Below are 57,671 nucleotides of genomic sequence, written 5' to 3'. Positions count from 1 at the left end.
AGGTCAACAGCTTAAAAAGATGGACTTCCTTACAGAGGAGGAATATCTTGATATACTTGATACCCTTCCGCAGGAAAATCTTTATTTGGAAGATAACGATCCAAATAAATTTATTGCAAAGATGGGAGCTGAATGTCTTATCGAGCTTTTAAGAAGAATAGATCTTAATGAGCTTTCTTACGACCTAAGACATAAAGCAAATAACGAAACATCCAAACAACGTAAGACTGAAGCCTTAAAAAGACTTCAGGTAGTTGAATCTTTTCGTGATGCAAACGAGAACAGGGAGAACCTTCCTGAGTGGATGATCATGAAAGTTATTCCAATTACTCCTCCTGAATTGAGGCCGTTGGTGCCACTTGATGGTGGACGTTTCGCTACTTCAGATTTAAATGACCTTTACAGAAGAGTTATTATCCGTAACAACCGTCTAAAAAGGTTAATGGAAATTAAAGCTCCTGAAGTAATCTTGCGTAACGAAAAGCGTATGCTACAGGAAGCTGTGGATTCGTTATTTGATAACACAAGAAAATCTTCAGCAGTAAAAACTGACTCAAACAGACCGTTGAAATCTCTTTCTGATTCCTTGAAAGGAAAACAGGGACGTTTCCGTCAAAACCTGCTTGGTAAGCGTGTGGATTATTCAGCACGTTCTGTAATTGTTGTAGGACCTGAGCTTAAAATGTTTGAGTGTGGTCTTCCAAAAGATATGGCTGCAGAGCTTTATAAGCCGTTCGTGATTCGTAAGTTGATCGAAAGAGGTATTGTAAAGACTGTAAAGTCAGCTAAAAAGATCATAGATAAAAAAGAACTAGGTAGTATGGGATATTTTAGAAAATGTTCTTAAAGGACACCCTGTACTGCTTAACCGGGCCCCAACTCTTCACAGACTTGGTATCCAGGCTTTCCAGCCAAAACTTATCGAAGGAAAAGCGATTCAGTTACACCCACTGGCGTGTACTGCATTCAATGCCGATTTCGATGGTGACCAGATGGCGGTTCACTTGCCACTGGGACCTGAGGCTATTTTGGAAGCTCAGTTGTTAATGTTAGGTTCTCATAATATTCTTAACCCTGCAAATGGATCTCCAATTACGGTTCCATCTCAGGATATGGTTTTGGGTCTGTATTATATGACCAAACCAAGAGTATCTACAGATGAAGTAAAAATTAAAGGTGAAGGCCTTACTTTCTACTCAGCTGAAGAAGTTGTGATCGCTTACAATGAGAAAAAAGTTGATCTTAATGCTGTAATTAAAATTAGAGCTAAAGATTATAATGAAGCAGGTCATTTAGTAAATCAAATTATTGAAACTACTGTAGGTAGGGTTCTTTTCAATGAATCTGTTCCTGAAACTGCAGGTTTCATTAACGAGGTCTTGACCAAGAAATCTCTTCGAGATATCATTGGACGTGTATTAAAAGCGACAAGCGTTGCAGAAACTGCAGCTTTCCTTGACAATATCAAAGATCTTGGATATAAATTCGCTTATACAGGTGGTTTATCATTCAGTTTAGGTGATATTATTATTCCTGAAGAAAAGCAGGCAATGATTGATGACGCTAACGAGCAGGTTGAAGGTATTATAGGAAACTATAACATGGGTCTTATTACCAACAACGAACGTTATAATCAGGTTATTGATATCTGGACTTCTACTAACGCAGGATTAACTGAGTTAGCTATGAAGCGTATTCGTGAAGATAACCAGGGATTCAACTCTGTGTATATGATGCTTGACTCTGGTGCGAGGGGATCTAAAGAACAGATCCGTCAGTTAACCGGGATGCGTGGATTGATGGCGAAGCCTAAGAAATCTAACTCAGGTGGAGGTGAAATTATTGAGAACCCGATTCTTTCTAACTTTAAGGAAGGTCTTTCAATTCTTGAATACTTTATCTCTACTCACGGTGCACGTAAAGGTCTTGCCGATACCGCTCTTAAAACTGCCGATGCAGGTTATTTAACCCGTCGATTGGTGGATGTTTCTCAGGACGTAATTGTTAACAGTGAAGACTGTGGAACTTTAAGAGGAGTAGAAGTTGCGCCACTTAAGAAGAATGACGAGATCGTTGAATCTCTTGGAGAAAGAATATTGGGTCGTATTTCTCTTAATGATATATACAACCCGCTAACTGAAGAATTACTTGTTAAAACAGGAGAAGAGATAGGTGAAGCTGCAGTAGCAAAAATCAATGAGGCTCCAATTGAAACAGTTGAAGTGCGTTCGCCACTTACCTGTGAAGCCAAAAAAGGTATTTGCGGAAAATGTTACGGTAGAAACCTGGCAACTAATAAGATGGTTCAAAGAGGAGAAGCTGTAGGAGTTGTTGCTGCCCAGTCTATTGGGGAGCCGGGAACTCAGCTTACACTACGTACCTTCCACGTGGGTGGTATTGCAGGTAACATTTCTGAAGAAAATAAACTGGTAGCGAAATTTGATGGTATTGCCGAGATTGAAGATCTTAAAGTAGTACAGGGAGAAGGACCTGATGGTTCTATTACCGACATCGTAATTTCCAGAACATCTGAACTTAAGTTGAAAGATAAGAAAACCGGGGTTGTACTTACTACAAGTAACATTCCTTATGGTTCACAGATCTTTATCAATGATGGTGACGAGGTGAAGAGAAATGATCTTATATGCCAGTGGGATCCATATAACGGTGTAATTATTTCAGAATTTGCTTGTAAGGTAAAATATGAAAACATTGAACAGGGTCTTACTTATCAGGTAGAGATAGATGAGCAAACAGGATTCCAGGAGAAAGTTATTTCTGAATCTAAAAACAAGAAGCTTATTCCTACTTTATCTATTTTAGGTAAGAAAGATGAAGTAATTCGTTCTTACAACCTTCCTGTTGGAGCTCACCTTATGGTTGACAAAGACGAGAAGATTAAAGTAGGTAAGATTTTGGTTAAGATTCCACGTAGATCATCTAAAGCAGGTGATATTACGGGTGGTCTTCCAAGAGTTACTGAATTGTTCGAAGCACGTAACCCTTCAAACCCTGCTGTAGTAAGCGAGATTGATGGTGTTGTTTCCTTCGGAAAGATTAAGAGAGGTAACCGTGAGATCATCATTGAATCCAAACTTGGAGAAGTTAAAAAGTATTTAGTAAAACTTTCTAACCAGATCCTTGTTCAGGAGAACGATTATGTACGTGCGGGAATGCCATTATCTGACGGTTCTATAACTCCGGAAGATATTCTTGCAATCAAAGGACCAAACGCAGTACAACAATATCTTGTGAACGAAGTACAGGAAGTATATCGTTTACAAGGGGTGAAGATCAATGACAAACATTTTGAAGTTGTTGTTCGCCAGATGATGCGTAAGGTAAGAATAGTTGATCCGGGAGATACAATTTTCCTTGAAAACCAGTTAATTCACAAAGCAGATTTCATTGATGAGAACGATAAGATCTTCGGAATGAAAGTAGTGGAGAGTGCGGGTGATTCAGCTAATCTTAAACCGGGTCAAATCATTAGTTTAAGAGATCTAAGAGACGAGAACTCCTCATTGAGAAGAGAAGATAAAGAACTTGCTACTGCAAGGGATGCTGTTGCTGCAACTGCAACTCCAATCCTTCAGGGTATTACAAGAGCTTCTCTTCAAACAAAATCCTTTATATCGGCTGCTTCCTTCCAGGAAACAACGAAGGTTCTTAACGAAGCTGCGGTAAGCGGTAAAATTGATGATCTTGAAGGTCTTAAGGAAAATGTAATTGTAGGACATAAGATTCCTGCAGGTACAGGTATGAGAGAGTATGACCACATTATCGTTGGTTCCAAAGAGGAATTTGATGAAATGATGGAGAAAAAGCAGGAAGTTAATTATAACTAACAGCAAATATGAAAGGGTCGCATTCGCGGCCCTTTTTCTTTTATAAACATCAGAGGCTCCTTATAGAGCCTCTTTTTGTACCTTTATATTGTAAACATAAAATTATGAGTGAAGAAAAAAAACCTAAAAAAGGACAGATCAACATAGAATTAGATGAAAAAATAGCTGAAGGAACTTATTCAAACCTTGCCATAATAAACCATTCAGTTTCTGAATTTGTGGTAGATTTTGTCAGTATTATGCCCGGTACACCGAAAAGTAAGGTGAAGTCCCGTATAATACTTACCCCGCAACACGCTAAGCGACTTTTAAAAGCATTAGCAGATAATGTTCAGAGGTTTGAAAAGGCACACGGGGAGATTAAAGATTACGAGCAGCCTCCTATTCCCCTGAATTTTGGTCCTACAGGACAGGCATAAAATATTACCCGAAGTCTCGGCCTTCGGGTTTTCTTTTTTCTCAATATAGGATAGGAGGTGATTAATTGTTTAGACAATAGATTTGTTTCTTATAAAGTTATCTGCCTTACAAGTTCTATAATATATAAACGATCCGAGCATTGTTAGATGTTGAACCACATGAAAACTTTGGGTTTTTTCTTAAATTCAATTACAGTAATATTTTCAAATTGAATATGGTAACGCCTGTTTTCACTTCTAAAAAGATGAAAAAACTCACCAAAAAATTAATAGCAACTTCCGACGATGAGAATCAGGAAATTAGTATACTTGGCAAATGGAACTCAAATGTGTTCTATGTGAATAGAAAAAAGTTAGCTGGTAACAAATTCCCTTACAAGATATTCAGTTATTTTGTGGGATATCTCTCTGCCGATCATCTCAGGATCGACACGATTTATAAGGATTCCCTTTTTACTCAAATAACCTATGACGGCGTTTTTATCGAACTTACTGTAATTGATTCTCTCATTGGCGACCTCAAATTTTTCCCGAGAGACAATGACCGTAGAACTATAGGTTTTCAAAATTCTATATTTCAAACGCTTGACTACCGCAAAGAAAAATATGGGAAACTTGAAAATTGGTGTAGAAGGAAATTACCCACCATTTAATTAAAACGCTTTTTTATAGGATCTAATTGAACAGATACAGGTGATTCAAACTAAAAGAACAAATGCAGAAGATCAGGATCTTCTATTGCTAATTAAACAACTTGATAAGGAGTTGGCAGTAACCGATGGGGAAGAACATTCCTTTTACGATCAATACAATAAGCTGGACAGGATAAAATGTTTTATTATCCTTTATGAAAATGAGTCTCCGGTGGGATGTGGAGCACTTAAAGAATTTGAACCCGGAGTTGCAGAAGTGAAGCGGATGTTTGTTAAGCCTGAAAGCAGGGGCAAAGGTTTAGCTTCAGTAGTACTCAAAGAATTGGAAAAATGGGCTGCAGAACTTTCTTTTAGGAAATGTATCTTAGAAACAGGAATACGGCAGCCGGATGCTATTCAGCTTTACAAAAAGAATGGGTACAGCATAATTCCTAATTACGGGCAGTATGCAGGAGTGGAGAACAGCGTTTGTTTTATGAAGGTACTTTCTGAATAAATAAGCTTTACCTAATATCTATGGCAGAACGGATTAAGACTTACAAGGAGTTCTATCGCTTCTATTTAAGTGAGCACAGGAATAAGACCAGCAGGATTCTGCATTTTATAGGAACATTCTTAGTTTTTGTTTTGCTTTTCCTGGCAATCATCTGGGATTGGGGATGGGAGTGGATATTTGTGCCCGTTGTGGGATATGCTTTTGCCTGGATAGGACACGCCTTTTTTGAGAGGAATAAACCTGCAACTTTTAAATATCCTTTCTGGAGCCTGATATCAGATTTTAAGTTGTTCTTCGAGATTTTATTGGGAAAAAGAAGTTTTAATTCCAAAAGGGATTAAGTCATATGACATTTATGAATATAAAAGATGTGCAACTTCAAATTTTGAGTAGGGCGTTTCTCAAAAAAAATTATAGTGCCTGAAGCAAATTTCCTGCGACAGTTTGTATAGATTAATAAGAGGTACCCGCTGCATTAGGAAGGAAAGCCATCAAAAGTCATTTCAGTGCCTGACAGTAATTCTCTTTAGCAACTATTTGAACTCCGAGACGAAATGAAATTTAATTGAAGGATATTTCTGCTGTGTCATTTGCAGAGAAAATTGAGAGTCTGCCAGGAATACTAATTGTCCTCTTTTGTCTTTTGCCAGAAATTTTGCCTTCACCCGTTTAAAGTCTTTAAATTCTTCACTTTTGGGATTTTCAGGTTCTACCCAGGTTGCTTTATAAACGTTTAAGTTTTCATAGCTACACTTTGCACTATATTCGTGTTCAAGCCTGTACTGTATGACTTCAAACTGTAAAGCTCCTACCGTACCAATAACTTTTCTTCCGTTTAACTCGAGAGTAAATAACTGCGCTACACCTTCATCCATTAACTGGTCCAATCCTTTTTCCAGCTGCTTTGCTTTCATAGGATCTGCATTATTTACATAACGGAAATGTTCCGGAGAGAAACTTGGAATTCCTCTGTAGTTGAGTTCTTCTCCTTCGGTCAAAGTATCTCCAATTTTAAAATTTCCGGTATCGTGAAGGCCCACAATGTCTCCCGGATAAGATGTATCCACAACTTCTTTCTTTTCAGCAAAAAAAGCATTGGGACTTGAAAACTTCAGATTTTTTCCGTGGCGTACATGAAGATATGGCTTGTTCCTTTCAAATTTCCCGGAAACGATTTTCACAAATGCAAGTCGGTCACGGTGCTTGGGATCCATATTCGCATGGATCTTGAACACAAAGCAAGTGAATTCATTTTCATCCGGTTTTACAGTTCTGGAGTCGCTGTCTTTTGCACGAGGGGTAGGGGCAATAGCAACAAAACAATCTAACAATTCTCTAACTCCAAAATTGTTTAATGCAGAACCGAAAAATACAGGCTGCAGATTTCCAGCCAGGTATGCTTCCTTGTCAAATTCCGGATAGACTCCCTGTGCAAGATCCAGTTCTTCCCGTAAATTATTTGCTGCTTTTTCACCGATTAATTGATCTAATTCTTTCGAAGTAAGATCAGAAATTTCTACAGTGTCTTCAATATCTCTCTTAGGATCACTTAGTGAACAAATTCACATTCTTTTCCCAAATATTGTAAATTCCCTTGAAGTCGTATCCCATCCCAATTGGAAAACTTAAGGGGGTAACGGTTAGGTTTAATTTTTGCTCGATTTCATCAAGAAGTTCAAAAGCGTCCTTTCCTTCCCTGTCCAGTTTATTTATAAAGACGATCATCGGGATATTTCGCATCCGGCAAACTTCAACAAGCTTTTCAGTTTGCTCCTCGACCCCCTTTGCAACATCAATAACTACAATAACACTATCTACTGCAGTTAGCGTGCGAAAAGTATCTTCAGCAAAATCCTTGTGTCCGGGCGTGTCGAGGATATTAATTTTTGTTCCATCGTATTCAAATGCAAGAACAGACGTCGCTACAGAAATTCCCCTCTGCCTCTCAATTTCCATAAAGTCACTGGTAGCTCCCTTTTTGATCTTGTTGGATTTAACAGCCCCTGCTTCCTGTATAGCCCCTCCAAAAAGCAACAGCTTTTCGGTTAAAGTGGTTTTCCCGGCATCAGGGTGAGAGATGATACCAAATGTTCTTCTGCGTTTAATTTCGTCGGTAAACTTCATGTGCTAAAATAAGGCTGCAAAGATAAAATTTTTGTATCAGAAAATAGGACTTGCAGGGCTTATAATATAAGGATGAAATCCTCCTTTTGAATTGGATATTGTGATTAGAAATTCAATAATATTCCGCAGAAAGATTTTAAACCAGAATACAGAAGGGACAAACCCTTGTATAATTTTCTGGCAGACAATTTCTTTTTTATCCAGAACCCATTTTCGTATTTTTGAAACTCATTTGTAGCTATGACAGAAGAAAAAGTAATATTGGTTAATGAAAAGGATGAGCAGGTAGGTTTAATGCCTAAGATGGAAGCTCATGAGAAAGGACTTTTGCACAGGGCATTTTCTGTTTTTATTTTCAATAATCGCAATGAATTAATGTTACAGCAGCGGGCCTATTCCAAATACCATTCTCCCGGATTGTGGACCAACACCTGTTGCAGCCATCAACGGGAGGGGGAAAGTAATATAGAAGCAGGAAAGCGACGCCTTGAGGAAGAAATGGGATTTAGTACAGATCTACAGGACACAACATCTTTCATATATAAAGCGCCTTTTGACAACGGTCTAACGGAACACGAATTTGATCATATTCTGGTAGGAAAATTTAATGAGGAGCCAAAACTAAATCCGGAAGAGGCTGCCGATTATAAGTGGCTAAGCCTGGAAGAAGTGAAAAAGGATATGAAGGAAAATCCGCAGATATATACTGAATGGTTTAAGATCATCTTTGACAAATACTATCAAACAATAGAGCAATGAGAGTAACCGTGAACAGGAAGGCGCACTTTAATGCTGCGCACAGGCTGTATAAAAGGGATTGGGATGATGATAGAAACAAGCGAAATTTTGGGAAGTGCAGCAATCCGAACTTTCACGGGCATAATTATGAATTAGTTGTTTCAGTAACCGGGGAGGTGGATCCTGAGACAGGTTTTGTAGTAGATATGAAAGTGCTTAAGGATCTAATCTATTCTGAAGTCGAAACGGCTCTCGATCATAAGAATCTAAATATTGAAGTGGAGGAGTTTAAAAATCTTAATCCTACAGCAGAAAATATTGCCGTGGTAATATGGAATAAACTGAAGCCAAATTTAAATCCTGATCTTGAACTGGCTGTTACTTTATATGAAACTCCCAGGAATTTTGTGACTTACACGGGTAGTTGAGATAAAGAGATAAAGAGGTAAAGAGTCAAAGAGGTAAAAGGTTAAAGATAGGTTGGGCACGGATCACAGATCCGCGCCAGCAGAAAGAGGGAAAGATAGGTTGGGCACGGATCATAGATCCGTGCCAGCAGAACGAGAAGATTATAGATTGGCACCAGGCGGATGTGGAATTAATAATACTGGTTGCGCCTTTTGGCCTTAATAATTATTTTTTCAAAGTTGCTTGCAGAATCAAATTTTAGATTTAAATTCGCAGCCTAAATTAAAATGGAATGGCAAGTAAAAGATTGTTAAAGAGGGACGTGAATTATGTGATGGGAGATATCATTGAAGCAGCATACGTTCATCAATTAGCAAACCCTGAGCAGGATCCTAAGAAAACTGAAGAGATCGTTGACGAAGCAATACAAGGTTTTGATGAGTTAATGTCAAAAATTAACCAGAGAAACGTAGAAAATAAGAAGCAACATTTTAAAGCTATAGAAAAAGAGCTTGAAAATAAAGCACAAATTTTAGTCGGTAAAATTAACCAGCTATAATAAATTTTATTGCCGATGTAGCTCAGCTGGCTAGAGCAGCTGATTTGTAATCAGCAGGTCGTGGGTTCGAGTCCCTCCATCGGCTCTTTTTAAAGCTCCTTTTTAGGAGCTTTTTTATTTAACATAACTGCATTTATACTTCCAATAACGCGTATTGCGCTCCTCCGTAGCTCTTTTCTCAGGAGAAATGTTATTTTTAAAACATAACGCTCCTCCGGAGCTCATTTTATTAGGGGGTGTATTTATAGAGACAGTCCGCTTCTCCGGAGGTTTTATAGCTTCTTGATTCAAGTCTTAATTCCCGGGAGGATAATTCAGCCTCAGAGAGGCGACATATATATAGAAGGGTATGTCTAAATGATAAATAGCTCCGTAGGAGCGACATATTTTTCAAGACTCAAGTCTCAAAATGGTTCAGACCTGTGGCATATTTTAAGATCAATTTCTTCGGTGTCAAAACTTAGGTTAAATCATTTCGCTCCTTCGGAGCTCCTTATCTCAGGAGAATTGTATTTCTATAAACATAACGCTCCTTCGGAGCTCAACTCATTGGGGGTGTACTTCTAGAGACATTCCGCTCCTCCGGAGCTTTATAATTTGTAATTCCAGGTAAAAAGAAGGAAAGTGGTTCAACCTCAGAGAGGACCTGTATAGAAGCGTATTTTTAGTTAATCAGCTCGGTAGGAGCGGTATATTATTCATTACCTATATCTCAAAATGTTTCAGACTCGTGGCATATTTAAGATCAATTTCCTTTGTGTCAAAATTCATATTTAAACCATTTCGCTCCGCCGGAGCTCATTATTTTAGGGGAATTGTATTTCTATAGATATAACCCTCCTCCGGAACTCAATTTAATGGGGGGTGTATTTATAGAGAAAGTCCGCTCCTCCGGAGCTTTATAATTGGTAATTCCAAGTAAAAAGTAGGGAAGTGGTTCAACCTCAGAGAGGACCTATACAGAAGTGATGTCTTAATGGTAATCAGCTCCTTAGGAGCGGCATATCGTTTTAAGTACGAAACATTCTGTTTTTAATAAGCGGCATTCAACTTTAGCAGTTCCGCATTTTCCTCCTGCTTTTTCCTGAATTCTGTCTTATGATCCAAAATACTCCTGTCATAAAAAGGAATCATTTCAGACAGTTTTCGTCTCCAGGCTTTGCTCTCGATCTTCGCCGGGAATCCAATTTTTATTACATCCAGCATTACATGTACCGAAACCGAAGCTCCCGGAGAGGCTCCCAATAATGCGGTTATAGAACCGTCGTTGTTATGAACAACATCTGTCCCAAATTCTAAAACTCCTCCTTCTTCTGCATCTCTTTTAATTATTTGTACCCGTTGTCCTGCGACTTCAAGCTCCCAGTCTTCTGGTTTAGCATCTTTAATAAACACCCTCAATTCTTCAATTCTGTCTTTGTGGGTCATTTTTACCTGATCTAACAGATATTTTGTTAAAGGAAGATTATGCCAGAATACTCCCCACATTGCTGGGAGATTGCTAAAATTTATACTTTTTGGAAGATCGGCATAAGAGCCTTCTTTTAAAAATTTGGTGCTAAAGTAAGCGAAAGGACCAAATAATAACTCTTTCTTACCATTGATATACCTGGTATCAAGGTGTGGAACAGACATTGGAGGTGATCCAATATCTGCCTTGCTGTACACCTTGGCATTGTGCTGTTTAATAATTTCCGGATTTTTACACATAAGCCATTGACCACTAATGGGAAATCCTCCATAGCCCTCTTTTTCTTTTATCTCCACTTTTTGCAACAGAGGTATCGCTGCTCCGCCTGCACCAATAAATATTTTCTTGGAATCTAAGTATAATTTTTCCTTAGTATCACGGTTTTCAACTTCTGCCAGCCATCCCGACTTCCTCTCGGGATCTACATCCAGGACCTCGTGATTATTTAAAACTGGTACATCAAATTGGGTTCTTAAAATATGTATTAGATCTTTGGTAAGTGTTCCAAAGTTTACTCCGGTTCCTGTCTCCATTCTCGTGGCACTTGTAGGATTTTCACTGTCACGATTCTCCATTATTAGAGGAAACCAGTCTTTAAGAATAGCATCATCTTCTGAATATTTCATATTTTCAAACATGAAATAGAACTGTAATGCCTCATATCGCTTCTTAAGAAATCGTACATTCTTTTCACCTCTTACCCAGCTATGGTGGGGGATAGAGTGTATAAACTGTGCAGGATCTTTAATAAGTCCTTCTTTCATAAGAAAAGACCAAAAGTGTTTGGATTGTTCAAACTGGGAAAATATTTTTAGTGCCTTGGTGACATCAATTGAACCATCTTCTTTTTCCGGAGTATAGTTAAGTTCGCAGAGGGCAGAGTGGTAGGTTCCTGCATTATTTCTGGCTGCGGAACTTTCCAGGCCTACTTCATCTAAGCGTTCAAAAATTACAATTTTGAGTTCGGGGTCAAGTAGTTTTAAAATTAGCGCCAGGGTCGCGCTCATTATTCCTCCTCCTACACATATTACATCGTACTGCTTATCTACTATTATTTTCCTCGCCATTCCAGTGGTTTTCAATAAATATAATGAAACAGAGAGGGAAGTCTCGCTAAGGAAATAATAAACCTTTGGAGGTAAAGTGTATATTGTATTAAAGCTTTATTAAACCTGAAATAAAAAAACCGGAAAAATACTTTCCGGTTTTAGATTCCTTTGACAGAAATTATTCTTCTGTAACCTTCGCTTCCAGTTTTTCCAGCCTTCTTCTTTCCTGTAGAAAGTCTTTAAGTTCCTTTCCATACATAGATTTTTGAACTTGTGGAGTCATGGAAATATATATAGTATCCAGATATTTTATGTTTGCATCAAAAACTTCAGAAAGAGCAAGATAAGGAGCTAACTCCAAATTTTTGTTATTAATGGCGAAGTTCACGGTATATAAATACTTCCTTTTAAGTAATTGATCGTACGCCTCATTCGTCTTTAGTAAAAGTGAATCATTTTCATCTCTTTGAGCTTCAAAATTTTGCTGGATCAATTCCAAATTTTTGTCATTGAACCTCCTCATCATTTGACGGTATTCTGCAAGCTTTTCCTGATTTGCAGATCCGTTTACTTTGGCATCTATTTCAAAATTTTTAAGCGTGGTATTTATGGTTACTTCTCCTTCTTCAGCAAAAAATTCGATCCTGTCGTCGTACTGTACATTATCAACTTTATCCAGGTACAAATACATGATCTGCGGGCTTTCCAGGTAGTCTTCCAGTACAAAATTTGCGTCTCCTTTAATGACCACAGAATCTACATTAACAAGCATAGTATCTTCAATCTTTTGAAGATATAGAGTACCCTTCTTCAATCCTTTCACACTTCCGGATACTTTAAAATTGTTCTCCTTTGTAGAACAGGCGATTAGGGTGAAAAACACAAGAGTAAAAAAACCTAATTTTTTCATGAAACAGCAATGAATTTTGGGTCACAAATATGGGATAATTTTTGATTTATTGCTAACCCGCAGCGGCTAATTGCATTAAAATTGTGCACAAAATTGCGCCGTATGTTCCAACTACATATCCAAACACTGCAAGCAGCACTCCTACTGTAGCAAGAGATGGGTGAAAAGCTGCAGCGACTACCGGAGCACTGGCTGCTCCACCAACATTTGCCTGGCTTCCAACGGCAAGAAAAAAGTAGGGCGCTTTAATTAATTTGGCCACTAAAATTAAAAGCCCCGCGTGAATTGCCATCCACACCAGACCTATGCCAATGAGTCCGGGATTGTCGAATACCATAGTAAGATCCATCTTCATTCCTATTGTGGCAACTAGAATATAAATGAACACACTTCCTAATTTACTGGCACCTAAGCACCTTCGTAAGTTTTAAACCTTGTGAAGGATAAAATTATTCCAATGGCTGTGGCAATTGAGATCATCCAGAAAAAAGAGGAGGCGAAAGAAGCAAGTGCACTTTTATTATCACTAAAAACAGGAAAATTCTCTACAAGTATAGCCGAAATCCAATCTGCTCCCCAATGGGCTATTCCTACAGCTCCAAATGCTATTGCCAACATGATCATAAGATCTGCCAGAGAGGGATTTCGGGTAACACTTTCAGCATAGGAGGCTACTTTATTTTTAAGTGTTGTTATTGCTGAGTCGTCAGCTTTTAACCATTTATCTATTTTTTCATTTCTTCCAATTCCGAATAGAATTATCGCCATCCACAAATTGGCAACGACTATATCTACCAGAACCATTCCTCCATAAAGATTAGGATTGTACTCGTAGATTTCAAGCATAGCTGCCTGGTTAGCACCGCCACCAATCCAGCTGCTTAAGCAAGTGTGGAAAGGCCTCTCCAAACGGCATCAGGACCTACACCACCCACAGTTTCAGGAGAAAACACAGAAATAATGAGGATAGCCAAAGGTCCACCTATTATAATACCCAAAGTACCTGTAAAGAACATAATAAGAGCTTTTGGTCCCAAATTGAATATGGCCTTTAAGTCAATGCTTAAAGTCATGAGCACCAATGAAGCAGGAAGTAAAAATCTACTGGCAATATAGTACAACTGAGAAACAGAATCGGAAATTATCCCCAGGGAGTTGAAAATTGCAGGGATGAGATAGCACATGAGAAGTGCAGGTACTACCGAATAAAACTTTTTCCAGAAACCTTCCTCCTTAGAGGAAGTATAAAAAACGAAGCCCAGGGCTATCATTAAAATTCCTAAAACAATGGCATCATTGGTGAACAAAGGGCCGTTTTCCATAACTCAATTAAGTTTGGCCGCCAAATTACAATTTTTCTTAAACTATAGTTAAGTTTAGGTGGTGTTGAAAAGTGATTTAATGCTGAAATATTTTTGCCAGAACCTTTGCTACACCGTCTTCAATACTTTTTTCGCATACGGTTTGAGCCACTTCTTTACATTCTTCTCGTGCATTACCTACCGCTACTCCATATCCTACATTTTTCAGCATTTCTACGTCATTGTAATTATCACCAATAGCAACTGCGTCCTGGGGCGTGAGTTTATAAAATTCCTTTAACAGCAGCTCTATAGCAGTGAATTTGGAAATAGATTTAGGTGCAATCTCAAGATAAGTATCTTTAGATCTGTATAGGTGTAACTGTCCGGGAAATTGCTCTTCAAGATAATCTCTTATTTCATCAATATGAGAGACTTCACCCATTGCCATAATTTTATGAGCCCCCTTGTTTTCTTTTTTCCACTTTTTTATAACCTCATAATTCTTTTTTACCTGCGGTTCGACTTTGGTGTTGTTTACTTCCCGGTCGGTCCATTGGTCCACTTGAGGAACGTACCATTCATCTTTATGGTAGAGACTGAGATGACAGTTAAAAGGGTTCCAATTGCTAAGTTTTTCAACTATTTCCAGCGGAATTTCCGTTGTACTCATTACTTCATTATCTGCGAGAATTAATCCTCCATTGTAACAGATTATTGGTAATGAGGATATATTTAGTTCTTCCTGCAGATGGCGCATGGCAGCAGGCATTCTGGCAGAAATCAACACGAATGGCACTTTATTTTCAAGCTTCTTTACAGCTTCAATAGTGGCTGGAGAAAGCTCGCGTTTGTTGTTAAGTAAAGTTCCGTCTATGTCTGAAAATACAATTTTATAGTTCATCAATCTTGGTTGTCAGTTTTTTTTGGGTATCGTTTTGCTTCTTTTAAGGCGTTCGAAAGCATATATTCAATTTGCCCATTAGTACTCCTGAATTCATCAGAAGCCCATTTTTCAATAGCTTTTAGCATATCTTCATTAAGTCTTAGGGCAAAAGCTTTCTTTTTACTCATTCTATTCTATTGATCTTATAAATTCTACCAATTCAGGTACCAGTTCGGGATGCAATGGCCTTTGTGGCTCATTATAAGCTTTTGTGTTTTCAAGGTTTTCACCTTCAATATTTCTGAAGATATGGTTCATATTTTCAAGGATTAAGAGTTCTGCTTCTGGTTTGGCCTCTTTTAAAATTTCAGCATCTGTAACATCTACCTGCAGGTCAAAAGTTCCATTTATAATTAGAACAGGAATTTCTATTTTGGCTATTTCCTCCGCCGGATCGTACTTCATCCAGGATGCGATATAAGGTTGAACCGAAGGGCGAAAAATAGATTCCAGATATTGACTGTAATTTGTGGTTTGCCCATTTTCTTTAATTTCATCAAAGGCTGTTCTGGCATTTTCAGAAAGTTCTTGAGATTGTTTGGCAATTTGTTCTACAATTATCTTATCAATGCTTCTTCCTGCTCCGGCTAGAGAAATAAGTGCATCTACATTTTCACCTGCGGCGAGAGTACCTATTAAAGCTCCTTCACTATGACTAAGCAAGTATTATTTTGCTGAATTTTTCTTCGGAAGCAAAATGCTTCACAACAGATTGAACATCGTTTACAAAGTCCTCGAATCTTAGATCTTCTTCCTTTATTCCGAATTTGTTCATTTTAAAAATTCGCTTATCAAACCTATAGGAAGCAATTCCGTTTTTAGCCAGTTCCTCAGCCAGCTTTTTCATCCCGTTATTCTTCATCATTGGTTGATTCCCATCCCTATTTGTAGGACCTGAACCCTGGATGAAGATTACCAGGGGAATATCGGATGAATCTGAAGGAAGAGTGAGAGTACCATCAGTATATTTATCTACATTTAGCTCCCGTTCTGTAAATTCTTCCTGTGCTCTAAGGCTGCTAATACTGAATAATAAAACGAATAAAAAAATAATTTTTTTCATACTTCAAGAATTTTGATCCAATTGTCTATCCCGGTAGTAGTTTATTATTCTTCTTGCTACTTCCGGTTGTTGAGTACCTATAAGGAAACTTTTTTTGTTTTTGGTAACAATTTGGATGCCATTGTTCCCTTTGATATTGTAAGCCTTTGCTTTTCCCAGGCCTCTCACTCCCCATCCACCATATTCAGCTATGGGAGAATATTTCCTAACAAAAATGTTATCGATGTCTTTCCAGTAATAATGTTTTGTAAAAAATTTAAAAGGATTGAATCTTGCAGTAACACCCCTGGAATCTATTCTCGTTTCCAGCCTGAGGGAAAAGATGAAAAAAGTGGCAAAAATTAAAACAAAACCAGAGATTAAGTGTATGAGTAAAGGTTCGTCGTTTCTATCCCTTTGTAATTTATTAAAGAGTAAAAGAAGCCAACTAAGCAAAAGTCAATGCAAAAATTGCATAAAGCCACCACTGGTTAAATCGTTGCTTCTCTTTAAATACTCTCATATTAGTGGTGTAAAGTTCCTGCATTTACAATTGGAGAAGCATCTTTATCACTGCACAACACCACCATTAGGTTACTTACCATAGCGGCACGCCGCTCCTCGTCCAGGGAAACAATTTCCTTCCTGCTCAATTCTTCCAGAGCCATTTCAACCATACTCACTGCGCCCTCAACTATCTTATGCCGGGCAGCAACAATGGCAGTAGCTTGTTGCCTCTTAAGCATTGCACTTGCAATTTCATTTGCATAAGCCAAATATCCTATTCGTGCCTCCAGCACTTCAATTCCCGCAATATCGAGTCTTTCTGTAATTTCTTTTTCCAAAGCAAAACTCACTTCGTTCACGCTCGATCGCAGGGTAATATCTTCATCCAGGCCTTCGTCTGCAAAGTTATCGTAAGGATATAAACTGGCAAGTTTTCTTACAGCAGCATCAGTTTGTACTACCACAAAATTTTCAAAATTATCTACATCAAAAGAAGCTTTAAAAGTATCAAGCACCCGCCACACCAGAATAGTGCTTATCATAATAGGATTTCCCAATTTGTCATTTACTTTTAATCTTTCACTATCAAAATTCCTCGCCCTTAGAGAAATTTTATTTTTGGTGTATAATGGATTTACCCAAAACAACCCGTTGTTTTTCACTGTCCCTTTGTACTCTCCAAACAGGAGTAGAACCCTGGACTCATTTGGGTTTACAAGGATTAAACCAATACTCAAAAAGAGGGAGAGAACAATAAGCAGGAAAAACCAGGCATTCTTAAACATAATAAAACTAAGCAACACCTCCTACGAACAGAAGAAATATTACGAAAAGCATAAAATAGCCATTGGATGGAGTGATTGTTTTTTCTGGTGAGGCCATAATAAAAATTTAAGTTGATATTAAAATGATATTACGAATATATGGTTTTAAATATAACTCCACAACAAAAATTTTACAAATCGTTTTCATTTCGTTATCTATATTTGCCAAAAAATAAAACATGAAAAAACTACTTACAGTTGTCCTGGTCCTCATTACTGTACTTCCCGCCTTTTCTGCTGATGAAGACTGGGGACAAAACGGTCACAGGGCTACGGGGCAAATAGCTGAAGAAAACTTAACAAAAAAGGCTAAACAGGCGATTCAGAAAATACTGCAGGGAAAGAGCCTGGCAATTGTTTCAACTTTTGGCGATGAGATTAAAAGTGACTCCCGCTTTAAGGAATTCGGCCCCTGGCACTACGTTAATCTTCCGGCAGGTGAAACAAAATATTCAGAAGAGACTGCTGCTCCCGAAGGTGATCTTTTACTTGCGATTAAAAAATGTGTTGAAATACTTAAAGATAAATCTACTTCCAGGGAAGATGAGGAATTCTATCTAAAAATGCTGGTTCACTTTATAGGGGATCTTCACCAGCCACTTCATACAGGTAGAGGTGAGGATAAAGGTGGAAATGATATACAGGTAAGATGGTTTAATGACGGTACCAATCTTCACAGCGTATGGGACAGTAAAATGATAGAGTCTTACGACATGAGTTATTCTGAATTAGCTCAAAACAGGGAAGATCTTACCCCTTCAAAGAAGAAAGAAATTGCCGCCGGATCTTTTGATGACTGGATGTATGAATCAAAGGAATTAAGCAAAAAAGTGTACGAATCTGCCGAAATAGGAGAGAAGCTTAGCTACAGGTATATGTATGACTGGTTTCCGGTTGTGAGAGAGCAACTTCAAAAAGGGGGAATTAGGTTAGCAAAGGTTTTAAACGAGATATACGGATAATCAAAAGAACTATTCCATATAAAAAAGCTGCTCTTTGAGCGGCTTTTTTATATCACTTAATCAGAGGATTCTTCTGAAGGTAAGGTTGATCCTGGGGCTGACCTCCTTTTTCGTCTTCGGAATTTCATGTTTCCAAAAATGTTGGGTGCTGCCCTGCATTAGTAATAAACTACCGCTGCTCAATTCCAGTTCATATTTTTGATTTTTATCTGTTTTGTGCTTGAGTCTAAATTTCCTCAGGCTTCCAAGGCTAATCGAGGCAATTATTGGGTTTTCTCCCAGTTCTTTTTCATCATCAGAATGTAATCCCATACTGTCACTTCCGGTTCTGTACAGATTTGCAAGGCAATGGGAGAAGTGTTCCCCTGTTAATCTTTCAAGTTTTTGTTGGAGATCCTTTAATTCCGCAGGAAATTTTAGAGGGTTTAAGGTGAGACCTGAGTAGGTATATGGTTTTTCAGTCTCTGCATAAAGAGCAGTAAGACGGGGTTGCGGCAAAATTCTTCCAAAGATCTTTATCTGGTGCTGCTCCCAGTCCAGGGTTTTGAGTAAATGAGAATAAATGACTTGGGCTTCCTCTTGTGGAATGAAGTTTTCATAGTAAAATATTTCCGCATCTACTAGTGGAAGGGTTTTAACCTTACGTAAATTTTTGAAATTTGCCATCCTTTATAAATAAGAATAAACCCACCAAATTAGGAGAAATTGTAATGGAATGCGTAAAATTAATGCCCACAAAGGAAATCCGGCACCTGCTTTTTTTGAAGAAAGCATATAAAAGTGGACCAGGAGGAAGATTAGGAGCATTAATATAATGCCATAGATTGCAAGGTTCTTTGTTGGAGGATATAGCAGGCCTGCACCTAATGCTATTTCAGCTGCCCCACTTAAATAAACCAGGAATTTGTGATTTGGAAGGTAGCGCGGCATAATGCGCAGGTAAATCTTTGGTTTTATGAAATGCATGATCCCTGCAAGTATAAAAATGAGAGACAACAGGTATAAATGCCAGGAGTAGTTCATTGGTTAATTCAGTTTTTAAAGAGCTGCTTTATATATTTAAAATTACTACTCCGCCAGCAAATGGATTCCTTTACAAGGTGGGAATTCAAAATTTATTTGGTAATTGACTAAAATAGAGTAAATTGCCATCCCTATTTATGTAACATAATAAGTCCCCCTGCTTGAAACAAAACTACTATTTCTTATTTTGTTTATTGCTTTTTCCTACGCTACATTTTGCGCAGGACAGATCTGCCCTGATATCTCTTCAAAAAACTTCTGAAGAAAGTTTAATTAATTACGAGTATAAAGATGCTATAGAAGCTGCAATGCAGCTGCTGGATGAAGCAAAAAAATTTGATGATAATTACTTCCATTATCACGCTCACAAAGTTCTTGGCTCAAGTTACAATGATCTCAATGATACTTTAAGAGCGAAAAGGCACTATGAGCAGGCTCTTGAATATGCTCAAAAATCAGGGAATGATACTCTTATTCTGGGAGCTTACAATAACCTTGGGAATATTTATTCAGAAGATAAAAAGACTACTCAAAAAGGTATAGATTATTACAACCTGGTAATTAATCTTGCCACCAGGATGGATAACAAAGAGAATATTTTTACTCCAACTGTAAATATCGCCTGGACTTATATTGATAATAAACAATATGCAAAAGCCTGGCCTTATTTAAAGCGCTCCTGGGAAATGTATGAAGGCAGAAATGATTTTTACATCGAATCTCAACTCAACAATTTAACTAAGCAGATATTATCTTGGAATTAATAAACCAGATAAAGCAAGACCTTATTTTGAAAATGCTGTAAGAATGGTGGAAGAGGATTCCCTTATTTTACAGGCCTCTCATGTTTATGAGGAATATGCAAAACTATTATATTCTGAAGGAAATTTTGAAAATGCTTTTCTCGCTCTCCAAAAGTTTAATGACTTTAAAGACCAGATCTTTGAGCAGGAAAGAATGCGGCAAATTGAAGCTGCAAATGTTAAATTTGATGTAAGCGAATATCAAAAGAATCTGGCAATAGCAAAGAATGAGCAGTTGCTAAAGGATGAAATAATTGAACGTTCCAGTGAAAAAATGTTCATTATGGTACTTTCCTCAATTGTGCTGCTAATTATTCTCCTTGCGCTGGTTAAAATAAGTCTTTCCCGCAGAAAACTAATTTATGAACTTAGCGAAAAGAATAAAGAATTACTGGCAGCAAAGGAAGAGGCAGAAAGACTTTCAGTCCTAAAAACAAAGTTTTTTTCTACTGTAAGCCACGAATTACGTACTCCTTTATATGGCGTTATAGGTCTTACTTCTATTTTGCTTGAAGATAAAAGCCTCGTAAAACATGAAAACGATCTAAAATCTTTAAAATTTTCAGCAGATTATTTACTTGCTCTCATAAATGATGTTTTGCAGATGAATAAGATGGAATCCAATCTGGTAAAATTAGAAAATTTGCCGTTCCACCTGGGAGATTTAATGAGAAGCATTGTGAAGTCTTTTGAATTTACACGACTTCAGAATAAAAATGAAATACATCTACAAATAGATCCTGCAATAAACCCTTACCTCATAGGAGATCCTGTAAGATTATCACAAATTTTGATGAACCTCGTAGGAAATGCTATGAAATTCACATAAAGGGGAAATATATGGATTTCTTCATCTCTCTTGGAAAAAACTTCCACCACCTGCAGGATCAATTTTGAAGTAAAAGATGATGGTTTAGGAATTCCTGAGAGTAAACAGCAGATAATTTTTGAAGAGTTTTCCCAGTTGAAATCAGCAAATTATAATTACCAGGGGACGGGCTTGGGCCTACCTATTGTTAAAAAACTTCTCGTATTATTTAATTCGGAAATTAAACTCGAAAGTGCAGAGGATGAAGGCTCGGTTTTTAGTTTTGAAATAGAATTTGAAAAAGACCGTAAAGCGGCTCTACCAGTAGAAGGCGGCTTTGCTCTTAAAAATTCTTCAAACTATACCGATTCTGCCGAGGGAAAGACAATTTTAATAGTAGATGATAACAGGATCAACCAGGTAGTAACAAGGCGTATTTTGGAACAAAAAGGTTTCCAGTGTGACATTAGTGATAATGGATATGACGCTATTACAAAAGTAAAAACTAATTTCTACGACCTTATTCTTATGGATGTGAATATGCCGGAAATATCGGGACTGGAAGCAACAAGGCAAATTTGGGACTTTAATACCCGCGTACCAGTAGTCGCTCTAACTGCAGTAGAAATTGAGGAAATTAGAGAAGAAATTCTGGAGGCAGGAATGAACGATATTATTGTTAAGCCGTATGATACTTCTGTCTTCTACCAGGTGATTTATAAGAACATCTTTTCACAAGTACTTTCTGTATAAACTTTAATTGTTGAGTACTTTAGAATTTTGAGGCCTTTCAAAAATTTGATCTTCAGCATCTAAGAAACTTATGTTTGTAATAAGGGCTTCGCCTATTTCTTCTCCAAATCCATCTTCTTCACTCCAGTTATGGAATGTCCATCTCGTGGAAACAGGAATTCCTTCTTTTACTTCATAATTTCTGTAAATAATTGCCTGAGGATCATTTTGAGCCTGTAGTTTTTCCTTATTGAGGGTAACAGTATAGGCAGCAGCAAACAATAATCCAGTGTCTGCCTCCTGGTAAAGTATGTACCAATCATTAGGAGAATCTTCAATGTTTTGATCAACTGTCAAACGGGCTCTATAAAGAATATTTCCCATCATACTCTTTTGACCAAGTAGTTCCATTTCTGCCCCTCGATCATTTAATTTGAAAGGAAGAGCAAAAAAATATTGCCAGGCAAAAAGATCAAATCCTGCATCTTCTACTTCAACATCTGCCGGGCTTAAAAACACCTGCTCCCCATTAAATACAAGTATTGTCCCATCACTTTTATCCAATCTAATTTTTGAAGAATTGGTGAGGCTGGTTACTCTCGCTTTAAGTCTTTGTTGCCCATTAAAAATAAGCTCAATATCAAATGCTACAGCGTCTTTATTTTCCCAGGAAGATTTATTATGCATCGCCTGTATACTTTTTTTAAAGGATGCTGCTGCGTCCCCTGCAATAGCTTCTTCGTCCTGATTGTTCTTTTTGCAGCCTGTAAAGCAAATAAGGATAATAAGTACAATTCTCTTCATGTAAACCTGATCAAAGATTAATTTTGATCAAAAGCTAAGAACTTTCAGGCGATCCCATAAAAGTTTTAACAAGGATTTGTTAGATTAGGTTAATGCGAAAAAGGCTCAGGGCAGGTATTAAATATAAAAAACCGCTTCCTGTTATTTAACTGGAAGCGGTCAACTATTAGGTTCCTATCGGATGATTTTGCAGGAAGTTATTTTACCATTTCAAAACTTCTCTTAATAAAGGCTGTCAATTCTTCTCCTTTCAGCAGGTTTTGAGATAAACGAGCAAGATCTAAAGATTGTTTAATCAACCTTTCCTGTTTTTTTTCAGTCTTGATGTTTAATATTTCTGAAACTAAAGGATGGTTTGTATTTACTACCAGGTTGTACATCTCTGGCATATTACCCATTCCAAACATACCTCCACCTAGGTTTGCTGCATTTCTTTCATTCTTCTCATGAACTCCGGTTGGGTGATAATTAATGGAGCCGCATTGCTGTCCATAGCCTCAAGCTGAATACTGTAGTTTTCCTTCGGAACAACTTTTTCAAAATCTGCTTTTAGTTTTTCCTTTTCTTCGTCGGAAAGTTTAGAGATCTCCTGATCATCTTTCTTAATAAGATTATTTACGTGATCACTGTCTACACGTACGAACGAAAGTTTTTCTTTAGAACCTTCCAGCTTTTGAAGCAGATGTGACACAATTGGAGAATCCATTAAAAGAACTTCATAACCTTTGTCCTTTGCTGCTTCAATATAACTGTGCTGTTGATCTTTGTTTGAAGCATAAAGGACCACCATATTTCCATCTTTGTCTGTCTGGTTTTCTTTGATCTTTTCTTCTAATTCTTCAAAAGTGTAGTATTTATTATCAACAGTAGGGTATAAGGCAAATTTATCAGCTTTTTCAAAAAACTTATCCTCACTTAACATTCCATATTCAATGACAATTTTAATGTCGTTCCACTTCTTCTCAAAGTCTTCACGGTTGTTGTTGAACAAAGATTTCAGTTTATCAGCTACTTTTCTGGTGATATAGCTGGAAATCTTTTTAACTGCACCATCTGCCTGTAAGTATGAACGGGAAACGTTAAGAGGAATGTCCGGGGAATCGATTACCCCACGTAACATTGTCAGGAATTCCGGTACGATCCCTTCAACATTGTCTGTTACGAAAACCTGATTTTGATAAAGTTGAATTTTATCTTTTTGGATATTCATATCCTGTCCCATCTTTGGGAAATATAATATCCCTGTAAGGTTAAATGGATAGTCAACATTTAAATGGATATGGAAAAGCGGTTCCTCGAACTGCATAGGATACAGTTCACGGTAAAACTCTTTATAATCTTTATCCTCAAGATCTGTAGGTTGTTTAGTCCACGCAGGGTTAGGATTATTTATAATGTTATCAACAGTTTTCTTTTCGGGCTTTGCATCTTCAGGAGCGTCCTCAGGAAGAGGTAAAGTTTCCTCTTTAGTTCCAAACTTAATTGGGATTGGCATAAATTTGTTATACTTCACCAACAGTTCTCTTATCCTGCTTTCTTTCAAGAACTCTTTGTCCTCCTCGTTAATGTGAAGAATAACTTCTGTACCACGCTCTTTCTTATCGGCTTCTTCAAGAGTAAACTGGGTGGTTCCCTCGCAAATCCAATGAGCCGCTAGGTTCATCTTTGTATGATTTTGTAATGATCTCAACTTTATTGGCTACCATAAATGCCGAATAGAATCCCAGACCAAAATGGCCAATGATACCACTGTCTTTGGCAGAATCTTTATACTTTTCTAAAAATTCTTCAGCGCCGGAAAAAGCTACCTCATTAATGTATTTCTCTACTTCCTCCTTTGTCATTCCAATTCCCTGGTCAATCACGTGAAGCGTCTTTTTCTCTTTGTCAATCTTCACTTCAATTTTAGGATTGCCATATTCCACATCTGTCTCTCCAATAGAGGTGAGATGTTTCATTTTGAGGGTTGCATCTGTCGCATTAGATATTAATTCCCGTAAAAAGATTTCGTGATCGCTGTAGAGGAATTTCTTGATTAATGGAAAGATGTTCTCTACAGATACGTTGATGTTACTAGTTGCCATATATTACTTCTGTTTAATTAATGTATAGTTTGTCCATTACTATAGTCAAAAAAAATACCAAGCAACAACCGCTGACAAACTGACACGTGTAAGGTTTAATGGACTATGCCGTCAAATTGTAAACTCTTCACTGCAACTCAGTAAAAATTAACAAATATTTTGTTTAACGATTTACAATAATAATTAAACAAATATGTATCTTTGAAAAAGATAGAAAAATATGAAGACGGAAAATTTAACTACAGCAAAAGTTGGTGCAACAGAACAAATAACAGAGGATAATATTATTTCTCTATATATGGATTATGTTCTGGAAAATGGCCCACATCCTCAAAGCGTTTACAAGTTCTGTAAAGACAACGGAATTACAGAAGAACGATTTTATCAGTTTTTCGGAAGTTTTGAAGGGGTTCAAAAAACTATATGGAAAAGGTTCTATGATAATGCTTTTGAAGTAATTAACAGGACACCCGAATACGAGAGCTTTAATACCAGGGAAAAGTTGTTGACATTCTATTACACTTTTTTTGAAATACTAACGGCCAACAGGAGCTATGTACTTATTAATCTTTCACAAGGAACTGCGCCTCTTAAAAACCTGGAGCAGTTGAAAGGATTGAGAGTAAGGGTTAAAGATTATGCTTCAGAATTAGTGCGGGAAGACAATGAGAGATCAGCAAAATTTACGCGAAAATCTGAAACAGTTTTTTCAGAAGCTACCTGGCTTCAGCTTATGTTCCTGATCCGATTTTGGCTTAAAGATGATTCAGCACGGTTTGAAAGTACAGATGTTGCCATAGAAAAATCGGTAAATACAGTATTTGATATTTTTGATACTACCCCTCTTGATAGGGTTATAGATTTTGGAAAATTCCTTTGGAAGGAAAGGATGAGCTAGATCCCCCTGACTTAGGCCTCACGACCTTAGTTGGCCCTACACGCTAAATAGTGAGGCTTTATTAAAATAGAGATGAAAACAATAGATAAAATACCTACAGGAAAGCTTGGAAGAACCAGTAAAATGGTTCAAACGGGGGTGAAAGTAGGAGGAAATTATATAAAGTATTATAGTAAAAAAGCTTTTGACAAGAACCTTTCAAGGGAGGAACTCGATGAGAGTAACGCGACAGATATATATGATGGCTTAAAAAGCCTGAAAGGAAGTGCTTTAAAAGTGGCACAAATGCTTTCCATGGAAAAGAGCATTTTACCAACTGCTTATGTAAAGAAATTCTCACTTGCGCAGTTTAGTGTACTCCCCTTGTCTGCGCCACTTGTTAGAAAAACGTTCAGGAAATATAATGGTAAATACCCCGATGAATTGTTTGATACGTTTGCAACCGAATCGGTGAATGCGGCCAGTATAGGTCAGGTTCATCGTGCTACTAAAGATGGGAAGAAACTTGCTGTGAAAATCCAATATCCAGGTGTTGCAGATAGTATTAGTTCTGATCTGGCGATGGTTAAACCCATCGCCATCAGAATGTTCAATTTACAGGGAAAAGATTCAGAAAAATATTTTAAAGAAGTAGAAGGGAAGCTACTGGAGGAGACAAATTATATTTTAGAGGTAAAGCAGAGTCAGTATATTTCTAAAGCCTGTGCACATTTGCCAAATCTTAAGTTTCCCCGCTATTATGAAGAGTTGTCCAGTGAACGCATTATAACTATGGACTGGATGGAAGGCTAAGCACATAAGTGAATTTGCAAAAATTAATCAGGACCAGTTAAAAGCCAATAAAATTGGTCAGGCGCTTTGGGATTTTTATATGTATCAAATCCATCGGCTAAAAACTGTGCATGCAGATCCTCATCCCGGAAATTTTCTTATAGATGAGGATGATAACCTCATAGTTATTGATTTTGGTTGTATTAAAGAGGTTCCGGAAGATTTTTATGTTCCTTATTTTGAATTGGCCAGCCAGAAAAGCATAGACGATCCTGAATTTTTCAGACAAAAGTTATTTGAGCTTGAGATTCTTAGGAAAGATGACAGCGAAGAAGAGATAGAGTTTTTCACCACAATGTTTCACGAAATGCTCAGTCTGTTTACCAAACCTTTTCACTCAGAAAAATTTGATTTTGCTGATGCTTCTTTTTGGAACGGGATTACAGCTTTAGGTGAAAAGTACAGCAAAGATCAGGAACTTCGAAAGCTGAATGGGAACAGGGGAAGTAAACACTTCTTATATATAAACAGGACGTTCTTTGGCCTTTATAATCTTATGCACGATTTAGGAGCCAAAGTGACAATAGATAATTATAAGATTCATAATTAGGTTTTTTATTGGTTAGGTTGTTGGGAAAATCGTGGCTTATTAAGCGGCGCTTTTCCTTTTTAATTTTTTGCTTTTTATTAATTCTCTCCTAACACTTTTTCAGGATTTAGCCCCAAAACTGCTGTTATCTGTTAGTATTAAACTAAAAAACTCTCTTCAATGTTAATAATATTAAAGTGCTTTATATCAGTAAGTTAATGCTGTAGTTTTGAGTAAGATAAAAGGTTAGATAAAAGATTCCGAAGGAATAGATGAAAGGGAGAATTTACTGGCCGAAAGGAATGTTTAACTAAAACTGAATATTATGAAAACTATTAATGCTAAACTATTAGTACTCTTTTTGTTTGTGTCTTCTGTGACATACGCCCAGGTAGATTACAATGATTACGACGCCAACAGAGATGGAGGAATTGATCAAACTGAATTTAATGAAGGATATCAAAACGGTATGTCTGACTGGGATGCAGACGGTGATGACTATATTTCTGATCGTGAATTTTATGATGCAAACTTTAATCGGTTTGACAGAGACAGAGATAACAATTTAACCCAGGATGAATGGAATGAAGGTTATAATAGTATCTACAGTGCATACTTGAGTACTAATGACTATGATACTTATGATGCAGATAGAGATAAAAACATCTCTAATGATGAATTTTATAATACTATGAGATCGACAGATTACTATTCTAACTTCGATGCCAACCGTGATAACAAAGTTGACAGGACTGAATTAGGTGAGGGTGTCTTTAACGAGGCAGACCAAAACCAGGATGGTATTCTTGATGAAAATGAGTATAATGGATTCAATTCTTCTTATAATATAGATGACGAAGGGAGACAGTAGTAAAATTTCCTTACGAAAAGGCGAAACCCCGTAAAGCGGGGTTTTTCTATGTTCGGTTTTAAAATTATTTTTAGACTCCTGATCTGTGCTTAATGATTAACAAGTAACAGGATGTTAATGTTTATTATATTGCGGGGCAAAAAAATATTTAATTGTTTAAATTTAAGAGAAATAAATTTTAATTACCTAATTAATAACAAATGTATCAGTCAAAAATTGCCGGATTAGGAAGTTATGTTCCCGAGAATGTGGTAACTAATGAGGACCTTTCCCAAATTATGGATACCAATGACGCCTGGATTCAGGAAAGAACAGGTATTAAGGAGAGAAGGCATATTAAAAAAGGAGATGGAAATTCCACGGCAACAATGGGAGTAAAGGCTGCCAAAATTGCTTTGGAAAGAGCTAAAATTTCCAAGGATGATATTGATTTTATCGTATTTGCTACTCTGAGCCCCGATTATTATTTCCCGGGCTGTGGAGTTCAGGTTCAGGAAATGCTGGATATTCACACCTGTCCCGCCCTGGATGTGCGCAACCAGTGCAGTGGATTTATATACGCCCTTTCTGTTGCAGATCAATTTATTAAAACCGGGATGTACAGGAATATTCTGGTAATTGGAAGTGAGAATCACAGTGGTGGCTTAGATTTTACTACCCGGGGAAGGTCAGTTTCGGTAATATTTGGAGACGGTGCAGGGGCTGCTGTGGTTACCCGTAGCGATCATAACGGGCAGGGAATCCTTTCTACACACTTACATTCAGAAGGAAAACATGCTCTGGAATTATCACTTAAAGGGCCAAGTACAATGCATTGGATTCCGGAAATCATTGCGGAAAATCCCCAGGGAGATGATATTCCATACTACCCCTATATGAATGGCCAGTTTGTTTTTAAAAATGCCATTCAAAGATTTTCAGAGGTTATTAATGAAGGGCTTGAAGCCAATGGACTCGAGGTGGGGGATATTGATATGTTGATTCCGCACCAGGCAAACTTAAGGATCTCTCAGTTCATTCAACAAAAGATGAAGCTAAGTGATGATAAAGTTTACAATAACATTCAGAAATACGGAAATACTACAGCTGCGTCTATTCCTATTGCTTTGACAGAAGCCTGGGAAGATGGGAAAATTAAAGAAGGAGATACTATCGTACTTGCCGCCTTCGGTAGTGGATTTACCTGGGCTAGTGCCATTATGAAGTGGTAAAGCAGATAATTGATAACAAAAAATATTTAGGAGTAAATAAATTAAAAAAACCCGCTCTTCAATTGAAGTAGCGGGTTTTTCAGCTAACCACATTAACAAAAACTAATTAAAAATCTTAAAATAATCCGCCACCCTGGGCCTCATTACTGTCGCGGTTTTTACGTCTAAGCGCGCTATTTTTACCACCGCCGAATCTATAGGCGAAACCTAAGAATACTGTTCTGGATTCTCCCTGGAACCTTCCTTCCTGAGGTACAGCCTGCCGTTTATAAACCTGAACCTTTGGCTATTTAAAACATCATTGAAATTTAGACTTAGAGTACCTTTATTGTCTAATATTGAATACCTGGCTCCTGCGTTCACAAAGTAAAAAGGAAGCATATCCATTTGAAGGGTTTGGTTTTCTCCGCGGTATAAACCGAAAAGCTGAAATGTCAACTTATCTGTTGCTTTAAAACTGTGATTGGAACGGAAAGTAAATGCAGTATTATCCATTTCTAAAAATTCTGTTCCAACTACTCCTTTTAATTGCTGGCTGTAGACTTCAAAAGTGGAATTGGTGCTCCACCATTTTGTAAATTTATAATTTGCCGATACTTCAAGGCCATAAGAATTATTGTCCTCAAAATTGTCAAACATAAGAATAAGCGATCCCTCTTCCTCCGGGTTTTCAATAATAACCTGGTTAATCTCATCACTTATATTTCTAAAAAAAACACCCGCTGTAATACTTCCTTTCTCTGTAAGATTTCGCGTGTAATTGAATTCAACTGAATTTGTAAATTGAGGTTCCAGAGAAGGATTTCCTAAAATGGTCAATCTTGGAGTACTAACTTCTCTTATTGGACTCACCTGCTGAAATCCGGGACGGTCTACTCTTCGGCTATAGCTTAACTGGTACGTATTTTTTTGGTTTGGAGTAAAATTCAGAAATCCTGAAGGGTAGATATTAAAATACTCATCTTCAAATATTTTCTCGTTGTTATATACAGCATCTACAGTAAAATTTTCCAGCCTTGCACCCAGTTGATAAGACCATTTTTCAAAATTTTGACCAAAAGTGGTATAGAAAGAGTAGATGTCCCGGGTGTACTGGTATTCTGCATCATTTAAAAATTCACTGTTAGTGATATAAGAATTATCAGTATCCAAAAGTCGTGCTTCAGCCCCTATTTCAAGTTTTCCCTTTTCTCCAATTGGATTGGTATAATCAAGGTTGGTAGTAAGATCTTCCCTTTTTTCCTTTACAAAGTCGGTATAGGGAGCTAGTCCTCCTGTGTTTCCGGTAAAGCTAAACCTGGAATTTTCCTCTTCATCAAAATCGTTATAATTGACTTCTAACTGGATCTTGTGATCTTTATCGTCAAATTTATGGTCATACACGAAATTGTATGCAGAGTTCAAATTTTCAACATAAAAATCAAGGACCTGGCTGAGGTTTTGTTCAGGAGTGTCATTGTATATAAGTCGAAAGATACCTTCCGGACCACCTTCAAAAAAATTCTGATTGGTATAGAAGGAGATGGTGTTCCTGTCATTAAGATATAGGTCCATGCCTACTTTTCCAAGGTAAGATTGTCGGGATTGAAGTAGATTAAAGGCCTGCAAAAAATCTTCTTCAGGATTATAAATTCTTCCTTCATTAAAATTTTCTCCACCGTTTGCTCCAAAACTTCCGAAGAAATTTACTTTTCCTTTCCTGTAGTTCATATCAAGCGAGCCATTGTAACGGGTATTTTCGCCTTGAGTAACTCCAAGGTTTACATTACCGTTGAAGCCATCGTTGGCATTCTTGTGAAGAACTATATTAATGATCCCACTCATACCTTCAGGATTGTATTTTGCTGAAGGATTTGTGATGAGTTCAATGCTTTTTATAGAAGTAGAAGGGATTTGCTTTAATAATTGTGCAGGATCCATATTTGTAGGTTTCCCGTCAACGAGAATACGAACGTTGGAATTTCCTCTCATAGCAATATTACCATCCTGATCTACACTTACAGAAGGTACATTATTCATAATGTCTGATGCTGTAGCACTTGTAGTAGTTAGATCTTTTCCCACATTGATCACTTTCCTGTCAATACGCTGCTCAATAGTAGATCGTTCAGCGACAACAGTAACATCATCAAGCATAGCAATATCCGGTTCCAGAGAAATTACTCCTATATCTACTGTACTTCGATCGCTGGAAATGCTTATTTCCCGATCATAAGATTTGTAACCTATAAATTGAACCTTGAAGAGATAATCCCCTGCTTCAAGCTTATCTATAGTAAAGGTGCCGTCTTCACTGGTGGTATTTCCTGATATAAAATTTCCTTCCTTATCATTAACAATAATAGTGGCATATGGAATGGGCTCTTTTAATTCACTGTCTATTACCTGGCCTGAAATTTTTCCAATGGGTTCGTTTGCTGCAAAGTTTATCGCAGTAGTTAAAATGGTGATGATAAATAAAAACTGTTTCATTTTTTGATTGATTTGATGATGTTAAATAATGATGGTCTTGAGGATTTTTAATTTTTCATACTACACGTTTATACTGATGAGGTTATAAATGATACTTTGTTATACATAATAGAAAAACAAACTTCTCCAAAAAATTAGGTCCCTTTATAAATAAGACGATTGGAATTTTTATTTGTTACAGATTTTTCAAAAAAAATAAAGTCCACGCCTAAAAACAGCGTGGACTTCCAAAAAATCACCGGAGCGAATGTTCACCATCAATAACACTTCCCCAATGATCCTTTTAAAAGGCTGCCTTTACCCTATAGACCGAAAAAAGTAAAACTTGTTACACTTGGATGTAAATATTAACTTTGCATCGGGTTAGCCATTAATATTAATGAACCTGGCCTGAAAGGAAAAAATGAAGTATGGAAAAGAAAACACTGGTATTGGGAGCCTCCTTAAATCCCTCTAGATATTCAAATATTGCTATTAAAAGATTGTCTTCCTACAAACAACCCACAGTGGCAGTTGGACTAAAAAAAGGCGAAGTGTCCGGCGTGGCAATAACAAATGAGCAGCAAGATTTTGATGATGTGCATACTGTCACATTGTACCTGAATCCACAAAGACAAAAAGAGTACTACGATTACATTCTTTCTCTTCAGCCGGAACGGGTGATCTTTAATCCGGGTACAGAAAATCCGGAACTTTACGATCTTCTCAGGAAAAACAATATTGAAATAGAAGTTGCCTGTACGCTGGTAATGCTATCGACGAATCAATATTAATCCAAGGAAAGTAAGGAATCCGTTAAGGATCAATACAAAAAATCCAAATTCAAACCCAAACCACTGCAGGCTGTTTATGCTTATAAGGTAGGTTAAGACAGGAGAAGCAACAGCTATCCAGGGTACTAATTTGTCCTTTACCTGCCATTTGGTAAAGAGGCCGAATGCATAAAGAGCCAGGAGAGGCCCGTACGTATAGCCTGCAAATTCAAATAACTTGTTGATCACGCTTTTATCAGCAATTGCATATTTGAAGATTAGCATCACGATAATGAGTACGAGAGAAACACCAATGTGAATTTGTTTTCTTATTCTCACCTGCTTTTTCTCATCATATCTCTTTTCAATATCCAGGATATCAATACTAAAAGAAGTCGTCAAAGCAGTCAAAGCACTATCTGCACTGGAATAAGCCGCGGCTATTAACCCAAGGACAAATAAAATTGCTACTCCCACCCCCAGCTCTCCACTGGTCGCAATTGCAGGGAAGAGATCATCCTTTCTTTCAGTGATCCCAATAACTTCAGCATAATCTGTAAGTAATACTCCCAGGGCAAGAAATAGGAAATTTGCTATAGTAAGAATTATGGTAAACCAGAACATATTCTTTTGAGCATCTTTTAGATTTCTGCAGGTGAGGTTTTTCTGCATCATATCCTGGTCCAATCCTGTCATTACAATAGCTATAAATGCTCCTGAAATGAATTGCTTAAAAAAGAAATCCCTGCTCTTCCAGTCGTCAAAGAAGAACATTTTGGACATTTCACTTTCACCTAAGTAACCAAAGAAGTTGGAAAAGGAGATGCCAAGGTCTTCAGAAATAATGACCATTGTGGCTCCTAGTGCGATAAGCATAAACAGCGTTTGCAGAGTGTCGGTCCATACTATTGTATGAATCCCGCTTTTAAATGTGTATAACCAGATGAGTAAGATCGTGATGGTCACCGTAAGATAGAACGGAACGCCCATAGCATCAAAAATGATGAGTTGCAGGACATTAGCAACCAAAAAAAGCCGGAATGCCGAACCCACAATCCTCGACAGAATAAAAAAGGAAGCTCCTGTTTTATAGGAATAATTACCAAATCGTGTGTCTAAGTAGGTGTATATGGAGGTAAGGTTAAGCCTGTAATAGAGCGGCAGCAGTACCAGCCCGATAACTGCATAACCCACAGTATATCCTAAAACCACCTGGAAATAACTAAAACCCTGTTCGGCAACCGTACCGGGTATGGAAATAAAGGTAACTCCACTAAGAGAAGCCCCAATCATTCCAAAAGCTACCAGGTACCATGGAGACTGCCTGTTTGCCTTAAAGAATTCCTCATTTGATCCACCTTTATTAGTTAAAACTGAAATTAAAATTAGAACACCGAAATATCCGGCGATAAGAAGAAGTATCTGATAAGGCTGCATATAGGAATTGTTGATATGTAGCGAAATTACAAATAACCTGTAAACTTCATTCTTTTCTTACTAAAATCCTTTCTCAAAATCCTTAAATTCGCAGTATGGATTTTTCTTCAAAATTACTGGAGCAGGCGGTCGCAGAAATGTCTCAGTTACCGGGAGTTGGAAAACGCACGGCTCTAAGGCTGGTATTACACCTGTTGAGACAACCGGAGGCGCAGACCCAACAGCTTACAGAAGCCCTTTCCCGATTGAGGAAGGATATTAAGCTATGTAAGAACTGCCACAACATCAGTGATACAGAGGTTTGTGATATTTGTGCTAATCCTAACAGAATAAGAGAAATAGTTTGTGTGGTTGAAGATATAAGAGACGTCATGGCTATAGAGAACACATCTCAGTACAGGGGTTTGTACCACGTCCTGGGAGGAAAAATTAGTCCCATGGATGGGATTGGACCGTCGCAACTCAACATAAGATCTCTTGTAGAGAAGGTGAAACAGGGCGAGATCGAAGAAATTATTTTTGCCCTTAGTAGTACCCTGGAAGGTGACACAACTAACTTTTATATATTTAAACAACTGGAAGGGGTGAAGGTAAAAACATCAACAATAGCACGTGGAATCTCTGTAGGCGATGAGCTGGAGTATGCAGATGAAGTGACGTTGGGCAGGAGTATTACCAATAGAGTTCCATTTGAAAATTCTCTGAAGAATTAAAACCTATTTCTTAAATGGTAGATTTAAGCGCAATTATTCCCGGACTTTTCTGAAACCGCTTTTGACTTTTCGTTTTGAGAGTTTGAAGTCGTAAATTTACCGGGAGAGCTTCACTTTTAGAGCCTGTAGTAAGTCATCTAAATATTTTTTATTGAATATTTAATATTTCTACAGCTGGAAATTAAGTAATTTCGCAATTATAACGATTGAAAACATCTTTGAAATAACAATATGGCAAAGTTTGAACTAAAATTGCCCAAAATGGGTGAAAGTGTTGCAGAAGCAACCATTACAAATTGGTTAAAAGAAGTGGGCGATACCATTGAAGCTGACGAAGCTGTACTGGAAATCGCTACCGATAAAGTTGACAGTGATGTTCCAAGTGAAGTAGATGGAAAGTTAATTGAAAAACTTTTTGAAGCCGATGATGTGGTACAGGTAGGACAAACCATTGCTATTATAGAGATTGAAAGTGATGGCGGGGGAGATGATAGGCAAGAGGATGAACCTCAGGAAGCTATGGTAAAAGAAGTGGAGGAAACTGTAAGTGCGGCACAAAAAGGTGTTGAAGCACCAGCGGCTTCTTCAACTCAGGATTTTTCAGAATCGGATAGATTTTATTCACCCCTGGTTAAAAATATTGCGAAACAGGAAGGAATTTCCTTAGAAGAACTTGAGCAAATTGAGGGATCGGGCAAAGATGGCAGGGTGACCAAAAATGATATTCTTGGATATATTGAAAATCGGGGAGAGGGCTCTGCAAAATCTCAATCTCAAGGGCAAAGCATAGATACAGCAAGATTAGAGCCCGCAGTTAAAAATCAACCTGCTCCGGTAAGTGTCAACGGCGAAGACGAGATCATTGAAATGAGTCGTATGGGTAAAATGATTGCCCATCACATGGTTGACAGTGTACAAACTTCTGCACACGTTCAATCTTTTATTGAGGTAGACGTTACCAATATTTGGAACTGGAGACAAAAGAACAAAACTGTCTTTGAGAAAAGAGAAGGTGAGAAATTGACCTTTACTCCCATTTTTATGGAGGCCGTTGCAAAAGCAATCAAAGATTTTCCCCTTATTAATATTTCTGTTAATGGAGATAAGATTATAAAAAGAAAAAATATTAACCTGGGAATGGCTGCAGCTTTGCCGGATGGCAATCTCATTGTTCCTGTTATAAAAAATGCTGACAGATTAAATCTTGTAGGATTGGCAAAAGAAGTCAATGACCTCGCAAATCGCGCAAGAATGAATAAACTAAAACCAGATGATATACAGGGAGGAACTTATACCGTCACTAATGTTGGTACTTTTGGAAGCGTAATGGGCACACCTATTATAAATCAGCCACAGGTAGCTATCCTTGCTCTGGGGGCGATACGAAAAGTGCCTGCCGTGATAGAAACCCCGGAAGGGGATTTTATTGGGATTCGCCACAAGATGTTTTTATCTCATAGTTATGATCACCGGGTAGTAAATGGAGCTCTTGGAGGGCAATTTGTACAAAGGGTCGCACAATACCTTGAACAGTTTGATGTGGATCGAACAGTTTAAGCAACAATAATGTAATTTTCAAAAGCCGGATCAATTTTATTGGTTCGGTTTTTTTGTTCCCTTATCCAAAAAAACATTAAAAACACTAAAGCTGAAGGAGTTTCATTTTCGGCCTTCCTGCTATTTTATTCTATCTTTACAAAAATTTAAAAACCGGATATGGAGTTGAAACTTACAAGGCCAATTTGCTTCTTCGATATAGAAGCTACAGGAACCAATCTGGCTAAGGACAGGATCGTAGAAATTGCTATTCTCAAGATTTTTCCAAACGGAAATAAAGAAAGTAAGTCCTGGCTGGTAAATCCTGAAATGAAAATTCCGGCTGAGGTCATCGCAATTCATGGGATCACAAATGAGAAGATCCAAAATGAACCTACTTTTAAAGAACTTGCGCCGCAGATCCACGAGATGATCAAAGGCAGTGATCTGGGAGGGTATAATTCTAACAGGTTTGACATTCCCATGTTAGTGGAGGAGTTACTTAGGGCAGGAATAGATTTTGAAATGAAAACTCACTCTGTAGATGTGCAGTCAATATTTCACAAAATGGAACAGCGCACCCTTTCTGCTGCTTATAAATTTTACTGCGGAAAAGACCTCGAAAATGCACATACTGCTGAAGCTGATACCATGGCAACCTACGAGATCCTTAAATCCCAACTTGAAAGGTATCAGGAACTTGACAATGACATTGCTTCCCTGGCCTCGTTTAGTGCGAGGAAAAAGTGTGCCGATTTCGCCGGATTTATTAGCTACGATAAAAGTGGTGCCGAAATTTTTGCTTTCGGAAAGTATAAAGGAAAAAATGTTGAAAAAGTATTTGATGAAGAACCGGGATATTTTGGTTGGATTCAAAATGCCGATTTTCCGTTGTATACAAAAAAGGTTTTGACGGCAATTAAACTTCGAAAGTTGAACACCAAATTCAAGTAGACCTACTTCTAATCCTCCCGGAGACATGAAAATAATTTGTATAGGAAGAAATTATTCTGAGCATATTTCAGAATTAAATAATGAAAAGCCAACAGACCCGGTAATTTTTCTAAAGCCCGACACAGCTATTTTACTAAAAAAGCAGCCTTTCTTTATTCCCGATTTTTCTAAGGATGTTCATTATGAAGTTGAAGTACTTGTGCGAATAAATAAAGTGGGTAAGTATATTCAGGAAAAATTTGCACATAAGTATTACAATGAAATAGGACTGGGAATAGATTTTACGGCAAGGGACCTTCAGCAAAAATTAAAAGAAAAAGGTTTGCCCTGGGAAAAAGCAAAAGGTTTTGACGGCTCTGCCGTTGTTGGTGAAAAATGGATAGACAAAAATTCCTTAAGCAATTTAAATAATATTAACTTTAGCTTGCGCAAGAATGAGGAGCGGGTGCAGCAGGGGAATACTGCAGAAATGCTGTATAATATAGATGAAATAATTTCTTATGTTTCTCAATTTTTCACCCTAAAAATTGGAGATATAATTTTTACAGGGACTCCAAAAGGAGTTGGTAAGGTGGAAATAAATGACAGGTTAACCTAGCTTCATAGAAAATGAACAGATTTTTTCAATAAATGTAAAATAGATGAGCAAGTATTACGATTTAAAAGACGTCAATGAAATGGCAGGTGGTGATGAGGATTTTATAAAGGTGATAGTGCAGACCTTCCTGGAAGAAATACCGCCAGACGTGCAATCTATGTTGCAGGCAATAGATAACAGCAATCCGTCCTTGGCTTATCAATATGCACATAAAATGAAACCAAACCTTCAGCTTTTTGGTTTAGACTTAATGGAACCCATACTAACGATAGAGGCGTGGTCTAAGGGTACAGAGACAGAGAAGAGCGCAAAGAGTGCAGGAGAGAAAATTGATGCTAAAGTAAATCTGGCTCAACATCAATTGCGAAACGATTTTGGATTATAATGATTGCAGAAGTAATCACAATTGGGGACGAGATTCTCATAGGGCAAATAGCAGATACTAACTCTACAGATATTGCCCGGGAACTGGATAAAATTGGCATCTCGGTAAATCAAATTGTCTCAATTTCTGACGATAAAGATCATATTAAAAAGGCGTTAAAAGAAGCAGCTTCCAGGGCCAAAATTGTAATTATAACCTAGGTGGACTTGGCCCTACTAAAGACGACGTAACCAAGTACACCCTTTCCGAATTTTTTGATGATACCCTTGTAAAGAATGAAGAGGTGCTCAAAAATGTGGAGGAGCTTTTTAAAAAGATTAAAAACACCTCCATTTCCGATCTTAACCGGGAGCAGGCGATGGTGCCTTCAAAAGCTACTGTTTTGCCAAACAAATATGGTACGGCACCCGGCCTTTGGATGCAAAAGGACGAGAATGTCTTTATTGCTCTTCCCGGTGTTCCGTTTGAGATGAAAATGCTCATGGAGCGGGAAGTGATCCCAAAGCTTAAAAAGGAATTTAACCGCCCATTCATATACCATAAAACCATAAGAACTTTTGGATTGGGGGAAAGTGCAGTGGCGCAGAGAATAGAGGAGTGGGAAAACAATCTTCCCGCTGGTATTAAGCTTGCCTACCTGCCAGATTTGGGAAGCGTCCGCCTCAGACTCTCGGGAAAAGGGGAAGATGAAGACAGGCTAAAAACCTCCATAGAGGAGCAAATGACGAAATTATATCCATTAATTGAGGATATAATGTCAGACAATGTTCAGGAAGACGATGACATTACAGTGACAATAAGTAAGCTCCTGATGTCAAAGAAAAAGTTCCTTTCTTCAGCTGAAAGTTGCACGGGAGGCCATCTTGCTGCACAATTCACCACAAATCCCGGTGCTTCTACCTGTTTTAAGGGAGGTATTGTAACGTATGCCACCCATACAAAAGAAGAAATCCTTGGAGTTCCCACAGAGCTTATAGAGAAACACAGCGTTGTGAGTGCAGAGGTTGCTGAGAGTATGGCTAAAAACGCTAAAAAACTTTTTAAGAGTGATTACGCCCTGTCTACCACAGGAAATGCCAAGTCCTAAAAAAGGAGAAAGTGATGCCGAAGTTGGAACAGTTTTTATTGGTATCGCCACTCCAAATGCTGTCTTTTCTAAAAAATTTGTGTTTGGTAATACCCGGGAGCAGGTAGTAAAAAAGGCAGTGGATAAAGCCTTTCAATTAATTTTCCAGGAACTTATAAAGAAAAAATCATAGTTTGCAGCTAGGTTGGAACATTTTGTACTTAAGGAAACAGGAAAAATATCTTCTGTAAAAATCCAAGAAAATTTTTAATATTGTGTTGGCTGTTACTAAAAAAAATCGTTAATTTGCAGCCTGTTTTGAAATAACGAATAAAGTATATAACAATGTCAAGAGTTTGTGAGCTTACGGGTAAAAGAGCAATGGTAGGAAACAATGTTTCTCACGCAATGAATAAAACCAAGCGGAAATTTAATATCAACCTGTTAAAGAAGCGCTTTTACATTCCTGAAGAGGACCGATGGGTGACTTTGAAAGTTTCTACATCTGCATTAAAAAACATCAACAAGAAAGGTATTTCTGCTGTAATTAAAGAAGCAAGAGAAAAAGGATTTTTGAATAAATAATCCCCCTAATAAGACACAGTGATATGGCAAAGAAAGGTAACAGAATACAGGTAATCTTAGAGTGCACAGAGCATAAGCAGTCCGGAAAACCGGGTACTTCAAGATATATAACAACTAAAAATAAAAAGAACACGCCAGATAGAATTGAGTTGAAGAAATTCAACCCGATCCTAAAGAAAATGACGGTTCATAAAGAAATAAAATAATAAGTCATGGCAAAGAAATCAGTAGCAACATTACAAACGGGTTCCAAGAGATTGACCAAAGCCATTAAAATGGTAAAGTCACCTAAAACAGGTGCGTATACATTTGTTGAAGCAATCATGATGCCTGAGCAGGTAAATGACTTTTTGAGCAAAAAATAAATTATTTCAAAATATTGGAAAAGCCGTTCAGAGTCATCTGGACGGCTTTTCCTTTTTGCGTATATTTACGCTTTAAAAAGACTGCCTAAGGGTTCTGTTTTTAAGAAGTTCGTAGGTTAAAACCACCCAAAGAAATGAGTTTATTTAAGAAGATGTTTACCAGGGAGAAAAAGGAGACCCTGGACAAAGGTTTAGAGAAATCCAAATCATCGTTCTTATCCAAGATGAGTAAAGCCGTTGCAGGTAAAACCCGGGTAGATGATGAAGTCCTGGATGATCTGGAGGGAGTTTTAATAAGCAGTGACGTGGGTGTGGCTACTACTATTAAGATTATTAACCGAATCGAGGAGAGAGTAGCAAGGGATAAGTATTTTGGAACAGATGAGCTTAATGGAATCCTGCGGGAGGAAATTCTTAGGTTTACTATCTGAAACTGATACAGGGAACGGAGATGGATTTGACTTTCCTGAAGACATGAAACCATATGTGATCATGGTAGTGGGAGTAAATGGAGTGGGCAAAACTACCACCATTGGTAAACTTGCACATCAGTTCAAACAAGACGGCCGAAAGGTATTATTGGGTGCAGCGGACACGTTTAGAGCTGCGGCCATTGATCAGCTACAAATTTGGGCAGACAGGACGCAGGTGCCAATCGTGAAACAGCAAATGGGAAGCGATCCGGCTTCTGTTGCTTTTGATGCCGTACAAAGCGCAGTTAAACAAAATTCAGATGTGGTTATTATAGATACGGCAGGAAGGCTTCACAATAAAGTTAACCTAATGAACGAGTTAACAAAGGTGAAGCGTGTAATGCAAAAAGTAATTCCAGGTGCTCCTCACGAAGTTCTTCTTGTTCTGGACGGTTCTACTAGCCAAAATGCTTTTGAACAGGCCAAGCAATTTACAGCTGCGACTGAGGTTACTTCTTTGGCTGTAACAAAGCTTGATGGTACTGCAAAAGGAGGAGTGGTAATAGGTATTAGTGATCAATTTAAGATTCCCGTAAAGTATATTGGCGTGGGAGAAGGGGTTGAAGATCTGCAGGTATTCAATAAATTTGAATTTGTAGATTCATTCTTCAAAAAGTAAAATATTCTTCCGTTCTATTTCCAGGGGTTTTATATGAATTTAAGTTTTATGAAAAGATTTTATTTTCTATTAATATTAGTATTCTTTTTTACTGGCTGTAAAAAGGATTCGGAAGAGAACAAAGTTGAAACTGCTGCTAATGATACTATTGCAGCTACCGGGGAAAGAGACTATAAGGTTCTTGACTCAAAATATATTGTCAAAGATTCTCTATGGGCTCCACTTGAGGAGGAAATGGCAAGTTTGTCTAACAGTAAATATGATATGCTTCGTCCTTTAATATTAGACAAAACCATTCCCGAATTGCAAACTTCGATTAAAACCTAGGTGACTTCACTTATGAGGAACTGGTGCTTTTTTATTTGCATAGGATAAAGAAATTCGACAGAAATAACGCTCGTAGTCTAAATTCAGTTATTGCACTTAATCCCGATGTTATTAAAGAAGCAAAGGAGAAAGATTCTGCTTTTCAGGCAGGACAAAGGAACCATCCTATTTTTGGTATTCCGGTTCTTCTGAAGGATAATATAAATACTGAAAATATGCCTACTACTGCAGGTGCGGTAGCTTTGCAGAAAAATAATACGGACGATGCATACATCGTAGAGCGTCTGAAGGAAAACGGAGCTATAATTCTTGGTAAGGCAAATTTGAGTGAATGGGCATATTTCTTTTGTGGAGAATGTCCAAGTGGTTACTCGGCAGTTGGGGGACAAACTCTTAACCCTTACGGAAGAAAAATTCTCGATACCGGGGGCTCCAGTAGTGGGAGTGCTGTGGCTATTGCAGCTAATTTTGCTCCGGTTGCGGTAGGATCAGAAACTTCAGGGTCTATTTTATCACCTGCGAGTCAAAATTCTCTTGTTGGATTAAAGCCTACAATTGGAGTTTTAAGCCGGGGAGGAATAGTACCAATTTCGAGTACGCTGGATACGCCGGGGCCTATTACCAAAAACGTCATAGATAATGCAATTCTTTTTTCTGCAATGACAGGAAAGGATCCGCAGGATCCTGCTTCAGCAAAAAGTGGAAGAGTCAACGAGGATTATTATTCCTCCATATCGAAAAAGAATCTTGAGGGAGTTAGATTTGGCGCTTTAAAGCCACTGATGGAAGATTCCTTATATATAGCTGCTGTTAATGATCTTAGGGAGGCAGGTGCAGAAGTAATTGAATTCGAACCTGAAAAGGTGGAGCTTCCAAATTTTCTTAGGCTTCTCAATCTTGATATGAAGAAGGATTTACCTGAATATTTTGAAAAATATGGCGGCAGCGGTGAATTTCGAGGTGTAGAGGATGTAATAGCATATAATTCTACCGACTCTTTAAATCGTTCCCCTTACGGACAGGCCTTATTTGAAGGTATAGTAAAAGACTCATCAACTGATAAGGAGTTTGCTGCTATTAAAGATACCTTGAAACGAAACGGAAGACGTTTTTTTGATGTGCCTATGAAAAAGCACAATCTTAAAGGTATTTTATCAATCAATAATTACCATGCTTAGGTTTTGCCGCTGTAGCGCAATATCCCGCTATTACAGTGCCAATGGGTTATGGTGAAAATAATGCTCCTAAAGGTCTTACCATTATTGGGAAGCCTTTTAGTGAAGAAGACCTTTACTCCTGGGCCTTTAATTACGAGAAAGTCAGCAACAGGAGAATTTCACCCGAAGATTACAACGAATAGTAGATGCAGGACCGGAACTTTAAAGCACTCATAAGTAAGATAATTTTATTTTACAGCTTCTTTTACGTAGTTATGAAGTTAATAGCAATCCTGTTTCAGGGTGCGTGGCCAATTCCTAATTTAATTCTTGCGATCCCATATATTATTTTCGCAGCAATTGGTTGGAGAATGCTTAAAACCAGTCAATATTCGTGGGTCTACGTTATCGCAGGAATAATTGTGATTAGTGTTGTGAGATATTACGAAATGCAGTGGCAGGTGCAACTTCATCAATATTTTAATTAACAGGATCTTAAATCCTACACGAGATGAGGGAAGCAAAAAGTTATCCGCAAGAAGTTTATTTCAACGGAAAATGGATGAAGCCTGGTGAGGCTTATATTTCCGTGTTCGACAGAGGTTTTATGTTTGGTGATGGCATTTATGAAGTTACCCCTTTTTATGGCGGTAAACCATTTAAGCTGAAGGAACATCTTAAACGACTTCAATACTGCCTTGACCAGGTGCAAATAAAGTTTGAAGCTTTTTCACTTGAAGCACTTATGGCTGAAGCTGTTTCCCGTGCGGGTTTGGCTGAGGCTGATGCAGCTGTTTACATCCAAGTTACACGCGGAGTTGCCCCCAGGAGCCATTTTTTTCCGGAGAATATTGAACCAACAGTTCTGCTTTACGCATATAAAATAAACTTGAGAGGTTTTGAAACCAATCCCTTAAATGTTCTTGCTTCTGAAGATAAACGTTGGCACCGTTGTGATATAAAAGCCACTGCCTTAATGGGTAATATCCTTGCCAATGAAGAAGCCATTGCTAATAATTTTGATGAAAACATCATGGTGCGTAATGGCTATTTTTCCGAAGGCTCCCATACCAATATCTTCTTCGTAAAAAATGCCACGGTTTATACCCATCCTGAAGGTCCGCACATCCTCTCCGGAATCACCAGGCAGGTAGTTATAGATCTCTGCACCCAATTAAGGATAAAATTTAAACTTGGAAGCTGTTCATTTGGATGAGCTGGTAGAAGTGGATGAAATTTTTCTTACGGGTACAACAACTCAAATTGCTTCTGTAGCAACTGTAAGCAACAGGGAGAAAGAGATTTTTAAAACGGGGGAAAATAAGGTGACCTATAGGCTTCAGCAGGAATTTATAAGATTAACGCGGGATGTGCTTAGCTGAAACCCATATAATATGGATTTAACGAAAACATTTTACACTTTACACTTCCTCTTTATGTTTTTACTTAATCCGGAATCGCATTATATTTTTTCAGAATTTCCATCACCTCTTTTTTTGGAAGAGCTTCAATAGTTCTGTTTTTATATCCTGTCATTGTTTCTGCCATAAATAAGGAGTTGAGGATTGCTTCTTCAGTGGCTTCAATAGCAGCCATAAATACGGGGGACATGAGATCATTGGGAACAATCTCCTGTGAAAGCAGGTTATTTTCAGTTTGATAAGGAATTCTTACCCCTTCCGCAGTAGAAAAAGCTATTACGTAATCTCCGCTACCGTTTGAAACAATTCCTCCCGTTTTTGCTACTCCTAAAAAAGCTCTCTTTGCCAGGCGTTCGAGGTTTCGGCTGTCCAATGGAGCATCAGTAGCAACAACGATCATACAGGAACCGTCTACATTATTCAGAAGTTTATCACTAAAACTGAAATTTCCCAGTTCCTTTCCAACTAGTACTCCGGCAACTTGTAATACTCCGCCAAAATTTGTTTGTACCAGCACCCCAACAGTATATCCGCCCAGGCCGGGTGGAAGCACACGTGAAGAAGTGCCAATTCCGCCTTTATATCCAAAGACAATAGTACCAGTGCCCGCACCTACATTGCCTTCATTAGTGTTACTTTCCGTTGCATTTTCTATTGCAGAAATAACATCTGAAATCTGTACTTAGCTGACTGCGAATGTCATTTAAATATCCGTCGTTGGTTTCTCCTACCACAGCATTGACAGAACGAATCTCTTCATTTCCTTCCTGATTCAAGGTATACTGAATCACCGCATCCATTGCAGTAGGAACATTCAGCGTGTTTGTGAGAATCACTAAGCGTTTCCAGGTTTCCGAGTTCAGCTACCTGAGTGCTTCCGGCTAATTTTCCGAAGCCATTTCCAACATAAACAGCGGCAGGCACTTTCTGCTGAAAAATTTTTCCGCTGTGAGGAAGAATAGCAGTAACGCCTGTTCTTACAGAGTCCCCTTTAGAAAGAGTAACATGACCAACTTTAACGCCGGAAACATCGGTAATGCCATTTAATTTCCCTGTAGGAATAACTCCTATTTCAATACCTAATTCCCGCACTCGTTGTTGAGAAAAGCTGTAACTATAAAAGAGAAGGAGCAAAAAGCAAAGGCTGTAACTAATTTTCATAGGAAGTTTTGATAATAAAATGAAATTTAGAAATTTTATTACGACTATTCTACCCATAAGATACTTAAGTTGTTGAATGCCCAATGTTCAAATATTACATTGTATCTTTGCACCCGTTTTGACATAGATCTCATAAGGTAATAGACCTCACAGGTTTTTAAAACCTGTGAGGTCTGGAAAATCCGTTAGGTCTGGAAAACTAGAGTGAGGTCTGGAAAAGAAGAAATAGAATAGTATGAGAACAAAATCAATAAAGAAGAACAGGATCAACGTAGTCACTCTTGGTTGCAGCAAGAATGTGTATGACAGTGAAGTTTTGATGGGGCAGTTACGCGCTAACAAGAAGGATGTGGTACACGAGCAGGAGGGGAATGTTGTGGTGATTAACACCTGTGGCTTTATTGATAATGCAAAGGAGGAATCTGTAAATACTATTCTTGAATATGTTCAGAAAAAACAGGAGGGAGAGGTCGATAAAGTTTTTGTCACTTAGAGTTGCCTGAGTGAGAGATATAAACCGGACCTGCTGAAGGAAATTCCTGATGTTGATCAATATTTTGGAACTACAGAGCTACCTGCATTGCTTAAGGCCCTTGAAGCCGATTACAAGCATGAGCTGGTAGGGGAGAGACTTACAACTACCCCTCAAAATTATGCTTATTTAAAAATTGCTGAAGGTTGTGACAGACCCTGTTCATTTTGTGCCATTCCTTTAATGCGCGGGAAACACAGGTCTACACCTATTGAGGATCTTGTAACAGAAGCAAAAAAACTGGCAGCAAACGGAGTAAAGGAACTAATTCTTATTGCCCAGGATCTTACTTATTATGGTCTTGATCTTTATAAAAAGAGGAATCTGGCAGAATTACTTGAAAACCTGGTGAAGGTGGAAGGAATTGAGTGGATAAGATTGCATTATGCTTTCCCTACAGGTTTTCCAATGGATGTGCTGGAGGTAATGAAGCGGGAGCCAAAAGTTTGTAACTATATAGATATTCCGCTGCAGCATATTTCTGATGATCTTTTGAAGTCAATGCGCCGCGGGACTACTCACAATAAAACAACAAATCTGCTGAAAGACTTCAGAAGGTTTGTTCCGGAAATGACTATTAGAACTACCCTTATTGTAGGATATCCCGGAGAGACTGAAGAGCATTTTCAGGAACTGAAGGAGTGGGTGAAGGAGATGCGTTTCGAAAGATTAGGCTGTTTCACCTATTCTCATGAAGAAAATACACACGCTTACAACCTGGAGGATAACGTTCCGCAGGAAGTAAAACAGGCTCGTGCGAATGAGATCATGGAAATACAGTCTCAAATTTCCTGGGAGTTGAATCAGCAAAAAATCGGGAAATCGTATAAGGTTGTAATTGACCGAAAAGAAGGGAATTACTACATTGGGCGCACAGAATTTGATTCACCCGATGTTGATAATGAAGTACTTATTGACGCTACTTCAACTTATCTTAAAACGGGAGATTTTTACGAAGTCAAAATTACTGATGCTGCTGATTTTGATCTTTATGGAACACCAGTAAATGTCAACGTTGAAAAGCTAGCTCGAAAGCATATCCAGGTTAGAACCGTTTAAGCAATCGTGATCTCCGGTTCCAGGTACACCTGCTGAACCCTTTGTAAGATCTCTATACCTTCTTTTAGTGGTCGCTGGAATGCTTTTCGCCCCATTATGAGACCGCTACCACTTAAGCACGTTTATTAATAACTGCTGTTCTAACAGCTTCTTTAATATCAGATTCTCCTTTAGAACCTCCACCGGAATTGATGAGGCCTATTTTTCCCATATAGCAATTAGCTACCTGGTAACGGCACAAATCTATAGGATGATCTGTAGTGAGGTTTTCATACATCTGCTCATCGTATTTTGCAAAGTCTATCTTCTTAAATCCGAAATTAGTATCGGGTAATTTTTGCTTAATGATATCGGCTTTAATAGTTACTCCTATATGATTTGCCTGCCCGGTAAGATCGGCTGCAGTGTGAAAATCTCCTTCTTCAGTTTTAAATCCGCTATTACGCGTGTAACACCAGAGAATTGTAGCCATTCCCAATTGATGAGCTTCTTCAAAAGCCGCAGCTACTTCCTGAATTTGCCGGGTGCTTTCTTCACTTCCAAAGTATATTGTTGCGCCTATTGCTGTTGCTCCCATATCCCAGGCTTCCTTAACACTACCAAAAGGGATTTGATCGTACTTGTTTGGATATGTGAGCAATTCGTTATGATTTATCTTGACTACGAAAGGAATTTTATGAGCATAACGTCTTGCATGTAGTGCCAGTGCTCCAAAAGTAGTAGCGACTCCATTACATCCTGCTTCTATGCCGAGCTTTATAATATTTTCAGGATCAAAATAGTCCTGATTCTTATAAAATGAAAACGCTGCAGAATGTTCTATTCCCTGATCTATGGGAAGAATATTCAGATATCCTGATCCACCAAGATTGCCGTGATTGTATAGGGAAGCAAGACTTTTTATCACCTGCGGATTCCTGTCGCTGTCCAGAAAATTATCAATAGTGTGCGGGCCGGGAATAGTTAAGCGTTCTTTCGAAATTTTGCTGCTCTCGTGTTCAAGGTAATATGAAGCGTCTTCTCCCAGTGCCTGGTGTATTTCATCTATAGTTGTCATAGGTAAATTTTTTAGTTTTTATATCCCAAAGGGAAAGGTTTCCGGTGTAAGATTACCATCAGGTGTTATTCTTAGAGGATGCAGTGCCTTTGTTTCATCAATGAATAGGAATGCATCATATCTTTCTGCAAGTTTGGTAGGTACATAATTTCCCCATTCTCTTTCAGGATGATAAACAACACCAATAGCTCTATGACCCATCCTCCTTTCAAAAGCCTCCCCCAGGTCCTTGTTATCTTTCAAAATTAATAGCTTATTGCCTTGTTGCTCGTTATGTAATTTTTCCTCTATACTGCCTCTTGTTCCCTGAGGTACTCTCATATTTTTCATGGGCGCTCCCCAATGAGTCCCCGCAATAACAGATCCTGAATAGGAACCAAATCCCGCTAAATAAACTCCCTGGCTCCCGTGCTGTTCTCTTACCAATTGCCCCACATTTACCAATCCATCATCGGCCATATCAGTTGCCCTGGCGTCACCTATGTGAGTATTGTGTTCCCAAACAATTACTTTAGATTGTGGGCCGTGATATTTAGTGAGGGTATTAAGGGTTTCGACCATGTGCCTGTCACGAACATTCCAGGAATCTTCTCCAAAGCCTGCCATTGCTTTATAATATTTTTCGGCATTTGCCAGTACAAGGCTGTTAATTTCAGCATTAAGATCTGCTTCTTTTTCGCTGTTATATTTGTGAGCGTTTTGCCTTACTTCCTTTAACAGTTTAATGACTTCCTCTTTACATCCCGGTTTAGAAGAAGAAAAAACAGAGGAGTAAGAATCTCCTTCTTTATATGGTTCAAAACACATATAAGCATCCCTAGCGTGTTTGGCTGTTTCAGGATCTTCCTTTTCAAGATAATCTACAATTAGATCTATTGATTCCCATAAGCTGTAAACGTCGAGGCCATAAAAGCCTATTTTTTCCTTCTCGGCTATTTGGGAATTATAATTTCTGAGCCAGGTAGCAAAAGCAGCAATTTCCCAATTCGCCCACATCCAGGTAGGCCAGCGGCGAAATTCGCTCAATACATCTTTGATCTCGCGCCGATCATCAGGTTCTTTGATCCATTTATTGATCTTATAGCAATCGGGCCAGTCTCCTTCAACCGCAATAAATGAAAATCCTTTTTCCTGAATTAACCTTTTTGAGATTTGTGCCGTCCAGGTGTAGTATTCGTGGGTACCATGGCTGGCTTCTCCTAAGAGTACATATCTTGAGCCTCCAATGCTTTCCAGCAGCGGATCTAAATCGGAATTTGTTTCAAATTTCAGGTAATGTTCAGAAATATCTTTGTTCTTTTTTCCGGAAGAAAACATAACAACTGGATTTTATTATCTCTTGAAGTTAAAAAGAATAACGCAGAGTCGTCCCGGAGTGGATTATAAAATAAACCTAAAATTGAAAGAATGATCTGGTCTACAGCTGATCCTGGTATTTTTTTCATTTTTAATCCAATTAAATTCAAGTTCACAGCTGCAGCAGGCTCTTCATTTCTATCTTTGGGATATCTGAGAAAAATCCCTTCTACAAATGGAGTCCAAAGGGAGGCCTTAAGATCTGAATTTTTAAGTCCGCTGTTGACCCAGGTATTGCAGGTTTTGAAGAGGTTGAGTGAACCACGAGCATGGTAAAATACGTCGTCACGGGTATAGTGAAGATCCTTCACAGGTTGCGTATTTCCGGAGGTAGCAAACTTAAAACTGTTTTTGATGTAAGAGGATAACATTTCATACTGCGATTGGGTTACGGCAATGGCTCTGGAATCCCCTCCAAAGGAGTAAGTAGTAAGGAATCTCACATGTATAGCAGCAGGTGTTTTCAGAAATAGAGATTTAAATGCTGTTTTTAATTTCAGATCCTTCCATTCCGGTGTATTGCGGTAAAACTCCAGATCTCCCCATCCAAAACTCACATATTTTACTTCTTCAGGAGGAGATAGACTATGGTGGGGTTTGACAATTTTCGTCCAATCTTTCACCTCATTTTTTAAGCAGGACGATGTCTGTGTGCATTCCATTGGAGACGAGATAAATAGTTGCAAAATGTTCGGAAGTGTCAGGAGCTGAGTTAACTGGAATAGCGGCTCCAATTAAGACGAATACGAGGTAAATTAGTGGCGGAAAAAATATAAGTGCCAGAAGAATTTTCAGAAATACCCGTATTGCTTTCACAAAAAGAAGATAGATTATTTAGCTGAATTTTGAAAGATTTCCTGTCGGTGTGAAAGCAATAGCCGAATCTAAAGCACATAAAATCTGGAAGAGCAAGAAAATTTTTGAAGCAGTTAAACCGAAAACTTATTTAATTGTAGTAAGACGTTCAAATTCAAGTTCCCCATTTCTATTTACCCTGTAGGTATAGATTGCTTTTCCCATTACGTGACCGTCTTCGTAAGACGCAATTAAAAGATCATCATTTATAAAATCTACAGCAGTAAATCTCATAGTTCCACCCAGAACAGCATCTTTAGGAATTAAAGAAGGTTTACCCTGAAGGTTCTCCAGAATGTGTTCTTCGGGATTGGTAATACTGTCAAAGTAAGGTGGATAGTTGCGTGTAACGTATGCCCGCTTCATTACATGGTCGCTAAGGGTATCATTCGCCCGCTTCAGTTCCTCAATTTCATTTTCTAGAGAATCAATAGTTTGTGCAGCTTCAGTTTCTTCAGAAGATCTTCCGCAGGAAAAAAGGAAAACTAATCCCAGTATGAAAAGTACTTGTTTCATATTCAAATTTTATAATTCCTGCATCACAAGATAGGTGGTGTAGGCGAGATAAAATACAAGTAAAATAGCAGCTTCCCATCTATCCAGTTTTTTCCTGCCACCCATGAACATTGCCAGAAATAAAAAAATTGTTCCTCCTGCCAAAATATAAATGTCAGTATTAAATCCTTCAGAAAAACCTATAGGAGCTAAAATTGAGGAGGCTCCCAGGATTAAAAAGATGTTGAAAATGTTCGAGCCGATTATATTTCCCACTGCAATATCAGCATTCTTTTTCAGGGCCGCCACTACAGAAGTTGCGAGCTCGGGAAGAGATGTCCCGGCAGCCACAACAGTAAGTCCGATAATTTTTTGACTTATCCCTAGTGATTCTGCTATCTGAGTGGCGTTATTCACCACAAGGTGTCCTCCTAAAACCAAACCTGCCAGGCCTCCTACTATGAAAAGTGCCATTTTAGTATTTGTAAGTGCAGTAAGTGGTATGAGTTCTTCTGTTTCAGAAGGATCGCTCTTCAGCTGCTTGTAAACGTAAAATAGGAACAGTGCGAAGAATATTAGCAGAATAAAACCATCCATCATATTTAGACGGGAACCATCCCTACCAAACAACAAACTGTCATTTACCAAAACATACAAAACTATAATGGCCAGAAATGAGATAGGAATTTCTTTCCACGCGGTGCTGGATTGTACGGCAAGCGGAGTAATAAGACCAGTAATACCCAGGATTATGAAAAGGTTGAAATTATTGCTTCCCAGAACATTCCCAAATACAATATCCTCGTGCCCCTGTACTGCAGCGAAAGTATTTACCACCAGTTCTGGAGCTGAGGTTCCAAAAGCTACAACGGTAAGACCTATTGCAAGATTGGAAATATTGAATTTCTTGGCGAGAGCAGAAGCTCCCTCTACCATAAAATTTGCGCCTAAAATGAGAATAGCAAGGCCTGCGATAAGTAATACTGAAGGTAATAGCATTATATAAATTTTGATTGCGAAATTAATTTAAAAAACATAGCAATTTTAAGTTATCAAAGAATTCTTGTTTGTTCCTGTTTTTAAATAGATTTTAAATGCCTTTAATTGGTTGACTAAGCTTCTGCATATCACAAATTAATTGCTTCCTTGTGTAACTATCTATGCTGAAACGACTTCCTGTTGTTTTTTGTAGTTCTATAAATTGGTCAAGGCACACATATACCCGGGCGAGCGCCAGGGAACAAATCTTTAGGAACTTCTGAACATTTTTTTCAGCATAATCTGTTTCGTAGGCAAGGCTAAAGCATCTTTGGAATCTCTCACTGAAGGTTTGTCGCAGCTCCCTTACATCTGTACAACCAGTTGCAGCAGTATTTATTCCACTTTGATGATCTTCCCATACATCAAATATATCGTTGCCCAACTGCATTAATCCTCCTAATTCGTAGAGAAAACTTTTGCTCCTTTTTTTCCAGCGGATGATTGAGACACAATCTGTAATACAGAAATGAATTTCCACCTTTTAAATAAGTGATTTCTTCGATTTTTTTTGCTTCTAGTTTTATTTCCTGTTGTTTAAGACTGTGCTTTTGGGATTGGAAAACTTTGAATGCCTGATGTTTAATTTGTTCAGGAACAAAGGAGTAGTGAAGGCCTGATTCGTAAAGGTGTTGAAGTAATTTTTCGTAATCGTTAGCAGGTATTAAAGCTTCCGGTTTCAGAATGAAATTTTCTAAATGTTCCACTTCTTTTTCAGGATCGTCAAAAAGATCGTCTAAAAGTCCTGAGATTCCTCCCAGGAAAGTCATACACAAACGTTCCTGAGGAAGCATTTTCTTTCCCCGGAGCACACAAAGGGATTCGCCGAGGACAGCGGGTACGCCTAAGGAATAGTAGGATAAAACTTTTTTAATGTCCAGTTGTTCCAAGCTCCCGTCACTATTTATTCTATAGGGCAAGAGCTCCTTTTCAAGGTGAGTTTTTACAAAGCGTTTTTGCTTTAGTAGCTTTTGAAACAAAAAGAAATAAACGGGAGGCAGGGATAACAAATTTGTTATATATCTCCCGCTTTTACTATTCATTTAAAAGAACCTAGGTTTGCCTAATCCTAATTCTTCTAATTTGTCCAACTGGGTTGCGGCATCACCAACAATTAGGAAGTACATTTCATCCGGGTTTATATATTCCTGCGCCAACTGTTTTACATCTTCAACCGTTAATTCTTTCACTTTTTCTTCCCTTTGCTTTATGAAATCGTAGTCGAGATCATAATTGCTAATGTCACTCAACATGTCCAGTTTTGAGTTGAGAGTTTCAAACTTGCGGGCATTACTTTTAATCATAAAGCTCTTTGTAACTTCCAGATCTTCAGGATTAAAATTTTCCGGATATTGCTCCATGATTTCTTTTATCAACTTAACTGCATCATAAGTAATATTAGTCCTTACACCACTGGTGACGGCGAAAGGGCCAATAACTTTACCGCCATTAAAGCCGGAACGGATTCCGTAGGTGTATCCTTTTCCTTCTCTAAGTTCCTGTGTCAATTGTGAGGCAAATCCTCCTCCGCCAAGTCTATAATTCATTACTTCAGCAGAATAATAATTTTCATCTGTTGCTGCAATGGCAGGAGCGCCTATTCGAATAATTGATTGCTTTGCCCCCGGAACATTATAAAAATAAATTTGTGCAGTTTGCGGAGTCTTTGGGGTTAGAAGGTCGGGCAGCTTTACATTTTTGCCGGGCCACGCAGCCGATATTGGTTTTAAAGCATTACTCGTTTTTTTCAGATCAATATCTCCCACTGCAAGAAAGGTAGCACGTCTAGGGGACAAATTATTGTTGTAATAATTCTGAAGATCTTTAATAGTTATTTTTTCTACAGATTCCCGGGTGCCGAGATTGTTGTTCGACAGGATGTGGTGATCTCCATAGATCAATTTTCTGAATTCGATATCGGCAATACTATTGGGATTGGCCTGTTGTTGTTGGATCCTGCTGAGTACCTGCTTTTTCGCAAGTTCAAATTCTTCCTCATCCCAACGTGGCTCCAGAAGAATTTCTCTTACCAGATCCATTGTTTTATCAAAGTTCCTGGCGAGACTGCTTCCGCTTAGAACAATTTTTTCATCCCCTGCAATTACTCTTATGCTGGAACCTAAAAGCTCAATAGCTTCCTCAAGTTCTTCCGGAGTTTTGTTTTTAGTTCCTTTTGTCAATAAGTTTGCAAGCAGATTGGAAACTCCCACTTTTTCAGGATTCTCAAGCAATAATCCTCCTTCCATTTCAAGACTGAATTGTACAAGCGGAACTTCATTTGTGGTAATTCCATAAATCTTTAAACCCGATGGCATAGTTGTCTCCCAAACATCAGGAGTTGGAACTTCGGGAGTTCCCCAGTAGGGCGGCTCTGTGCTACGGTCAAAACTCGAAGGAGTTTTTTCGTAAGATACTTCCTGGTCGGGATTTATCTCGTCCTCAGCTCCTTCTATAATCTGTTCCTCTACAACTTCAGCTTCTTTTGAGTTCTCGAGGGCAAGTTCTACCTGTCCTTTAGGAACAAAGCTTGTGGCTACAAAAGGTTTTCCTTTGATATATTTTTCATAAACCCGCTTTACATCTGCCTGTGAGACATTGAGGATCTTCTCGACATTCCTGTTGATCTCATTAGGATCTCCGGCAAATATCTGGTACTGTGCCAGCTGAAATCCTTTGCCAAGCACACTGGAAATGCTGTTATAGAAATCTGTTTCCTGTCCGGCTTTAATACGTTTTAGATCTTTTTCGGGAATTCCGATTTTTTCAAATTGCTTAAAAGTTTCCTCTATTGCTGCCTGCACAGCATCAAGATCTGTCTGGTCATAAGCCCGGACTTCCACCATCAATTGTCCGGCAAGTTCAGAGGTGTAGTTGTACATTTGTACATTATCGGTAAGCTTTTTACTCTCAACTAAATTTTTGTACAGAGGAGCATTTTTACCATCAGAAAGGTATTTTGCCAGCACTTCTAAAGCATAAGAATCTTCGTGGTAAGAATAAACCGAAGGCCAGGCCATTGTAAGTTCGGGCAAGTTTGCAAAATTATCTTCGTAATAAAGCTTTTTCGTCTCCTTTAAGTTTGCAGGTTGTTTTTCTCTCCTGGAAATTTCCGGACCTGCAGGAATTTCATCAAAGTATTTGTGTACCCAGTCTTTCGCCTGTTGCTTATCAAAGTCACCCGCAATTGTTAGCACAACATTATTAGGAACATACCATTTGTTGAAGAACTCTTTTACATCCTGAAGAGTCGCATTCTGAAGATCCTCCAAAGAACCAATTACCTGCCAGCTATAAGGATGTCCTTCCGGATAAAGATTTTTATCAATAACATACTGGGTATGTCCGTAGGGCCTGTTATCTACACCCTGTCTTTTTTCGTTTTTTACCACCTGCTTTTCTTTTGCCAAAACAGGCTCTGTCACTGTGTTTATAAAGTATCCCAGTTTATCTGCCTCTGCCCATATCATTTTTTCAAGCGCATCTTTGGGTACAGTCTGAAAATAATTTGTTCTGTCCCTGCTTGTTGAACCATTAGCTCCGGACCCACCAATCCGAGCACTTAACTTATCCAAACCTCCTTTTCCTAAATTTTCAGATTCCAGGAACAGTAGGTGTTCAAATAAGTGAGCAAAACCTGTACGGCCTTCAATTTCCCTGGCAGATCCCACGTGGCTGGTGAGAGCTACCACCACCACAGGATCAGATCTATCTACGTGAAAAATAACCCTCAGGCCATTTTTAAGGGTGAAGGTTTCAAAATCTATATTTACATCCTTTACTGCTTCCTGTGCTGATATTTGCAGGGATGTAAGGAGGAGCAGTATTACTGCAGATATTTTATTTCTCATATTTTCTTTTCTTTTTTTATCCATCGGCTGAAGCCGATGGCAATATTTTTTGAGCTGAAGCTCAATATTTTCTCTACTTCAGTTATTGTTCCTGATTTTTGAACAAATTTTCTACTTCTTCTGAAAGATTTTTCTTTTGATGATGTTCTTCCTGATTTTTAATGTAGTTTCTTAACTGTTCAAGATTTCTTTCGCTAACTCCTGCTGCCCAATAGTCATCCTGCCATAAGAATTTCTTTTTTGTCAGTTGATTTTTATTAATCCAGAACGATGATTCTCCTTTTAAGAGCTGCGCGACTTTGCTAATTGTCTGCTCACGACCTAAGGAGAATAAGATATGTACATGATCCTCATAACCATTTACAGCATCGATCCAGATCTCCTTTTCTCTTCCATTGGCTTTTATGTGCTCAAAAATCTGTTTTCTTAATTCAGCTGAATTAAAATAAGGATATCTATATTTTGTTGCAAAAACTAAATGCACCCAAACTCTTACATAGCTCATTATTACCCTTTTTTCCGTCGGTTTAAACCGACGGCCAATTCGGTTTAATGCTTAGCCTATTCTCTATTGATCTCTCAAAAAAATAAATTTTACCTCATTTTCTTCATCAGATATTATCGCTTTCAGCTTATTATCCTCTCTTGAATATATTATTTTCTTCGGAAATTCATTCTGTTCATTTTCAGCTATGAAGGATTTTTCTGAAAACTTTGTAATTTGGAAATAAGTGTTCGTTAAGGCACATAGTTTACAAAGTTAAAGGCACATCCTTTACACTAGATTCTGACTTAGCCTAATTGATACTTGTTTGTCTCTTATTTTCTTTTCGTTAAAGTAACCTAAAAATACTTCTCTGTAAAATACCCTCCAGATTCCGTTTCCCTGGTCTTCTACTCCAATGTATTTTCCCTTAAGTCCTGAGGTTAAAAATACCCAGTACACCGACTTCCACCTTAGTGATCCGTTTTGACATACTTTCATCACTTTCATGGTTGCAGGATAGTCATAATTGCGGACTTTTTCAGGGTACGGCCTGGTAGAAAAATCATGGCAATCGGCAGGTGTTTTCATTCCTAAAGATTCATGAGGCCTAACGTGGTTGTATTCTTTTACAAAGCGGTTTAAACTACGTTGTTGAGCCTTCAGATCGAATGATGAAGGTTTTGCGCAAGCTGCCTTTAAATCACGGTGCATACGCTCGTGACGCCCATTTTGATCTGGTCGTGCCGGGTCGGAATAAACCGGGTCAATTCCTAACTCGATAAACCAGTAGGACAGCCTGGTATATCTTTGAATAGCAGACACAGATCCAAAGGGACTTCCATTGTCGGTATGTATTTGTTTTGGGATGCCATACTTTCTGAAAACCTTTGTAAACTCTTGCTTGACAGACTGAAAGTTCTCTTTATAATGTCCTTTCGCTGTAAACAAAAACCTGCTCTTAGAATCAGCAATGGTAAGTGGATGACAGTATATTTTGTTGCCCATTAAAAACTTTCCTTTATAGTCTGCGCTCCAAACTTCATTGCACTTCTTGGGATCAAAAATGGGGAATACTGCGTTAACTCTGCGGCTTCTCTTTTGAGATTTAACCAGGCCATTTTTAAAGAGGATGTTATGGACAGTGACCACACTTGGAATAAGTTCTGCCGGATGCTCTTTAAACAACAAAATGCGGATCTTTTTAGCACCCCAGAGCATATGTTTGTCCTTGAGTTTCAGTATCGAACTTTCAACTTTAGAATTGGTCCTGTTGGGATGATTAATTGGCGCTCTTTCTTGTTCAATTAATCCTGATAATCCCATTTTTTCATAGCGGGAAATCAACTTGTAAGCAGTTGGCCGGGATATATTAAATGACCTACAAAGTTCTGTGATGGTGTAATTTTGAGTTAACCATTCGTGAATGAATTCTACCTTTTGTTCCATTTTAGTTTTTGCTTTCCAGACCATGATAAATCACTTTTTCAAGTAATTTATGAATCTTAAAAGTGTAAACTATGTCCCTTTAACTCTGTAAAGGATGTCCCTTTACCGTACCTAAGTCGGCTGTTCGTTTACTCCAGTTACCTCGAGATTCCAGATCGAATCGGTTCTGGCAATCCTCAGATCTTCCTGAAAAACAGTATCTGAATTTTGCATTGTCCAACCTTTACCTTCATAGACACCATCAGCAACCCTCTTCCAAACCTCATACGTCTGGCTTCCTTCTGCATCATTAGTTCTGGTCCAGAAGCAGGTAAGCCAATCGGCCTTATTAGTCGAATCTTGATTTTCCTCGGCCTTTTTATTTCCGCAGGAGCTAAAAACAATAATTATGCAGACAATATTCAACAACTGTCGCATCTCAAGAACCTTACCTGTTGAGATCATCGTTGTCAACAAAGAATATAGCATTGACAAAGAACAATTTTCCATTCTCCCAGAACGCCCGGAACAGAGGATTGTCAACCATGTAAATTAAACTTCCTCTTCCCATTGGTTCAACTCCATAAGTCATGGAATTTATTATGTTCTTCCTCGCTTCACTACCTGCAAATCCTGAAACTATTTCA

General features: G+C 38.1%; 54 protein-coding genes, 1 tRNA gene and 11 pseudogenes (2 of these 66 only partly in view). 35 read left to right on the top strand and 31 right to left on the bottom strand.

All coding sequences use genetic code 11. The annotated features are described in order from the left end of the window. The 5 genes and pseudogenes from rpoC to LZ575_RS07845 form a co-directional block, all read left to right on the top strand. Nucleotides 1–3,848: pseudogene (rpoC, locus tag LZ575_RS07865) on the top strand (DNA-directed RNA polymerase subunit beta'); it begins 455 nt to the left of the window's first position. Nucleotides 3,849–3,952: 104 nt separating this feature from the next. After that, entirely contained in the window at nt 3,953–4,267 is a 315-nt protein-coding gene (locus LZ575_RS07860) for a DUF3467 domain-containing protein (protein WP_235330177.1), read from the top strand. A 245-nt stretch (nt 4,268–4,512) separates the two neighbouring features. Beyond that, the gene (locus LZ575_RS07855; protein WP_235330176.1) at nt 4,513–4,920 is read left to right on the top strand and encodes a DUF6933 domain-containing protein; all 408 of its coding nucleotides are present in this window, start codon (nt 4,513–4,515) and stop codon (nt 4,918–4,920) included. 40 nt (nt 4,921–4,960) lie between these two features. Then, a complete protein-coding gene (locus tag LZ575_RS07850; RefSeq protein WP_235330175.1) occupies nt 4,961–5,416 on the top strand; it encodes a GNAT family N-acetyltransferase in 456 nt (151 codons plus the stop codon). A gap of 20 nt (nt 5,417–5,436) precedes the next feature. After that, nucleotides 5,437–5,757 carry a DUF962 domain-containing protein gene (locus tag LZ575_RS07845; protein ID WP_235330174.1) on the top strand — a complete coding sequence of 107 codons (321 nt, stop codon included), beginning with the start codon at nt 5,437–5,439 and terminating at the stop codon, nt 5,755–5,757. A 192-nt stretch (nt 5,758–5,949) separates the two neighbouring features. Here the strand turns inward: LZ575_RS07845 and LZ575_RS07840 are convergent. Next, nucleotides 5,950–7,540, bottom strand: a pseudogene (locus tag LZ575_RS07840) (peptide chain release factor 3). Nucleotides 7,541–7,780: 240 nt separating this feature from the next. Between LZ575_RS07840 and idi the strand changes: the two are divergent. The 4 genes from idi to LZ575_RS07820 all read left to right on the top strand — a co-directional run bounded on the left by idi (nt 7,781) and on the right by LZ575_RS07820 (nt 9,330). After that, nucleotides 7,781–8,299: an isopentenyl-diphosphate Delta-isomerase gene (idi, locus tag LZ575_RS07835; protein WP_235330173.1), complete on the top strand. Its 519-nt coding sequence runs from the start codon at nt 7,781–7,783 to the stop codon at nt 8,297–8,299. Continuing rightward, nucleotides 8,296–8,706, top strand: a complete 411-nt coding sequence (locus tag LZ575_RS07830; protein ID WP_235330172.1) for a 6-carboxytetrahydropterin synthase — start codon at nt 8,296–8,298, stop codon at nt 8,704–8,706. Before idi ends, LZ575_RS07830 begins: the two co-directional genes overlap by 4 nt. Before the next feature lie 272 nt (nt 8,707–8,978). Then, nucleotides 8,979–9,245 carry a hypothetical protein gene (locus LZ575_RS07825; RefSeq protein ID WP_235330171.1) on the top strand — a complete coding sequence of 89 codons (267 nt, stop codon included), beginning with the start codon at nt 8,979–8,981 and terminating at the stop codon, nt 9,243–9,245. A gap of 11 nt (nt 9,246–9,256) precedes the next feature. Beyond that, nucleotides 9,257–9,330, top strand: a tRNA-Thr gene (locus LZ575_RS07820). A gap of 947 nt (nt 9,331–10,277) precedes the next feature. Here LZ575_RS07820 and mqo read toward each other — a convergent pair. From mqo to LZ575_RS07775, 9 genes and pseudogenes are all read right to left on the bottom strand, one after another. Next, the gene (mqo, locus tag LZ575_RS07815; protein WP_235330170.1) at nt 10,278–11,783 is read right to left on the bottom strand and encodes a malate dehydrogenase (quinone); all 1,506 of its coding nucleotides are present in this window, start codon (nt 11,781–11,783) and stop codon (nt 10,278–10,280) included. A 160-nt stretch (nt 11,784–11,943) separates the two neighbouring features. Beyond that, on the bottom strand, nt 11,944–12,675 hold the full coding sequence (locus LZ575_RS07810) for a DUF4369 domain-containing protein (RefSeq protein ID WP_235330169.1): 732 nt from the start codon (nt 12,673–12,675) through the stop codon (nt 11,944–11,946). Nucleotides 12,676–12,727: 52 nt separating this feature from the next. Next, nucleotides 12,728–13,997, bottom strand: a pseudogene (locus LZ575_RS07805) (DUF819 domain-containing protein). A 76-nt stretch (nt 13,998–14,073) separates the two neighbouring features. After that, nucleotides 14,074–14,880: an HAD family hydrolase gene (locus LZ575_RS07800; RefSeq protein ID WP_235330168.1), complete on the bottom strand. Its 807-nt coding sequence runs from the start codon at nt 14,878–14,880 to the stop codon at nt 14,074–14,076. Next, a complete protein-coding gene (locus LZ575_RS07795) occupies nt 14,880–15,050 on the bottom strand; it encodes an Arc family DNA-binding protein (protein ID WP_235330167.1) in 171 nt (56 codons plus the stop codon). Before LZ575_RS07795 ends, LZ575_RS07800 begins: the two co-directional genes overlap by 1 nt. A 1-nt stretch (nt 15,051) precedes the next feature. Continuing rightward, nucleotides 15,052–15,585, bottom strand: a complete 534-nt coding sequence (locus LZ575_RS07790) for an alpha/beta hydrolase (RefSeq protein ID WP_235330166.1) — start codon at nt 15,583–15,585, stop codon at nt 15,052–15,054. After that, nucleotides 15,578–15,985: a S9 family peptidase gene (locus LZ575_RS07785; protein ID WP_235330165.1), complete on the bottom strand. Its 408-nt coding sequence runs from the start codon at nt 15,983–15,985 to the stop codon at nt 15,578–15,580. Before LZ575_RS07785 ends, LZ575_RS07790 begins: the two co-directional genes overlap by 8 nt. 3 nt (nt 15,986–15,988) lie before the next feature. Then, nucleotides 15,989–16,420 carry a hypothetical protein gene (locus LZ575_RS07780; protein WP_235330164.1) on the bottom strand — a complete coding sequence of 144 codons (432 nt, stop codon included), beginning with the start codon at nt 16,418–16,420 and terminating at the stop codon, nt 15,989–15,991. 68 nt (nt 16,421–16,488) lie between these two features. After that, nucleotides 16,489–17,353, bottom strand: a pseudogene (locus tag LZ575_RS07775) (SPFH domain-containing protein). Between the two features lie 121 nt (nt 17,354–17,474). On the opposite strand from LZ575_RS07775, the gene LZ575_RS07770 reads away from it, so the two are divergent. Beyond that, nucleotides 17,475–18,257 carry a S1/P1 nuclease gene (locus LZ575_RS07770; RefSeq protein ID WP_235330163.1) on the top strand — a complete coding sequence of 261 codons (783 nt, stop codon included), beginning with the start codon at nt 17,475–17,477 and terminating at the stop codon, nt 18,255–18,257. Nucleotides 18,258–18,317: 60 nt separating this feature from the next. On the opposite strand, the gene LZ575_RS07765 is transcribed toward LZ575_RS07770, so the two are convergent. Beyond that, nucleotides 18,318–18,923 (bottom strand): alpha-ketoglutarate-dependent dioxygenase AlkB, encoded by a 606-nt coding sequence (locus LZ575_RS07765; RefSeq protein ID WP_235330162.1) that lies wholly within the window; start codon nt 18,921–18,923, stop codon nt 18,318–18,320. Nucleotides 18,924–18,926: 3 nt separating this feature from the next. Then, entirely contained in the window at nt 18,927–19,280 is a 354-nt protein-coding gene (locus LZ575_RS07760; protein ID WP_235330161.1) for a MauE/DoxX family redox-associated membrane protein, read from the bottom strand. Between the two features lie 194 nt (nt 19,281–19,474). Between LZ575_RS07760 and LZ575_RS07755 the strand changes: the two genes are divergently transcribed. Genes LZ575_RS07755 through LZ575_RS07745 form a run of 3 tightly spaced genes read left to right on the top strand, consistent with a single transcriptional unit; the run spans nt 19,475 to nt 21,644 of the window. Further along, nucleotides 19,475–20,044, top strand: coding sequence for a tetratricopeptide repeat protein (locus tag LZ575_RS07755; protein ID WP_235330160.1), 570 nt, complete (start codon nt 19,475–19,477; stop codon nt 20,042–20,044). A 43-nt stretch (nt 20,045–20,087) separates the two neighbouring features. Beyond that, entirely contained in the window at nt 20,088–20,912 is an 825-nt protein-coding gene (locus LZ575_RS07750; protein ID WP_235330159.1) for a HAMP domain-containing sensor histidine kinase, read from the top strand. 30 nt (nt 20,913–20,942) lie between these two features. Beyond that, a complete protein-coding gene (locus LZ575_RS07745) occupies nt 20,943–21,644 on the top strand; it encodes a response regulator (RefSeq protein WP_235330158.1) in 702 nt (233 codons plus the stop codon). 3 nt (nt 21,645–21,647) lie between these two features. Here the strand turns inward: LZ575_RS07745 and LZ575_RS07740 are convergent, their stop codons facing one another. Together LZ575_RS07740 and htpG are read right to left on the bottom strand one after the other, a co-directional pair. Further along, nucleotides 21,648–22,427: a hypothetical protein gene (locus LZ575_RS07740; RefSeq protein ID WP_235330157.1), complete on the bottom strand. Its 780-nt coding sequence runs from the start codon at nt 22,425–22,427 to the stop codon at nt 21,648–21,650. A gap of 197 nt (nt 22,428–22,624) precedes the next feature. After that, nucleotides 22,625–24,511 (bottom strand): annotated as a pseudogene (gene htpG / locus LZ575_RS07735) (molecular chaperone HtpG). A 220-nt stretch (nt 24,512–24,731) separates the two neighbouring features. On the opposite strand from htpG, the gene LZ575_RS07730 reads away from it, so the two are divergent. The 4 genes and pseudogenes from LZ575_RS07730 to LZ575_RS07715 all read left to right on the top strand — a co-directional run bounded on the left by LZ575_RS07730 (nt 24,732) and on the right by LZ575_RS07715 (nt 28,851). Beyond that, nucleotides 24,732–25,409, top strand: a complete 678-nt coding sequence (locus LZ575_RS07730) for a TetR family transcriptional regulator C-terminal domain-containing protein (protein WP_235330156.1) — start codon at nt 24,732–24,734, stop codon at nt 25,407–25,409. A gap of 72 nt (nt 25,410–25,481) precedes the next feature. Continuing rightward, nucleotides 25,482–26,790, top strand: a pseudogene (locus tag LZ575_RS07725) (ABC1 kinase family protein). A gap of 304 nt (nt 26,791–27,094) precedes the next feature. Next, complete coding sequence (locus tag LZ575_RS07720) at nt 27,095–27,640, top strand: hypothetical protein (protein WP_235330155.1); 546 nt, start codon at nt 27,095–27,097, stop codon at nt 27,638–27,640. Between the two features lie 200 nt (nt 27,641–27,840). After that, nucleotides 27,841–28,851, top strand: a complete 1,011-nt coding sequence (locus LZ575_RS07715) for a 3-oxoacyl-ACP synthase III family protein (protein WP_235330154.1) — start codon at nt 27,841–27,843, stop codon at nt 28,849–28,851. A gap of 207 nt (nt 28,852–29,058) precedes the next feature. Here LZ575_RS07715 and LZ575_RS07710 read toward each other — a convergent pair whose 3' ends face one another. Continuing rightward, nucleotides 29,059–31,323, bottom strand: coding sequence for an outer membrane beta-barrel protein (locus tag LZ575_RS07710; RefSeq protein WP_235330153.1), 2,265 nt, complete (start codon nt 31,321–31,323; stop codon nt 29,059–29,061). 410 nt (nt 31,324–31,733) lie between these two features. Here LZ575_RS07710 and LZ575_RS07705 point away from each other — a divergent pair, with 410 nt between their 5' ends. After that, nucleotides 31,734–32,096: a CoA-binding protein gene (locus LZ575_RS07705; protein WP_235330152.1), complete on the top strand. Its 363-nt coding sequence runs from the start codon at nt 31,734–31,736 to the stop codon at nt 32,094–32,096. Here LZ575_RS07705 and LZ575_RS07700 read toward each other — a convergent pair. Further along, nucleotides 32,076–33,512, bottom strand: a complete 1,437-nt coding sequence (locus LZ575_RS07700) for a sodium:solute symporter (protein ID WP_235330151.1) — start codon at nt 33,510–33,512, stop codon at nt 32,076–32,078. The two genes, LZ575_RS07705 and LZ575_RS07700, sit on opposite strands and share 21 nt — an antisense overlap. 95 nt (nt 33,513–33,607) lie before the next feature. Between LZ575_RS07700 and recR the strand changes: the two genes are divergently transcribed. From recR to LZ575_RS07630, 16 genes and pseudogenes are all read left to right on the top strand, one after another. After that, the gene (recR, locus tag LZ575_RS07695; RefSeq protein WP_235330150.1) at nt 33,608–34,225 is read left to right on the top strand and encodes a recombination mediator RecR; all 618 of its coding nucleotides are present in this window, start codon (nt 33,608–33,610) and stop codon (nt 34,223–34,225) included. Between the two features lie 231 nt (nt 34,226–34,456). Further along, entirely contained in the window at nt 34,457–35,782 is a 1,326-nt protein-coding gene (locus LZ575_RS07690; protein ID WP_235330149.1) for a dihydrolipoamide acetyltransferase family protein, read from the top strand. A gap of 159 nt (nt 35,783–35,941) precedes the next feature. Next, on the top strand, nt 35,942–36,715 hold the full coding sequence (locus tag LZ575_RS07685; RefSeq protein ID WP_235330148.1) for a 3'-5' exonuclease: 774 nt from the start codon (nt 35,942–35,944) through the stop codon (nt 36,713–36,715). Nucleotides 36,716–36,740: 25 nt separating this feature from the next. Further along, a pseudogene (locus tag LZ575_RS07680) lies at nt 36,741–37,356 on the top strand (fumarylacetoacetate hydrolase family protein). Continuing rightward, on the top strand, nt 37,357–37,698 hold the full coding sequence (locus LZ575_RS07675) for an Hpt domain-containing protein (protein WP_235330147.1): 342 nt from the start codon (nt 37,357–37,359) through the stop codon (nt 37,696–37,698). Then, nucleotides 37,698–38,957 (top strand): annotated as a pseudogene (locus tag LZ575_RS07670) (competence/damage-inducible protein A). The gene LZ575_RS07675 and the pseudogene LZ575_RS07670 overlap by 1 nt, the downstream one beginning before the upstream one ends. 152 nt (nt 38,958–39,109) lie before the next feature. Continuing rightward, the gene (rpmB, locus tag LZ575_RS07665; RefSeq protein ID WP_235330146.1) at nt 39,110–39,349 is read left to right on the top strand and encodes a 50S ribosomal protein L28; all 240 of its coding nucleotides are present in this window, start codon (nt 39,110–39,112) and stop codon (nt 39,347–39,349) included. A gap of 23 nt (nt 39,350–39,372) precedes the next feature. After that, nucleotides 39,373–39,555, top strand: a complete 183-nt coding sequence (rpmG, locus tag LZ575_RS07660; RefSeq protein WP_235330145.1) for a 50S ribosomal protein L33 — start codon at nt 39,373–39,375, stop codon at nt 39,553–39,555. Between the two features lie 6 nt (nt 39,556–39,561). Continuing rightward, nucleotides 39,562–39,714, top strand: a complete 153-nt coding sequence (locus LZ575_RS07655) for a DUF4295 domain-containing protein (RefSeq protein ID WP_235330144.1) — start codon at nt 39,562–39,564, stop codon at nt 39,712–39,714. Between the two features lie 134 nt (nt 39,715–39,848). Continuing rightward, nucleotides 39,849–40,806: pseudogene (gene ftsY / locus LZ575_RS07650) on the top strand (signal recognition particle-docking protein FtsY). 48 nt (nt 40,807–40,854) lie between these two features. Further along, nucleotides 40,855–41,133, top strand: coding sequence for a hypothetical protein (locus tag LZ575_RS23420; protein WP_311196022.1), 279 nt, complete (start codon nt 40,855–40,857; stop codon nt 41,131–41,133). A 35-nt stretch (nt 41,134–41,168) separates the two neighbouring features. After that, entirely contained in the window at nt 41,169–42,311 is a 1,143-nt protein-coding gene (locus tag LZ575_RS07645) for an amidase family protein (RefSeq protein ID WP_311196021.1), read from the top strand. Nucleotides 42,312–42,352: 41 nt separating this feature from the next. Next, nucleotides 42,353–42,493 (top strand): hypothetical protein, encoded by a 141-nt coding sequence (locus LZ575_RS23415; RefSeq protein ID WP_311196020.1) that lies wholly within the window; start codon nt 42,353–42,355, stop codon nt 42,491–42,493. Nucleotides 42,494–42,565: 72 nt separating this feature from the next. Then, nucleotides 42,566–42,778, top strand: a complete 213-nt coding sequence (locus LZ575_RS07640) for a hypothetical protein (RefSeq protein ID WP_235330143.1) — start codon at nt 42,566–42,568, stop codon at nt 42,776–42,778. 23 nt (nt 42,779–42,801) lie between these two features. Further along, nucleotides 42,802–43,506: an aminotransferase class IV gene (locus LZ575_RS07635; RefSeq protein ID WP_235330142.1), complete on the top strand. Its 705-nt coding sequence runs from the start codon at nt 42,802–42,804 to the stop codon at nt 43,504–43,506. Continuing rightward, a complete protein-coding gene (locus LZ575_RS07630) occupies nt 43,499–43,672 on the top strand; it encodes a hypothetical protein (protein ID WP_235330141.1) in 174 nt (57 codons plus the stop codon). Before LZ575_RS07635 ends, LZ575_RS07630 begins: the two co-directional genes overlap by 8 nt. A gap of 64 nt (nt 43,673–43,736) precedes the next feature. Here LZ575_RS07630 and LZ575_RS22410 read toward each other — a convergent pair whose 3' ends face one another. The 3 genes from LZ575_RS22410 to LZ575_RS22400 are packed head-to-tail and all read right to left on the bottom strand — an operon-like array spanning nt 43,737 to nt 44,872. Beyond that, a complete protein-coding gene (locus LZ575_RS22410; protein ID WP_255702955.1) occupies nt 43,737–44,366 on the bottom strand; it encodes a P1 family peptidase in 630 nt (209 codons plus the stop codon). Continuing rightward, the gene (locus LZ575_RS22405) at nt 44,344–44,511 is read right to left on the bottom strand and encodes a P1 family peptidase (RefSeq protein ID WP_255702860.1); all 168 of its coding nucleotides are present in this window, start codon (nt 44,509–44,511) and stop codon (nt 44,344–44,346) included. Before LZ575_RS22405 ends, LZ575_RS22410 begins: the two co-directional genes overlap by 23 nt. Further along, nucleotides 44,468–44,872: a P1 family peptidase gene (locus LZ575_RS22400; RefSeq protein ID WP_255702859.1), complete on the bottom strand. Its 405-nt coding sequence runs from the start codon at nt 44,870–44,872 to the stop codon at nt 44,468–44,470. Before LZ575_RS22400 ends, LZ575_RS22405 begins: the two co-directional genes overlap by 44 nt. Before the next feature lie 235 nt (nt 44,873–45,107). Here LZ575_RS22400 and rimO point away from each other — a divergent pair. Beyond that, nucleotides 45,108–46,463: pseudogene (rimO, locus tag LZ575_RS07620) on the top strand (30S ribosomal protein S12 methylthiotransferase RimO). Here rimO and LZ575_RS07615 read toward each other — a convergent pair. From LZ575_RS07615 to LZ575_RS07560, 12 genes and pseudogenes are all read right to left on the bottom strand, one after another. Further along, nucleotides 46,460–47,520, bottom strand: a pseudogene (locus tag LZ575_RS07615) (class I fructose-bisphosphate aldolase). The pseudogenes rimO and LZ575_RS07615 overlap by 4 nt on opposite strands. A gap of 18 nt (nt 47,521–47,538) precedes the next feature. Further along, nucleotides 47,539–48,837, bottom strand: a complete 1,299-nt coding sequence (locus LZ575_RS07610; protein WP_235330140.1) for an erythromycin esterase family protein — start codon at nt 48,835–48,837, stop codon at nt 47,539–47,541. Further along, nucleotides 48,789–49,499 (bottom strand): DUF2459 domain-containing protein, encoded by a 711-nt coding sequence (locus LZ575_RS07605; RefSeq protein WP_235330139.1) that lies wholly within the window; start codon nt 49,497–49,499, stop codon nt 48,789–48,791. Before LZ575_RS07605 ends, LZ575_RS07610 begins: the two co-directional genes overlap by 49 nt. A gap of 319 nt (nt 49,500–49,818) precedes the next feature. Further along, nucleotides 49,819–50,247 (bottom strand): hypothetical protein, encoded by a 429-nt coding sequence (locus LZ575_RS07600; RefSeq protein ID WP_235330138.1) that lies wholly within the window; start codon nt 50,245–50,247, stop codon nt 49,819–49,821. Between the two features lie 9 nt (nt 50,248–50,256). Then, complete coding sequence (locus LZ575_RS07595) at nt 50,257–51,225, bottom strand: calcium/sodium antiporter (RefSeq protein WP_235330137.1); 969 nt, start codon at nt 51,223–51,225, stop codon at nt 50,257–50,259. Nucleotides 51,226–51,316: 91 nt separating this feature from the next. Continuing rightward, entirely contained in the window at nt 51,317–51,649 is a 333-nt protein-coding gene (locus tag LZ575_RS07590; RefSeq protein ID WP_235330136.1) for a hypothetical protein, read from the bottom strand. Next, nucleotides 51,630–52,307, bottom strand: coding sequence for a hypothetical protein (locus LZ575_RS07585; protein ID WP_235330135.1), 678 nt, complete (start codon nt 52,305–52,307; stop codon nt 51,630–51,632). Before LZ575_RS07585 ends, LZ575_RS07590 begins: the two co-directional genes overlap by 20 nt. Then, nucleotides 52,308–55,112 carry a pitrilysin family protein gene (locus LZ575_RS07580; RefSeq protein ID WP_235330134.1) on the bottom strand — a complete coding sequence of 935 codons (2,805 nt, stop codon included), beginning with the start codon at nt 55,110–55,112 and terminating at the stop codon, nt 52,308–52,310. An 82-nt stretch (nt 55,113–55,194) separates the two neighbouring features. Further along, nucleotides 55,195–55,617, bottom strand: a complete 423-nt coding sequence (gene tnpA / locus LZ575_RS07575) for an IS200/IS605 family transposase (RefSeq protein WP_235330133.1) — start codon at nt 55,615–55,617, stop codon at nt 55,195–55,197. Between the two features lie 270 nt (nt 55,618–55,887). Continuing rightward, nucleotides 55,888–57,069, bottom strand: a complete 1,182-nt coding sequence (locus LZ575_RS07570) for an integrase core domain-containing protein (RefSeq protein ID WP_235330132.1) — start codon at nt 57,067–57,069, stop codon at nt 55,888–55,890. Nucleotides 57,070–57,156: 87 nt separating this feature from the next. Next, a complete protein-coding gene (locus LZ575_RS07565; RefSeq protein ID WP_235330131.1) occupies nt 57,157–57,489 on the bottom strand; it encodes a hypothetical protein in 333 nt (110 codons plus the stop codon). Next, nucleotides 57,473–57,671: the 3' end of a M14 family metallopeptidase gene (locus LZ575_RS07560; protein ID WP_235330130.1), read on the bottom strand. The gene runs 2,300 nt beyond the window's last position; the window shows 199 of its 2,499 coding nt (coding positions 2,301–2,499); the start codon falls outside the window, past its right edge; it ends in the stop codon at nt 57,473–57,475. The genes LZ575_RS07565 and LZ575_RS07560 overlap by 17 nt, the downstream gene beginning before the upstream one ends.

This window comes from Antarcticibacterium sp. 1MA-6-2 (assembly GCF_021535135.1).
Taxonomy (GTDB): domain Bacteria; phylum Bacteroidota; class Bacteroidia; order Flavobacteriales; family Flavobacteriaceae; genus Gillisia.
This window is presented reverse-complemented; position numbering and strand designations above follow the sequence as displayed.

Bases quoted from the DNA above. Each gene is read 5' to 3' on its own strand.
- LZ575_RS07860 (WP_235330177.1), top strand. From the start codon at position 3,953: ATGAGTGAAGAAAAAAAACCTAAAAAAGGACAGATCAACATAGAATTA.
- LZ575_RS07855 (WP_235330176.1), top strand. From the start codon at position 4,513: ATGAAAAAACTCACCAAAAAATTAATAGCAACTTCCGACGATGAGAAT.
- LZ575_RS07845 (WP_235330174.1), top strand. From the start codon at position 5,437: ATGGCAGAACGGATTAAGACTTACAAGGAGTTCTATCGCTTCTATTTA.
- idi (WP_235330173.1), top strand. From the start codon at position 7,781: ATGACAGAAGAAAAAGTAATATTGGTTAATGAAAAGGATGAGCAGGTA.
- LZ575_RS07830 (WP_235330172.1), top strand. From the start codon at position 8,296: ATGAGAGTAACCGTGAACAGGAAGGCGCACTTTAATGCTGCGCACAGG.
- LZ575_RS07825 (WP_235330171.1), top strand. From the start codon at position 8,979: ATGGCAAGTAAAAGATTGTTAAAGAGGGACGTGAATTATGTGATGGGA.
- mqo (WP_235330170.1), bottom strand. From the start codon at position 11,783: ATGGCGAGGAAAATAATAGTAGATAAGCAGTACGATGTAATATGTGTA.
- LZ575_RS07810 (WP_235330169.1), bottom strand. From the start codon at position 12,675: ATGAAAAAATTAGGTTTTTTTACTCTTGTGTTTTTCACCCTAATCGCC.
- LZ575_RS07800 (WP_235330168.1), bottom strand. From the start codon at position 14,880: ATGAACTATAAAATTGTATTTTCAGACATAGACGGAACTTTACTTAAC.
- LZ575_RS07795 (WP_235330167.1), bottom strand. From the start codon at position 15,050: ATGAGTAAAAAGAAAGCTTTTGCCCTAAGACTTAATGAAGATATGCTA.
- LZ575_RS07785 (WP_235330165.1), bottom strand. From the start codon at position 15,985: ATGAAAAAAATTATTTTTTTATTCGTTTTATTATTCAGTATTAGCAGC.
- LZ575_RS07770 (WP_235330163.1), top strand. From the start codon at position 17,475: ATGAAAAAACTACTTACAGTTGTCCTGGTCCTCATTACTGTACTTCCC.
- LZ575_RS07765 (WP_235330162.1), bottom strand. From the start codon at position 18,923: ATGGCAAATTTCAAAAATTTACGTAAGGTTAAAACCCTTCCACTAGTA.
- LZ575_RS07760 (WP_235330161.1), bottom strand. From the start codon at position 19,280: ATGAACTACTCCTGGCATTTATACCTGTTGTCTCTCATTTTTATACTT.
- LZ575_RS07750 (WP_235330159.1), top strand. From the start codon at position 20,088: ATGGTGGAAGAGGATTCCCTTATTTTACAGGCCTCTCATGTTTATGAG.
- LZ575_RS07740 (WP_235330157.1), bottom strand. From the start codon at position 22,427: ATGAAGAGAATTGTACTTATTATCCTTATTTGCTTTACAGGCTGCAAA.
- LZ575_RS07730 (WP_235330156.1), top strand. From the start codon at position 24,732: ATGAAGACGGAAAATTTAACTACAGCAAAAGTTGGTGCAACAGAACAA.
- LZ575_RS07720 (WP_235330155.1), top strand. From the start codon at position 27,095: ATGAAAACTATTAATGCTAAACTATTAGTACTCTTTTTGTTTGTGTCT.
- LZ575_RS07715 (WP_235330154.1), top strand. From the start codon at position 27,841: ATGTATCAGTCAAAAATTGCCGGATTAGGAAGTTATGTTCCCGAGAAT.
- LZ575_RS07710 (WP_235330153.1), bottom strand. From the start codon at position 31,323: ATGAAACAGTTTTTATTTATCATCACCATTTTAACTACTGCGATAAAC.
- LZ575_RS07705 (WP_235330152.1), top strand. From the start codon at position 31,734: ATGGAAAAGAAAACACTGGTATTGGGAGCCTCCTTAAATCCCTCTAGA.
- LZ575_RS07700 (WP_235330151.1), bottom strand. From the start codon at position 33,512: ATGCAGCCTTATCAGATACTTCTTCTTATCGCCGGATATTTCGGTGTT.
- recR (WP_235330150.1), top strand. From the start codon at position 33,608: ATGGATTTTTCTTCAAAATTACTGGAGCAGGCGGTCGCAGAAATGTCT.
- LZ575_RS07690 (WP_235330149.1), top strand. From the start codon at position 34,457: ATGGCAAAGTTTGAACTAAAATTGCCCAAAATGGGTGAAAGTGTTGCA.
- LZ575_RS07685 (WP_235330148.1), top strand. From the start codon at position 35,942: ATGGAGTTGAAACTTACAAGGCCAATTTGCTTCTTCGATATAGAAGCT.
- LZ575_RS07675 (WP_235330147.1), top strand. From the start codon at position 37,357: ATGAGCAAGTATTACGATTTAAAAGACGTCAATGAAATGGCAGGTGGT.
- rpmB (WP_235330146.1), top strand. From the start codon at position 39,110: ATGTCAAGAGTTTGTGAGCTTACGGGTAAAAGAGCAATGGTAGGAAAC.
- rpmG (WP_235330145.1), top strand. From the start codon at position 39,373: ATGGCAAAGAAAGGTAACAGAATACAGGTAATCTTAGAGTGCACAGAG.
- LZ575_RS07655 (WP_235330144.1), top strand. From the start codon at position 39,562: ATGGCAAAGAAATCAGTAGCAACATTACAAACGGGTTCCAAGAGATTG.
- LZ575_RS23420 (WP_311196022.1), top strand. From the start codon at position 40,855: ATGAAAAGATTTTATTTTCTATTAATATTAGTATTCTTTTTTACTGGC.
- LZ575_RS23415 (WP_311196020.1), top strand. From the start codon at position 42,353: ATGGGTTATGGTGAAAATAATGCTCCTAAAGGTCTTACCATTATTGGG.
- LZ575_RS07640 (WP_235330143.1), top strand. From the start codon at position 42,566: ATGAAGTTAATAGCAATCCTGTTTCAGGGTGCGTGGCCAATTCCTAAT.
- LZ575_RS07635 (WP_235330142.1), top strand. From the start codon at position 42,802: ATGAGGGAAGCAAAAAGTTATCCGCAAGAAGTTTATTTCAACGGAAAA.
- LZ575_RS22405 (WP_255702860.1), bottom strand. From the start codon at position 44,511: ATGGATGCGGTGATTCAGTATACCTTGAATCAGGAAGGAAATGAAGAG.
- LZ575_RS22400 (WP_255702859.1), bottom strand. From the start codon at position 44,872: ATGAAAATTAGTTACAGCCTTTGCTTTTTGCTCCTTCTCTTTTATAGT.
- LZ575_RS07610 (WP_235330140.1), bottom strand. From the start codon at position 48,837: ATGTTTTCTTCCGGAAAAAAGAACAAAGATATTTCTGAACATTACCTG.
- LZ575_RS07600 (WP_235330138.1), bottom strand. From the start codon at position 50,247: ATGAAACAAGTACTTTTCATACTGGGATTAGTTTTCCTTTTTTCCTGC.
- LZ575_RS07595 (WP_235330137.1), bottom strand. From the start codon at position 51,225: ATGCTATTACCTTCAGTATTACTTATCGCAGGCCTTGCTATTCTCATT.
- LZ575_RS07585 (WP_235330135.1), bottom strand. From the start codon at position 52,307: ATGAATAGTAAAAGCGGGAGATATATAACAAATTTGTTATCCCTGCCT.
- LZ575_RS07580 (WP_235330134.1), bottom strand. From the start codon at position 55,112: ATGAGAAATAAAATATCTGCAGTAATACTGCTCCTCCTTACATCCCTG.
- tnpA (WP_235330133.1), bottom strand. From the start codon at position 55,617: ATGAGCTATGTAAGAGTTTGGGTGCATTTAGTTTTTGCAACAAAATAT.
- LZ575_RS07570 (WP_235330132.1), bottom strand. From the start codon at position 57,069: ATGGTCTGGAAAGCAAAAACTAAAATGGAACAAAAGGTAGAATTCATT.
- LZ575_RS07565 (WP_235330131.1), bottom strand. From the start codon at position 57,489: ATGATCTCAACAGGTAAGGTTCTTGAGATGCGACAGTTGTTGAATATT.